Here is a 57,671-nt window from a genome sequence, read left to right as displayed (position 1 = left end):
CATCGATATTAAACTTGAGGTCGGCTTTATGGCAGCTGTTATATACGCACTATCAAAAGGTCAAGGGGCTGCATTGATTAAAGAAATGGCTTCAGTGCACATCGCTGAAGAGACTTTCAAAAAACTCAGCCTCTCATCAACTGCACAACAAGCTGGCGCGAGAGCATTTTTTGTAGCTGTTATTCTCGCTAGTGTACTCAAAGGCTTTAACGAGGCAGATGCGCTAGCTGCAAAGAAAGAGTTGTTACGACGTAACATGCTTGGAATAGAGGATTTGTAAGCTATGTTTTGGATACTGGGTCTTTTAGTTTCCTTGTTTATCATGTACTCGGATTACGCGCATTACTTCTATACCAAGCGACATGGAAAGAAATCTAGGGTTTCTCGCTTATTTAGCTTGTTGATCACGGTAACGCTTCCTATGATTGCGACTACCGAGATTTTGAACGATCTTAATGTAGAGAAAACCAGCTACCAAGTGTGTGTAGTTTTAGTCTCAGCTTTAGTTGGCCTTCTGGTCTGCTTGTCGGAACAGTATCGTTTTAAGTCAGAAAGAGATTAGTGGTATCGGGTTGTCCAGCTATCACCAAAGGCATCAAATTGGTGCCTATTTTATTATTGGTTTATTAATAACTGATCTGGCGAGTAAGGCCGGTTCGAATATCTTCTAACGTTCACCCTCGAGCACGAGACCGCTATCATGACTTCTTTAATGAAAAAAAGAGAGCCTTTTGACTCGGGGATTTAGAGCTCTTGGACGTCTGAATGCGCATAGTTCATACCCTCTATTGAGACGTCGGAATTATTCGCTGTACCGTGATAGAAAATTATTTATGTATTGAAACACATATACCTTGCTCGTGAATATCTAGCCGTCTCGGACATCTCAAATCTAACCTCAACTTATATCCAAATGAATTTGTAGTTTGTATCACCAACTGCTCATAGTTTATTTAACAATTAACAACGAGTTCATGGGGAGCTAATACAAAAAAGAGCGCCGATTGACGCTCTTTCCGAACTTTAATAGATAACCAATTATGCGGTCTCTGCTTCACCTATCCAATGATAATGGTGGTTGGCTTTTTTCCCCACTAAACCGAGCTCTGCCAATTCTTCAAATACCTTGTCTACCTCTTCCGCAGACAGCCTAAACTGTTTAGCAACGGCTTTTTTGGTGCACGTAATTTGATGCGTTTTAAGTGCATCGCTAACTTGCTCTAACAAGGTTTTCGGTTCCTTTGGTTCTTCTGGCTCCGGCGCAGCTGGTATTTCTTGCTCTTCTTCCTCTTTTATATAAGGAAGATAACCCGCAGGCGCTGGATCTATATCGCGAACTGTTTTCAATATCATGCCCTCATTTCTGCGATAGAAATATCGGAACCGTTGCTCTTCACCAATCAAGCCAACAAAAAATGCAGCAAAGAAGTCCAAAAGAATCGAAAGAAATACAACCAAGCCAAGCTGAGCTTGCTGAGAGGTGGTACCAAATGCGTTGGCTAGGCTATCAATCAAACCAATCACTGAGCCTTGCGTAACCGGCGGTAAACTATCACGCTCCATAGCCAAGCGTTGCTGCTCTTCACGTAAGGTTTTGTTTTGATCCTGAATGCGAGTTACACCAGTCGCGATACGCTCCATCTCGATGTATTTCTGCGCTGCCATATTGTTGAGCTCAATCTGCTTATCGATTGCCGCAATCTGACGATTAAACGCTTCCACTTTCGCCTGCTCTACCGAAATATGACTTTGTGCACTATTGGTTGCACTATTTATGCCACCAATACTACCGCCAATGGAAATCGCAGCTAAGACTAAATAAAACACGAGAGCGGTTGCTGCTCCTGTGTAGTTGCGATGGGCTCGGCGCTCACCGTATTCATACCAAGCGTAAAATTTACCCGCTTCAAAAATGATCGCTAAACCACCAAATAAGGTTTGCATCATCGGATTTTCGTCGATAGACAAAAACAGCAATAGAGAAAAAATAGTCGATGCTAAAATCGCAGCACCGGTGAATGCATATACACTCACCATGGCAAATCGACCTTTAGGGTATCGATATCCAATCTGTTGTTCGTATTTCATTTGAGAAATTTCTTAAGATTAATCGCCCCTCCGACTAAGTAGGACGGACGTTTCTGGCATGTACAAAGGAGCGCAGAATACCGTATCCTTTATTAAATTACTGTCATAATTCCGTTAATGGAAAACAAGTGAAGATTCGGTGTGCATTTTGAATCGATATCAGCCAAATCTAGCACGTAAAAACACCACCACGACACCCACTAACCGAAGCTTCAGTGGCATATAAGAGAGATTAATTCGGTATCTTCAAAAGCGACTAGGCAAGACTGACAAGTTGAATTGGAGGTTGTGAATGTCAGCCGAATCAAGACATTAAAGCGTTAAAAATAGACAATAAAACAAATAATGCACACTTGCATCACCTTTTAGTAAACTGATAATTACATTGTTTGGTTAATTTGTTAGTATCCCGCGCCGAAGAAGATAAGCACTCAATTGTATGGAAAACACTCTAATACAGCACAAACACCATCGCTTGCACGCTATTGCGGTTATTATCGCGGTGTTGTTTCAGTTGTATTTAGCGTCCACAGCCGCTCTTAACCCTACACAAGTTCACAGCACAACTTGGCTCAACAAAGTCCAAAGTGAAAAGGTTTTACTGTGTACCGCAGATGGTTTCAAATGGGTGGATATCAATACGTTGATTGAGGCTAACGCTCAATCTTCTTCTAAGCTCATCCAAGATCTTAACTTACACGACGGCTTCCAGTTTGAATGCCCGCTTCTTCAAGCTGTTCAATTCTTTCTTTTAGTTGCGATTGGGCTTTACCTGACAACCATCCATTGGCTGCGCCGAGTAAAGTATGCACTGACGACTTATCACTTTTCAAAATGCGATAAGCTCGTTTACAAACACATCGCGCCTAAGCACTCTCCGCCGAGTGTTTTTCCTGCCTAACAGGCATCTAATCATTGACAACTTTATTCAAAAATAACGATGACTCTGTTTGTTGTCCATTCAGAGAAGCTATTAATTCAAAAGGAAAAACACATGCTTAAATCATTAAAAACCGCCGCTATCGCGCTTATTGCTGTCATCGCTAGCCCACTGAGTTTAGCGCACGATTATGAAGCAGGAAAAATTCATATCGACCATCCATGGAGCCGCGAAGCGCCACCAAACGCACCTGTTATCGGTGGTTTTTTTCAATTAACCAACCACGGTGACAGTGAAGATGCATTGATCGCAGCAGAAAGCCCAATCGCAGGGCATGTCGAAATTCACACGCATAAGAAAGAAGATGGTGTGATGAAAATGATTAAGATTGACGAAGTGCGCGTTCCAGCCAATGACTCAGTGTTGTTTAAGCCAGGCAGCTTCCATTTAATGATTTTTAACCCAACACAAACTCTTAAAGAAGGCGACCGCTTCCCTATGACGTTAACATTCAAAAACGCGGGTAAAGTGGAAGTAGAAATGGCGGTTGAAAAACAAGGTCACATGGAAAAACACATGCACCATTAATGACGTAAACAAAAGTGCCCGCTGATTTAGCGGGCATTTTTATCTCAGCTTAGTCAAAATCATTATTCCGGTAGATCCTAACTCGACTCTTCAGAATAATGGTGATGAATAACGCTCGGCGAAACGGGGTCACATATCATAACAGCGTGCTCGGGCAAGAGATTCTAAATCACGCTCGTCCCTCACTATTCAGAATGACCTTGAAAGACTTAAGATCCTAAAAAGGTTCCCTACCCGCTTAAAACTCAACCTCTCGACAAAGTTCTCCAACCATCACTTGGCAAGCCTAAATGAAATCATAAGTTTGGCAACAAAGACCCACTGTTAATCGGCTTTCTTTCTACTTGAAACAAACCTCAGCCCAACGAGCTAAGCCGGCAGTTACTGAGCCAAAATAGTTTCCACTGACAACCGGAATACTTGGCAGTACGGTTTGCACCGCATCGCGCAAGATTGGCGAGCGTGCCGAACCTCCAGTCATAAAGATAGCATCGGGTTTAACTCCAGCTTGCTCTACCGCTTCTGTCACCAACGCCGTCATTTTATTCTTTGGCGACTGGATCGCTTCGATCATTTCGTCACGTTGTACATCAACTTCAATCGTTTCTGATAGTAAGTTGATGCCAGTTCGGTAAGAAGCTTGTTCTGAAAGTGCCACTTTTGCCTCTTCGGCACGGCGAACAATGTTGTAGCCTAAAGACTCATGATACACCTCTAGCAAACGAGCAAGTTTTTCTGGCTCTTGAGCCTGCTTTTGAAGCAACTTTAACGCTGATAGGTTCTCTCGCGAATAGAAGTCACTCTGCGCTTCTACATTATTGATTGCTATCGGGTTCCAGAATTGGGTAGTCGGCATCACAATGCCTGACTCCATTTTACTTCCCATGCCAAAAGGGAACATGAGCTGCTTAAATGCTAGCGCGATATCAAGATCATTCCCGCCGACACGCTGGCCACTGTGAGCTAACAAGCTTGCGGTCCTATCTGCTTTGCCGCGCCAAGACGGTCCCATTTGGATCAACGAACAGTCCGTTGTACCACCGCCAATATCGACTACTAGAATGATTTTATCTTCGCTGAGTGTCGCTTCATACTCTAGGCCCGCCGCGACAGGCTCAAACTGAAACTCCACATTTTGGAAGCCCGCACGTTTCGCTGCCCGCAACAAAATGCGTTCAGCCTGAATGTTAGCCGTTTCACCGCCACGCCCATGAAAGTTAATTGGTCTGCCGATCACAGCATCGGTAATACTTTGCTGCGCATCGTTTTCGGCTTGAGACTTAATATTGTCCATCATCGCGCAGACAAGGTCTTCGAAGAAAGCCAATTGCACATCACGCAAGCCAGATGCACCAAGAAAAGACTTCGGCGATTTCACATAATAGATATCGCGAGGATCTTCCAAATAGAGATTAAGTGCAGCCTGACCAAACGCGATGTCGTCGGATTCTAAGTCAATACTTTCTTCTCGGTTTAAATTGATTGCCCGGCGTAAAACCTGCTCACCAACTTGATCTAATGGTTTAATATCTCGATGGCGAAATAAATGCTCGGATACCGATTCACGAGTCGGTGCAGCAAGGGTGGAAGGAATAAAAGGGCTGTTTCCTTCCAGATTAAGCAGTACTGGATCACCCGATTCCATTTTAGCCACTGAACAGTTTGCAGTACCATAGTCAAAGCCGATAAACATTGTTTCTCCCACTGTCCCACTGATTAGTGGCCTTTTGAGCGTTAAAAAGCTGGCAATGCTAACTTAATGGCATAAGAATTACTATCCCAAAATCAAGTGTAATTTAACGTGGAAAATCTATCTAAGGTACACTACTTTCTCTTTTTGCAGATGGCACAACAACCGCTACCAATAAAGCTAACAGCAGGAACACAGGGCTAAGCATTAATCCATGCCAGATTGAATACCCATCATGGAACAGCCAGAATATACCAAGCGTCAGTAGGTACGAAAAGTAGCTGCAAAACACCAAGCTAATCGCGACAAAGCGCTTTTGATTAATAATAAGAATCCGCACTAGATACTGGCTAAGAATACCGGAGCAGCGCATGGCAAGTTGCCAATTAATGATAAAGAAAGCAAGCGCAATAAACCCAGCTACGACCAGTGCATCATGCGTGCTTAAAATGAAGTAGCTACCAAATCGGCTTATGATGACCGGATAATCGCCTTCGTATATCGTTGACCAAGATATTGCGTTCGCTGCTGCTACGTAATTGGCAAAATAAGCAATAGCGTAGAAAGTCGTTTGAGAACTGAACGGCTGAAATACATCCCTACAAAATCCTCGCCATTCTTCTTTGTTGGCGGTAGGCCCTACCCAGTCACGTTTTTTTTGGGCGGTACGCTCGGCAAACTCAGGCCCGTTGCGAAACAACAGCCAAAATATATAGAGTGCAAGTATAACCAAGAGTATTGAAAACATACCCTTCCCCCTCAGAAATTATCGGCGCCACTGCCAATGGCGTTGGGGTCGTAAACTGCACTTCCCTGCTATACCTATTTGATTTATCAAAGACTTATTATTTTATTACCACCAAAATTCATTTAATGGCATGCTAAACAGCAACATTTTCACGCTTTGTGCGTGAAGTTCGAAAGCCTACTTTTAGGTTTAGCACAAAAATAACTACAGCAAAGCGTAAGAGAGGGATTCCGCACCCATCAATGAAGATGAGGCGTTAAGCAGAAGCTGCGACCGCAATGAGAAGAGAAGGATTCAAAGCGGTCATGCATGGGCGAGAAGAGCAACTATTTCTCTAACTTTTCTTCAAATACACCAATCTCTCTGCCCAACCAAATCGCGCGTTCTGTGTGATCGAGCAACTCTTCTTCGCTTACTGGGTGAATAAGCACAGAAAAATCGCCTCGAATCGTATCAAGCCACGCCAAGAACTCTTCACTCAGTGATTCTAGGTGAATTTCAAACATCGGCATCTTGTGTGGGCCAACTAACCTTCCAACTAATGGAAACACACGCAGCACATCTTGACGCTCTTGACGGATGATCTCGTTCAAGGCTTGCGCTTTATCTTGTTCTCTTAGGGGAAAATAAACATGAGCGTGGTACATAACTTCTCCATAATCACTTCCGCTTGAGCACCACCTACTTTGGATAAGCTCAAGGACTGCCGAGGGTATACATTTGTAATGCCGTCACCCTACCTTGATTCCACTCAGTTGGGAAGAAGTTATGCATTCTCATAAGGTCGAGGCTTCGAGCACAACAAAAATTTGCAATTCATCATATAGCAACTGTTTGAGTTGATTCATTAATAATGACTCACTTTGTCAAATTTTACAGCCAAATTTTGTTGCAAATATGTTTCATTAACCAGTAATTAAATTCGAGTTTAAAAATACCACCAACAAAATAGCAGCATATTACTCTGCAAAATCAGGGTGTAAGCAAAACTTTACTACTGAGCGAAAGTCAAAATGAAGCATAATTTAACAATTTGTTTACACTTATTGTATCTGGCTATACCACGATTTAGTTAGAGGGTTAGATACAGAAAAGCCTTTCTCTGTATCTTGCGGTGAAATAGTCGCAGCGATGTTATCGACAAATAGTTTAAGGGACGAACAGATGCCTACCGCTATCGAAAGCACACGCAACCTTAGGTATGGCCTTTGCGCTGATATCAGAGTTTGAGTACCCATACAAACTCTGGTTTTGTATGAACAGCTGCAGTCCAAAAGACCCGCAGCGTCAAAAGGAGCTTGAGATGAACGTTCAGGCATTACCCATGCATCGGTTTATCGACCATCGTGGGGACCTAGTCGGCCAACTACCCAACTGGGCTGACACTGAAACATTGGTCGGGTTTTACCGAGATATGGTATTAACTCGCACTTACGACAACAAAGCAGTTGCCTTGCAACGCACCGGTAAGCTAGGGACCTATCCCTCACACTTAGGCGCGGAAGCCATAGGCATTGCGGTCGGCAGAGCACTTAAAGCCGATGATGTGTTTGTCCCTTACTACCGCGATATGCCTGCGATGTGGTGTCGTGGCATTGGCATGGAAAAGAACCTTCAATACTGGGGTGGCGATGAGCGCGGGAGTGATTTTGCTCCTGAAGGCAGTCCGGTTCCTAGCCGAGACCTTCCCTACTGTGTACCCATAGCGACGCAATGTACGCATGCTGTCGGGGTGGCTTCCGCGCTAAAAATTCAAGGTAACCATGAAGCTGCGCTAGTCATGTGTGGTGATGGTGGTACATCCAAAGGGGACTTTCTTGAGTCAATAAACTGCGCAGGTACTTGGAATATTCCACTTGTTTTCGTCGTAAACAATAACCAGTGGGCAATTTCAGTGCCGCGTAGTCTCCAATGTGCCGCCGATTTCTTATCAGAAAAAGCGCAAGGTGCAGGTATACCGGGTATTACTGTCGATGGTAACGATGTCGTCGCCGTTTATGATGCAACTAAAACCGCCCTTGAGAGAGCAAGAAAAGGGAAAGGCGCAACACTCATCGAAGCGGTGAGTTACCGACTGAGTGACCACACTACGGCCGATGATGCGACTCGTTATCGTAAAGAAGATGATGTTCAAACTGCATGGCAATACGAACCTATCGCACGTCTTAAAACGTACCTCCTTAATCAAGGCGCTTGGAGCGACGAACAAGAACAGCAATGGCTAGATTACTGTAAAGAGCAAGTAGAGTTAGCTGTTGAACGCTATCTGAGCTTACCGCCACAAGCACCAGAAACCGGTTTCGATTATTTGTATGAATCGCTACCTCAAGAGCTTCATGCACAAAGAGATGAACTCATCAACAAGGCAATGAGAATGCAGGGAGGCAGACATGGCTGAGCTAACGTTGGTTGAAGCAGTTAACCTTGCCCTGCACCACGAAATGCAACAAGACCCCAATGTTGTCGTATTAGGTGAAGACGTGGGCGATAATGGTGGTGTATTTCGTGCCACTGTCGGACTCAAGCAAGAGTTTGGTCTTAAACGAGTCATCGATACGCCACTCGCTGAAGCCTTAATCGGCGGGGTTGCGGTCGGTATGGCAACGCAAGGATTACGACCTGTCGCCGAATTTCAGTTTCAAGGTTTCGTTTTTCCTGCGATGGAGCACTTAATGTGCCACGCGGCTCGAATGCGTAACAGAACTCGCGGTCGGCTCACTTGTCCCGCGGTTTTCCGTGCGCCATTTGGCGGCGGTATCCACGCTCCGGAACACCACTCAGAAAGCGTGGAAGCGTTATTTGCTCACACTGCTGGATTTAAAGTGGTGATTCCTTCTTCTCCACAACGCGCATACGGCTTACTTCTCGCTGCAATTAGAAGCAATGATCCCGTCATGTTCTTCGAACCGAAGCGCATATATCGCACCGTTAAATCTGAAGTCGTTGATAACGGCGAAGCACTCCCACTCGACACCTGCTTCACCTTACGCAAGGGGCGAGATATCACGCTCGTTACTTGGGGCGCATGCGTCGTAGAGTCACTTCAGGCCGCGCAAACATTGTCTAGTCAGGGAATTGAAGTCGAGGTGATTGATTTGGCGAGTATTAAGCCAATTGATACCGCGACGATTTTCAGCTCACTAGAAAAAACTGGACGTTTACTCGTTGTTCATGAAGCGAGTAAAACTTGTGGTGTGGGATCTGAGCTATTAGCTCGAACCGCTGAACACGCCATGTGCTTACTTAAAGCCCCACCTAAACGAGTAACTGGAATGGACACCATTATGCCTTATTACCGTAACGAAGATTATTTCATGGTTCAGAAAGAAGACATTGTGACCGCAGCGCGCGAACTCGTGGAGGATTGGAAATGAAGACGTTTAACTTACCCGATCTCGGCGAAGGCCTCGCTGAATCAGAAATTGTAAAATGGCACGTTAATGTCGGTGACATGGTTAAATTAGATCAAGTGATCTTAACCGTAGAGACAGCAAAAGCGACGGTCGACGTCCCTGCCCCCTATTCGGGCCGTGTGGTCAGCCGTCATGGTGAGGAAGGTGAAATCGTCAATATTGGTGCATTACTGCTAGAGATTGATGAAACAGGTGCCGGGAGAGAAGTAACGGCAGAGAAAAAAGCCACTGCTGACGCCGCAACCGTCGTCGGTAGCGTTTCTCACCAAGCGCATCATGTTAACGTTGATGATTTCTGGATTGGTGGCAACCACAACACGACAGAAAGTAACCTCGTTACCGCCCTGCCTTCGGCTCGCTTGTTGGCACAAAAACTTGGGGTAGATCTTAACCTTGTGTCAGGTAGTGGCCCGAACGGACTTATCGTAGATGCCGATATTTACGACGAAGCCGGAAAACAGCGTCCAGGCACCGAAGTTTTGAAAGGCGCTCGACGTACCATGGTATCGTCTATGACCGAATCGCACGAACATGTTGCTGCCGTAACCATTACGGAAGAAGCATTGTTGGAAGATTGGCTGCCAAACGAAGATATCAGTATCCGCCTTGTTCAAGCGATTGTTCATGCGTGTCAAGAAGAGCCCGCTTTAAACGCTTGGTTTGATGCCGAAACCATGACACGCTGTGTACACACAACGGTCAATGTAGGAATTGCAGTAGATAGCCGTCATGGATTGTACGTGCCAGTCTTGCGCCACGCAGATGAATACGAGCCACAAGATGTTCGTCGTTGGCTCGATCAAACCGTTGAAGGGATCAGAGAGAGAAAAATCGGTCGTGAGCAATTGCAACACGCGACGATTACGCTTTCCAACTTCGGCGCGATTGCCGGTATTTACGCAACACCTGTCGTCACACCGCCACAAGTCGCTATTGTCGGCGCGGGCCGAATACTCGACCGAGTTGTGATAAGAAATGGTCAAGCAATTTCGGTGAAAGCAATGCCGCTATCCGTAACGTTTGATCATCGCGCTTGTACTGGTGGTGAAGCTGCAAGGTTTACGAAAGTACTTGCAGAGCACCTGCAACGTCCGAGCGAAAAGTAACTTATTAAAATCAAATGATAAAGGCTTCCAATTTGGAAGCCTTTTGTTTTAGGGAACAAGACTATATCTACAGCTTCTCTAACAGCTCAGGCATTACCACAAACAAATCGCCGACCAATCCATAATCTGCAATGTCAAAAATAGGCGCATCAGGATCGCTATTAATTGCAACAATCACCTTGGAATCTTTCATTCCCGCCAAATGCTGGATCGCGCCAGAAATTCCGACGGCAATGTATAACTCCGGTGCAACAATTTTGCCGGTTTGCCCGACTTGATGGTCATTAGACACATAGTCCGCATCGACCGCCGCTCGTGACGCCCCTACCGCTCCACCTAGCTTGTCAGCCAATTGTTCTACTAAAACAAACTTCTCTTTACTCCCGAATGCACGACCACCCGACACTACTACTCTAGCCGCTGGCAATTCTGGTCGCTCACTTTCTGGCGTTTGTTGCGAAACAAACTCACTAAGTTTATTGATAATCACCGTGTCGACTTGAGTAAGCTTAGGGACAACTGGTGTGTCAGATAGCTCTGCGGCATCAAAAGCCGTACTTCTTATGGTCATCACTTTATAGGGATCATTCGACGTGACTCTCGCCAATGCATTTCCAGCATAAATTGGACGAATCACCGTATCGATAGACTCGATTGTCATCACGTCAGAAAGTTGACCAACATTAAGCAACGCCGCCACACGAGGCATCACATTCTTACCAAATGTACTGGCAGGAGAAAGAATGTGTGAGTAGTTTTTGGCTACTTGTGAGATCAAAGGTGCGATATTTTCCGCTAATCCATGTTCATATCCCTTCGCATCAACCCAGATAATTTCTGCAACACCCTGAACACAATTCAACTCATCCAAAACTGATTGGCACTGATAACCAATAAGCAACACAGAAACAGGAAGCGATTTATCATCATCCTTAATCTCAAATGCCGCTTTAATTGCACACAGCGTCCCTACAGCCAACGATTGGTTGTCATGCTCTGCGAGCACAAGTGTTGCTAATGGTCGGTCTTCCATGGTCATGCCTCATATAACACGTCAGATCCATTACTTGAGCTTAGTCCACTTCACGTTAACGTCAACTGAGCTATAGTTTTCTGTATAGAAACCAAAACCTGTCACGCAGATGACGATAATAGAAAGGAAGCATAAAGATGGAACGAGAATGCATGGAGTTTGATGTCGTGATCGTGGGGGCCGGACCTGCAGGCTTAAGCGCCGCTTGTCGGCTAGCTCAACTCAGCCAAGACAGTGAAGGTGACGCACTTTCAATTTGCGTTGTAGAAAAAGGCTCAGAAGTGGGCGCACATATTTTATCTGGCGCTGTTTTTGAAACTAGTGCCTTAGATGAGCTTTTCCCCAATTGGAAAGAAATGGACGCCCCGCTAGCAGCCTCGGTTCAACGAGATAATTTCCTTTATCTTACTACTGAACAAAACCATATTCGAGTTCCTCACATCCTTACACCGCGTCCAATGATAAATGGCGAGAATAATTACGTAATTAGCCTTGCCAACCTTTGCCGTTGGCTCGCTAACCAAGCAGAAAATCTTGGGGTGGAAGTTTTTCCGGGCTTTGCCGCTGCAAGCATCAATTATGATCAGACTGGCGCAGTGACAGGCATTAACACGAGCGATATGGGACTAGATAAGAACGGCCAGGCCAAACCTAACTTTGAACCAGGTATCGAGCTAAGGGCAAAATACACCCTTTTTGCTGAAGGTTGTCGCGGACATCTGGGTAAAGAACTTATTCAAAGGTTCGACCTAGACGCAGGAAAGCAACCACAGCACTACGCGCTTGGCCTAAAAGAGATATGGGAGTTACCCACTGACAGTAAGGATGTATCTGGCAGTGTTATCCACTCCGCTGGCTGGCCCTTGAGTGAAACAAATACCACAGGCGGCGGTTTTCTCTATCACATGGAGAACAACCAAATCGCCGTGGGGCTTATTGTCGACTTGAATTACAGCAATCCTTACTTGAGTCCGTTTGACGAATTTCAACGCTTTAAGCACCATCCTGCTATTGAACCACATTTGAAAGGTGCTCAGCGCATCGCTTACGGCGCAAGAGCCATTGCGAAAGGTGGGCTTTCCTCTCTGCCGAGACAGCAATTCCCTGGCGGTTTATTGATTGGTTGTGATGCGGGGACTTTGAACGTTGCTAAAATTAAAGGCAGCCACACAGCAATGAAATCCGGAATCATTGCAGCAGAAGCGGTACATACGGCCCGACAAACTGGAGCTTCTGAGCCAGACTACCAGTCGTTGTTTGAATCATCATGGTTGTATGACGAACTCGCCGAAACGCGTAACTTTGGTGCGAACATTCATAAGTTTGGCAGCATACTTGGCGGTGCTCTTTCGACTTTTGAACACAACCTGTGGCAACCACTGGTTAAGAAGCCGTTACCTTGGTCTATCAAGGACTATTCGCACGATCATGAGCAGTTAAAACCTAAACAAGAGTGCCACCCAATTGCATACCCAAAACCAGATGGTGAAATCAGTTTTGATAAGCCTTCGTCGGTATTTTTGTCGGGAACACAGCACGAAGAGAATCAACCTTGTCACCTTGTTCTGACTTACCCTCACATTCCAATTGATGTGAATTTAGGTATGTATGACGAACCGAGTCAGCACTATTGCCCCGCTGGGGTTTACGAAGTGGTGGAAGTGGACAATAAGTTGAAGTTTCAGATAAATGCCGCCAACTGCGTGCATTGCAAAACCTGTGACATCAAAGATCCTTCGCAAAACATCACGTGGAAAGCACCAGAAGGTGGCGGTGGACCGAGCTATCAAAACATGTAGATACGTTAGTATGTTGACGATCTAACAAATGGATAAACAAACCGATTGGCAGAGCCTCATTACTCCTGCCAATCGACAAAATGATCAAGCAAGAAGTCGATAGCCAATCGCGCTCGTAGTGGTAGAAAGTGACGATTCTGATAAACAATCCAGCTGCTGTTGCCACTTCCCCAATAGGGCTCTAGGATTGGCACCAAACGACCAGACGAAATAGCACCGTTGAAACTGCTCTTCGGTAAGTACGCCACACCTAATCCTTCTGCACAGGCTTGCAAGACCGTGTGTGCGTTATTGCTCTTCCATCTGCCCTGCACTTTTACGCCATCTAAAGGCTTGCCGTCTTTTTCAAACAACCAAACGTCCTTATTGGCAATAATGCAGCTATGACGCTTGAGTTGCTCGGGGTGCGTTGGCAAACCATGTTCATCGAGATAACGCTGACTGGCTGCCGCTGCCATGGGACGATCCACCAGCTTTCTCGCAACCAAGCCTGAATCACTCAACCTACCGTAACGAATGGCAAAATCGAAACCATCTTCAATAAAGTTGACCATGCTGGTGTTGAAGTTGATTTCTACCGTGAGATTAGGATGTTGCTTGGCAAACGCCATCAAGGCAGGCGCTACATGGTTTTCAGAAAACGCACCAGCGGCACTCACACGTAACGTACCACTCAGTTGAGTTTGCTGCGTGGTGAGCTGTTCATTGGCTTGCTGAAGCCCAATCACCAACTCTTTACACTGCTGATAATACGCTTGCCCTGCTTCCGTTAGACTCACCATTCTTGTCGAACGTGCTAACAAGGCGACACCTAATCGCTCTTCTAATCTTGTGACTTGACGACTGACATGACTGGTACTGCAACCTAACTGTTTTGCCGCTGCAGAAAACCCTAAGCTCTCAGCGACCGTAACAAACTCATTGATACCTTCAAAACTGTCCATACTTACCTTTGCTATATAGCAATAATGTTTTGCCAATTAATCATATTATCACTTATTTGTTTAGCAATTAGTATGAAGGTGTTCAACAAATATACGTAAGCCAAAAAGGAAACCATCATGAAGAAAGTACTCATCATTGTGACGAACCATGCGACCCTTGGTGAAACTGACCAAGCAAACGGAACTTACGCGCCAGAGCTCACTCATGCGCTTAGCGAACTACTAGATGCAGGCTTCGATTACGACATTGCCTCTATCAAAGGCGGGCAAGCACCACTGTACGGAACCGACATCGAAGGCGATGCAGTCAACGAGAAAATCTTAGCGGATGATGATTTCCAGAACCGCATCAACAACACGATTCCAGTATCACAAATCAACGGTGACAACTACGATGCGATCTTCTATCCGGGTGGCTTTGGTCTTCTTTCAGACCTAGCGAGCAACGAAGATTTTGCCAAGATTTCTGCAAAACACTATGAAGATGGCGGTATTGTTGCAGCAGTTTGTCACGGTCCGGGCGCTCTTCTCCCTATCACGCTTAGCAATGGCGAAAAGCTGCTTGCGTCTAAATCAGTAACAGGTTTCACTCGCGAAGAAGAGATCGACTTCGGCACCATCAACGATATCCCATTCCTATTGGAAGAATCTCTTGCACGCAGCGCAGCGCGCTACTCTAAAGTGCAACCATGGCAAGAGTTTGTAATTGTGGATGATCGTGTCATCACAGGTCAAAACCCAACGAGCGCACACGGCGTAGGCAGAGCGATTGTTGAACACCTAGCTTAAACGCGCCGGAAACGACAACCATCCTAGAAGAGGAAAGCGTGCTTTGTCATGCTTTCCCTTGCTACAGGCGATCGCAAGATGCGCTTATACTTCTTCCCCTGCCTCGTCCTCTTCTACGATATCCGTTTCTTGGCTCGCCTCTTCCAACCATTGCTGTAAAGATTCACTTGCTAGCACCTTCTGTTGGTAAGCTTTGGCACCTTCGGATAACTCGATACCGTAAGTTTGGAAACGCAATGCCACAGGTGCATACATAGCATCAGCTATCGACCATTCTCCAAATAGCCAACCGTTGGGATACAGCTTGGCTTGTTCTGCCCAAATAGCGTCAATGCGTGCAATATCTTTACGTGCACCATCCGTTAGAACGACTTTTCTGCGCGCGCGGATGTTCATTGGGAGTTCGTTTCTTAAATCAAAGAACCCCGAATGCATCTCTGAGGCAATGGCGCGTGCTTTAGCTCGTTCTACGGAGTTGCTTGGCCATGCTTTGCCTTGTAAGTATTGCTCGTTAACGTATTCCAAAATCGCTAATGAATCCCACACGGTTGCGTCACCATCCACCAAGGTAGGTACTTTCGCCGTTGGTGTAATACCTTCCAAGGTTTTGTAAAAATCTTCCGTGAATAATTTGAGCTTGGTGACTTTCACATCCAATTTGAATTGAGAAAAGATCAGCCATGCGCGAAGTGACCAGCTCGAGTAGTTTTGGTTAGCAATAAACAGTTTCATGACGCCTCCATGCGGTTCGTGTTTTGATTACTCATTCACAATATCTGATTGTATTTAAGGGGACTAACGGATAGTTTTGATGGAACACTTCAACAAAAACGATGGATGAGTTTTATATATGGATATCGATGCGTTACGCAGCTTTCTGGCTTTTGTCGAAACGGGAAGTTTCACTCGTGCAGCCAAGCAGATCAATCGCACCCAATCCGCGTTCAGTGCACAAATGCGTAAACTGGAAGACGAACTCAGTGTCAGTTTGTTTGAAAAAGAAGGTCGTAACCTCATACTGAGTGAAGCGGGGCTGGCACTGCGCTCTCACGCCGAGCAATTGGTCAGCTTGCACAATCAAGCGCTGAAACAAGTGAAACGTTATGAGAATAAGCGCCCTCTTCGCTTAGGTTGCCCTGAGGATTACAATGACAATATCTTGCCTAAAGTCATCCGCGTATTACAGCAATCTGAGCCCACATGTTCGATTCAAGTCTTTAGTGAGCCGAGCATCACCTTGAGAGAAAAACTTGATGAAGGAAAGCTAGACGCCGCTATTGTGACAAGAGCACCGGACAGTGAGGAAGGTTACTGGCTAGCAAGCGACAAAGGCGTGTGGATTGCTCATCCTGATTTTGACATCGAGCAAGCCCAACCTCTCCCTCTCGCCCTATTCCAAACCGACTGTAAATACCACGCGGCAGCGGTAGACGGATTAACCAAACGTGGCACTCCTTATCAACTACTGGCGTGTTGCAATACGGCCTCTGCACAACGAGCGATTGTACGTTCAAGCATGGCTATCGGTGCGATGGGCAGTATTAGCGTTAGCGAGGATCTTAAGATCTTAGACGATATGCCATCGCTGCCTTCCGTGGATATCGTGTTGGTCACGGGTGTCGAGCCTCATCCGATACTGGATAAAGAATGCTTGGCGCAATTGGTTGAGTTAATGGCTTAACTGGATTCGCTAACCAATCACAAAGTTAAATTCGCCCGTTAATCGCCCGTCGATTCGTATAGTTTCAAACTGCAGATAATCACGGGCTTTGCCTCCCCACCATTCATCGCCAGTATTGCCTTTCAAGTACAACTGAGTGGTCAGAAGTTCTTGATTATCTCGCAACAACTTAACGTGAATGTGCGGTGGGCGAGAAGCATAAGGTACAGGGTACAAGGTCTGAAACAAGTAGTGACCATCCGATTGAGTTAAAACTGCACCAAAGCCAGCAAAGTGCGCATCAAACTTATCGTTATTTGGTTGCTTAGGATGATCGTAAATCCCCTGCCCATCGCATTGCCAGATTTCTACTTTGATGCCTGAAACTGGGTTTCCCGATGTATCTACTACTCTGCCTTGCAACACGATAGGTTCACCGACCAAGCCTTCTGATTGCAGAATCAAGTTTTGACGAAGAGGAATATCCACTACTGGATAAAATGGCCCTTCTGTTTGTGCTGGCGTCGGCCGCATTGGTGTCGTCGCTTTTAAAGAGGGTGCGAACAACAATGTCCACAGCGCTAAAAAGTGTCTTCTTTCCATGGTGCCACCAATACAATTGCATTGAATTAAGTTTGGTGGAACTTGAGGGATTTGCCATAACGAATATAAAAAATGCCCCTGCAAGAGAGTCATTTGCAAAGGCACTGTGGAACGAGATGATGAGTGTTGATTGAAGGTTTATGCGGCTTCGAACGCCAATGCTTTCTTCTCTACCTGACGGAAAATAAGAGTTAGCACACCATTTACCGTTAAATAAAATGCGCCCGCAATACCAAATACCGTCAACGTATCGTAAGTTTGTGCGTTAATGCGCTGCGCGTAACCCATCAGATCCATGATCGTAATCGTGCTTGCTAGTGACGTGCCTTTGAAGACCAAAATCACTTCGTTCGAGTAAGCCGGAACCGCACGACGAATAGCGTATGGCAGCAGCACTTTTAGTGTTGCGGTTTTGTTCATACCTAATGCACGACACGCTTGCCATTGACCAGAAGGAATCGCGTTAAACGCTCCTTTGAACAACTGAGTGCTGTATGCAGCGGTATTGAGTGCTAGCGCTAACATCGCACAGAACCAAGGTTGGCTTAACCATGTCCAGAATACACTTTCTCTTACGGCATCAAACTGACCCGGACCGTAGTACACCAAGAAGATCTGTACCAGCAAAGGCGTACCTGTGAACAAGGTGATGATGCCACGACTTACCCAATGCAAACCCGGAGTACGTAGGATCAGAGTCAGCGTCATCATCAGAGCTAAAAGACAGCCCACAACCAAGGAAGCGGCGGTCAATTGGAGGCTAGTGCCTAAGCCATCCAGCATTTGCCAAACGTGTTGTTCGTTCATGCGGTCGCCTCCTGTCCCATGCTCATGCCTTGAATTGAGAACTTCTTATCAATCAGTTTGACGGCACGTTGTGTAATCAAAGTAATGCCTAGGTAAATCACCGCAGCGGTTGCGTACCATGTAAACGCTTCATGCGTCGCTGCAGATGTTAGCTGCGCTTGTTTCAACAAATCCGTTACGCCAATCAGTGATACAAGCGCGGTGTCTTTCAGCAGAACCAACCATTGGTTAGTTAAACCTGGTAGTGCGTGTCTTACTGCTTGTGGTAAAACAATGCGAACGAAAGCGTGTGCTTGACTGATGCCGAGTGCACTTGCTGCTTCTCTCTGCCCTCTTCCAACGGCTTTTAATGCGCCACGTAGAGTTTGAGAAGCGTAAGAAGCGAAGATCAATGACAACGCCACCACGCCAGACAAGAACGGGCTAACTTCAATAAAGTCGCCGGTGATTAAAAACAGAACCTGCGTCGAACCAAAATAGATGAACAACACGACAAGGATTTCTGGCAAGCCACGTACAATCGTCACAAACGCCGTCATTGGCCATTTAACGAAAACGCGGCGAGACATTTCACCACTGGCGAATACCACTGCCAGAATCAAACCGACTAAGAGGCTTGTGAAGGCTAGCTGGACAGTCATCCAACTAGCTTGAACAAGCGATAAAGAGTAACCCGTTAGTGCCATATTACTTACCGAAGTATTTGTTGTAGATTACGTCGTATTCGCCGTTTGCTTTCACTGTTTTCAGTGCTGTGTTCAGCTTGTTCACTAGCTCGTCGTTACCTTTATTTACTGCGATACCGAAACCGTTACCGAAGTATTTAGGGTTAGTGATGTGCTCACCCACGTAAGCTAGGTTGTCTTCTTTCTTGAACCATTCTGCTACGACTGCTGTGTCACCGAATACAGAATCAATACGGCCATTTTTCATATCGATGAACGCGTCTTGGTAGCTTGAGTAAGGAACCGCGGTTACGCCCGGCATTTGCTCAATCAGGTAGCTTTGGTGTGTTGAACCGTTTTGAACACCAACACGCTTACCTTCTAGTGCTTTTTGATCAGCCACTTTTTCTTTGATAGAAACAAACGCTGCTGAGTTGTCATAGTATGCATTCGTGAAATTCACTTGCTCCAAACGCGCCTCAGTAATGTCCATTGCAGAGATTGCCGCATCGTAGCGCTTGAATTTTAATGCTGGGATCAAGCTATCGAAAGATTGGTTGTGGAAGGTGCATTTTGCTTCGATTTCTTTACATAGTGCATTCGCCAGATCCACATCAAAACCTTGGATTTGGTTGTTTTCATCCATGTATTCGAATGGGGCGTACGTCGCTTCCATCGCAAATTTGATCTCTTCTTGTGCTGCTGCGTTTGCTGCCATAGTTGCAGAAGAAAGTCCGATTAGTGAAGCTAGTAGAATCTTTTTCATTGCAATACTCCGTGTGTACTTAGTGGGCTGACACTCGCAATGACAGCCGAGCTTATCTGTTAAATAGACTGAACTTTAAATACGTGATTTAGTGATTTAGGTAGTCAGCAAACTGGGCGGTTTGCGGGTTAGAAAACGAATCATTTGTGCCGTGCTCAACGATGTGTCCTTTTTCTAAATACAGTACGTGACTAGCGATTTTCTTGGCGAAATCCACTTCGTGCGTCACAACTACTTGTGTAATTCCGGTTTCGCTTAAATCTTTAATAATCTTAACGACTTGGTTAGTAATTTCCGGATCAAGCGCAGCGGTCGGTTCATCAAAAAGCAAGACTTCCGGTTTCATCATCAATGCACGAGCAATCGCCACACGTTGTTGCTGACCACCAGAAAGTTGCATCGGCCATGCATCCGCTTTGTCTGCCAAATGCAGCGTCGCAAGAATTTGCATTGCCTGCTTCTTCGCTTCTTCTTTATCCATGCCAGATACTTTTACCGGAGCCTCAATCAGGTTCTCCATCACTGTCATATGCGGCCATAGGTTGTACTGTTGGAACACCATGCCCACTTTACGACGAAGCGCTAAACCTTGCTTCTCTTTGATTTCAGTTGAAAAGTCGAATGCGTCATTAGCGATGTTTAACTGGCCGTTATCCGCTCCTTCAAGAAGGTTAAGAACACGTAGTAGAGAGCTCTTCCCTGCACCACTCGGACCGAGTAACACCAGTGTTTCGCCGCTTTCACACTTAAAGCTGACATCGTGAAGCACTTGTGTCTCACCGTAGGATTTATTGATTCCGCTTACCTGAATAGTCATGCTGACATACCGCATTAATTGTCACTTGGTATTTATATTACTCAACTGGACTTTTTATGCAATAAAAATGTATAAAAATTTAATTTGTTAATTTTTTGTATGATCAGCCACCACCAAGACAGAGTATCTGACTGGTTTGAAGAGTTAGTTTTAACTGAATTTGTTGAAGAAAAATCCAACAACATGGTGACGACCGAAACAAGGTTAAAATGGTGGTTATTTTTGTGCTGACGTGTAGAGGAAGTTTTGAGTCTATGAGGATGATCTATTCCAAGTACACCCGCTCATTTCTGCACAGCATCCCCTGTTAGTTTTCCTGTAAAGTCCTCTATGGCAGGGTCCTGATTACGACTTCGCGAATGGACTATAATTTCTCTTTGTATCTGACTCTTAATTTGAGTCATCTAAGTATTAATGGGATAACTCCATGTTGAAGTCGCATTGTTTTTCTCTCGTTACACTCATTTCTTTGAGCTTGCTTTCTGTACCCAACGTTTGGAGTAGAACAGCAATCGTGTTACCTGGATTGCATGAACAGGGTATTGATCTTCAAGATAAGCCTATATCTGCTGCCGCTGCACTTGAATGGGAGTTGGATAATGCCGATATCGTGTTTGGAGCTTACAAAGATAAGAGTGATAACGAGCGTGTAAAAGCGCTTGGTTACATGTACAACCAAAAGCTGGAACTTAACTCAGGTTGGCTGGAAAACGATATACGTAACCAAGCAGAACTGAATGGAATTGACTACGAAGATTTCTTTCTCCACTTTTCTGAAGACACTATCCTAGCTGAAGTCGACTCAAGCCATGGTGAAAATACCTTACTCAATCGAAAACCGATGATCGTTGGCTATACCGCCAGCGCTGACCACGCCGGCTTTTGGCTATATCAACCACCGCCATGGGATGCTGATGTATTTGGCCAGGCGAATAATGGTGGAGCCCTCTATGTCTATCACTCAGAGAAGTTCGACCGCTTAGCCTTTACGTTCTCTCAGTTTGCTCAAGGCGGCAGCTTCACGATTGAATACCCTTCTGCTATCGACTCGTTTGGTCGGGTAACAGAATGGAAACGCTTCGCGATTAAAAAAGACAAAACTGAGAACATGACTAAAAACCAAACAGTAAACTGGTCTATTCCTTCGGATTGGGTTCGCGCTACAACGCATGATGGTAGCGGAAAAACTTATGGTGGCGGTCAGTACTTTGGCTCCACCTTTTTACGCGACGGCGGCCGCCTTTACTTTGCGAAAATTACTTGGCATGACGGCAACATAGAAAACCGCCCACGTCTCGAAAACATTCAACTCAAAAATAGCTTCCCTGCCGTCAATATCTCAGGAGCACCAACGGAGACACCGGAAGGTCAAACCATTCAACGCTGGCGTAAAATTCGTGGCTTCGACAAATCTGCAGATCGAAACCAAGACAATTATCTTTCTTGGAATGAATACAAAAACCGTTCGAATAAGAATGCAACGGCCCGATTTCGTTGGGAGTCACGGGTTATTCCATTTGGTCGTATGTGGAATCAAACCTCTTCTTGGGCATTGACCAATCTCGGTAATCCCGTTTTTACCAATACAATGCGCCACTATTACCAAGCTGAATGGGCGAAACAAGGTTTAAATGGTGCGTACAACGACGATACGAATAAGTTACTCGGTGCAAATCAGTTCTACATATATTCCGGAGGCACAGTGGATGAACTTGGTTTGGTGGCGGGTAGCCAAGCTGCTGACGATGCTTACAAAGCGCAATTCTCGGCGTTCTTGAATAAACTGGCAACGCTGGATGAAGATGCGTTAATTGGCCTCAACATAGGTACGGCAAACTTATTCGGTCGTAATGGGCAAAACCACTTGGTTAACGCTGGCTCCTTGTACTTGCGCGAGCACTACCTTTTCCCTGCTACCGGCTTTAGTGGCTATGCTGGCTTGGCTAAATTTTGGGATAACTCTGCACTCGCCAAAGCGGGTCAGAAAGTGATTTATCAAGCGACCACGCGTTATGGTCGAGTTCAATACTTTGGCAACACTGAGGATAACTGGAAACAGGACCAATACTCTGCACTAGCGGTGTTCTACTTAAACTATCACCCTGAGCGCATTTACTTTAATCAGTGGAACAATGGCTACTTATATGGAAGTAATAACACAACAAGTGACAACTTCTGGAAGGCAGGCGTACCAAAGAATATTGCTTATCAACCTAGCTCCTTGCTTGCCGTTGATTTGGGAGAGCCTGCCAATCAAATACCAGAGGGATATCAGGCGACTCCGCTAATGATGTCCACCAGCACGCCCTATTCCGCCGATTACACGGTGATTGGAGATGCTTCTATGAGCAAAGTGGCTCACCCTGACTTGCCTAATGGCGCTATCGATTTGTTACCAACCCATACGTACTTTGCGTATCACTCAGACGATACGGTAGTGATGCATGGCCCTACAGAGATGGTGTTAGCCCGCGAATTCACCAAAGGCCGAGTGCTGTATCGGACTGATTTCTTTGGCAAAAATATCGATTACTTCTCCTCACCGAAGATAACTATCGCACTTCCAGAGCCTATGCGACCTGTAGATCAAGACGGTAACATCGGCGACTATGTTTCTCATATTGAGATTGGCGGCTACGAAGGAGTGTTCTTGCTGTATTAACTCCCTTTCAACACGCCTCACCAAACGCTTCATAAATCACCGTTTTTATGCTTAACGTCACTGAAAAAAACTTGTTCACTGAATCTTTATAAACCGATGTATATACTGAAGTAAATGACAACGACAAGGAAATTCAGTCACATGAAGACGACACCTTCAATGCTCTCTGTTCTGCTGCTATCAGCATTATCTACTCATGCAAATGCGGACGAATGCGGAAAAATAACCATCGCAGACATGAATTGGAATTCGGCCAGCTTAATGGCGCACATCGACCAATTTGTCTTAAATGAAGGCTACCAGTGCGATGCGGAATTGATCCCTGGTGATAGCGTTCCTACAGGCACCTCTATGATTGAAAAGGGACAGCCTGACGTTGCGCCAGAGTTATGGACAAACGGTATTAAAGAAGCACTTGATAAAGGGATTGCGGATAAACGCTTGCGCATCGCTAGTGAATCGCTTGTCAATGGTGGTGAAGAAGGGTTTTGGGTTCCCGCCTATCTGGTAAAACAGTATCCAGAACTCGCGACGATAGAAGGCGTCATCAAGCACGCCAAACTATTTGAACACCCAGAGGATGATGACAAGTTCGCGTTTTATAGCTGCCCTGCTGGTTGGACATGCCAAATCACCTCCGGTCACTTGTTTAATGCATTAGGGTTAAGTGAGCACGGCTTTGAGATGGTTGACCCAGGATCTGGCGCAGCATTAGCTGGCACCATCGCCAAAGCCTATGATCGCAAAATGCCTTGGTTTGGTTACTACTGGTCACCGACCCCCGTATTGGGCAAGTATGATATGGTCAAAGTGGATTTTGGTAGCGGAACAGATTTAGAAGAGTATCGCAACTGTACCACTCAGCCTGATTGCGCTTCACCAAAAGTAACAATGTACCCACCTTCTCCAGTTCGCACAGTAACAACTGAGGCGTTTGCGAGCAAAGAACCCCAAGCATTCGCGTACTTGCAGAAACGCGGATTTACCAACGAGCAAATGAGTGAAATGCTGGCCTGGATGGAAGATAACTACGCAGATGGTGAAGAAGCGATGTTTTACTTCTTTAATACCTACCCTGACTTATGGAAAGGTTGGGTATCTGAAGACGTAGCAATGAAGATCGAAAAAGCACTCTAGTGATTGACGTCTAACTCGTACCAAATAATTTAGCCTCCCATACCATTTGAATAAATAGTATTGGAGGCTAATCAACGATTCGTTAATACATGGTGTGACCATTCAATGTTTCTTTAGGAATCTCTTGCAGAGCGTCCCAATGTTCGACGATTTTCCCATTATGATCAAAACGAAAGAAATCCATCGTCACGTATTCAATATCATTAGGCCATGTTTGGTGAGTGTGTAGTGCCACCAAATTCCCCTCAGCAATGGCTCGCACAAACGTAATATTTTTATCGGGATACTCGTTTTGCATCCGCTCAAAATACTCGATAAAAGCCTCGGGGCCATTTCCAACTAATGGATTGTGCTGAATGTACTCATCACCTACGTAGTCTTCAACTGCCTTTCTTGGGTTACCTCTATAGGCGGTTTCGTAAAACGCAATGGCATTTCTTTTATTCTCTTGCAGATCCATTTTTCTTACCTGTGTTGCTCCATCTTGCGGATAACGGTAATCATAGTCTTTGAACTTCAGTAGTGACCAAACATCGCGCACAAAAAAGGCCGCTAAACAGCAGCCTTCATCACTTCTACTTGGAATCATCGCCTTTCATCGCTTAAACCACACCGCCAGCACCGAGCATAGAACGCTCACTGTTCTCCACCAGCAACGCGGTTGCGGTTTGTTTCAGTGTTTCCCATTCTTGGTCTTCGACAAAGATACCATTTTGCCAAGAAGCTTGTTGCGTGCGGCTTAACTCATCACCTTCAATGTGGGTGGTATACCCTTGTGCACTTTTCTCGATATCGAAATCGTTCACGGAGAGCTCGATAACCATACTATGCAAATCCGTATCATGCCCATCAAACTGATCCGAGAAAAAGACTTCTGGCGCGATTCGTCCACGGTTTAACACATAAAGCGTTCGCTTGGGACTAGAGCCATTGACCCATTGTGCACGGCACGCAATGCCTTTTGCAGAGAGCTTCAACAACTCACTAAAACCTAGCCAACGATTATGGCACTGAGTCAACGTGATAGTAATCGACTTACGGTTAATCATTTTCTCAAGTGCGAAATCCAACACGGCGGGTAAGTGGCACGCCACACTGCCATTGTGCAAATCCATCTCGATACTCGCTGACGTGCTGTTGGTCACCGATACGGCGCAGTCCGAATCTAACCCAAGAAACAGGCTGGCGTTATTAAAATGACGAACTCCATGTAAGCCAACCATTTGCAAGTCCGCCACCATGTTCGCAATGACATCCGCCTCACCACAGTGACGGCGCATGCCAAGAAATGCCTTATTAACCGCGGCCACCAATTCGTTGTGAGAGACGATCATAATGCAAATCCTCCGTTGATTTTTTGATTGTCACTTTGCGCAATTTCGTCACGCGGCGGCATGCTAGGGAAAATCCATGTGTCTGCCAGTTTAGGATCGTGAATTTCATCCAACAGCGGCGCGCCTTGGAAAAAAGTTACTCGAACCCAACGATCCGAGCGTGGATCAAATTTAGTCGCACCAAAGATCGCCAATTTACAACGCAGTAAGTGCATTGGTAACGCATCTTTACGCAGCACATTCATTTGAATATCCCCCATCGCACGGTTGCCTAGCGTCCATACGCGACGTGTGATCGAACGATAAGCCGGTTTTTGCAATAGAAACTCTGCTACGGACATTTCTACATCACAGTCAAGCAAGGCCTGGTACAAGCGATTCACTTGTCTGCCGATATCAAGCGGCAGTTCTTTTTCTTCTCCAGCCTCTTCCCCGCGAACACCAAGCCTTGGCTCTTCTTTGTCTTGTGAACGATACCAGAACCAATAATTGTTCTCGGCCAGTGAGTAATCCGCATCAATCGCCCAGCGGTATTTGTTTTGCAACACTTCCAGTAAGTCTTGGATCTTTTTCCCGCCCGGAATCGATAACGTTTCATCCGTATTCATTTGGCTAGCAAATTCGTCCACCAAAGATGGGTAGAGTTCGATCAAGCAAGAGGTGAGGATTTCTTGGGCTTCCACACTCATTGTTTTCTTATGCTCGACCAAACTCGCCCAGTTCGGATGTAATGCCATTAACGTTGTTAGCTCTGATAGCAGTTGTTTGATGTCTGATATCGCTTGATGATTGAGCCTGTCTTGATGTTCATTGATGGTGATGACTTGCTCTAAATGACGCTGTGCTTTTTGTAGTAATCCTTGCAAAGGAGCATGGAATGAAGCTTCACATGGCATCGCAAAGACTCGCGCTACCGCACGTTCGCGAGAGGTCATCCATTGGTCAACGATGCACGGGTGATTAATCAAGTATGGAGCCATGCCTAAGCCAGTCGCATTGCCGACACCAAGGTAGCGCTGCAAGCCACGATGCAAAGCCACCACGTTGTCGCCACCTTGTTGAAGTGCCAGATAGTGCACCCAATCTAGGCTGAATTCACGCAACATATATACGGCACACATTTGCGCACTAAAAGACTGGCTGAAATCTGAGTTGTTCTCTAACAGTTTGAAATCGGCGATACCAAACTTTCCGTTACCATAAACAGCTGTGGTACGCAGGATATAACCCACTTCCGCTAACTCTTTCGGCTCAGGCTGCTCGCCTTGAGAAAGCGCGCTAACAATGTGCTCAAACACGCGCACACTTTTGTTTGCGCGAGCAAGAACAAGTACGTTGTTTGGATTACGTCCCGCTTCTTGCAGCGGTACATTTTCTCGCAATCTTTCCAACAAAGTAACATCAACATCGCCTTGAACCAGTGCAAATGTGACGTCCCACTTTTCAGCAATTACGCGATCATTACGCTCGTCGTCGGCAATTTCATCACAGAATACCACCAAATGATAAACGTGCTCTGGCGTGGTCAATTTGTAAATCACATGACCATAACCACGAGGACAAAGCTGCCACTCATGCTTGGTTACTTGCCAGTTTTGGCTTGCCATATTACGAATCAGACTGCGAACAAAGCTGATTCGGTTTTGGTGCATTGCGCCAAGCCTTTCGGCTGCCATGACAATCGCTGCATCGCGCATAGTTGCTTCCGTATAAGTAGAACGATGTGCATCCATTTTGCTCACCACCTATTTGTTATTGTAAGAATACTAGGGTTTGTGCGGATGCAGGAGGAAAACACCCGCACAAGCTCCACGTTGTTTGAATTAGATAATTGTTATAGCCCTTGCTCTTTCGCCATTTTGATTGCGATTTGCGGCGCATTCCAAAGTGACGGTAACAGAATCAACGAAACCGGAACCGCGGTAATCACAATGAAAGATTGCAGTGCAGAGATGCCACCAGAGCCAAGAGAAATCAGGATTAGTGCCGTCACACCCATCATTACGCCCCAGAAGGTACGGATGATCGCATTCGGCTCCGTTTCACCACTGATCACGACACTGATTGTGTAGGTCATTGAGTCGCCCGTCGTGACGATGAAGATCGTGGTTAAAATCAGAAATAGAATTGAAGTCAGCATTGGCATTGGTAGTTGCTGAGTCACTGCAAGCAAAGCACCTGGCAAGTTAAAGCCCTCAAACGCCGCACTCACGCTACCCGGTTCAGCAATTTCAAACGCAAGGCCTGAGCCGCCCACAATCGTGAACCAAAAACAGGTGGTTAACGGAGCCACAATACTGATGGTGGAAATAACTTGGCGAATAGTGCGACCACGGGAAATACGCGCAATAAAGATTGCCATCATCGGACCATAACCCAGGAACCAGCCCCAGAAAAATACTGTCCACCAACTTAGCCAACCTTCGTCACCGCGATAGGTCGCCATTGGGATAAAGTTATCCAACATGCTTCCTACACCTTGAATGTATCCGTTAAAGATAAAATTTGTCGGACCAAAAAACAGGATGTAAACCATCAATGCCATTGCCAGAATCACGTTGTAACGACTAAGCAGTTGCATGCCTCGGCTTAATCCACTGAGTGCTGACAAGGTGTAAAGCGCAATCGCAAACAAGATGATGATAAGCTGAGTGGTAAAGCCATCAGGAATATCAAACAGCGCATTTAACGCGTAGCTAACCTGCAAGCCTAAAAACCCAATTGGTCCGATGGTGCCCGCGGCTACCGCGATAATGCAGCACGCGTCAATCAATGCACCGAGTTGGCCTTTAAGTGCTCGTTCGCCCAAAACTGGGTAAAGCAAAATACGGGGTTTTAGTGGTAAACCTTTGTCGTAATGCAGGTGCATCACCACGATGGAAGTTAAGCTACCTACAATCGCCCAAGCCAGAAAGCCCCAGTGCATAAAGGATTGCGACAACGCATTCACCGCACCTTGCTGCGGGTTATCTTGCGCGCCGTACAAAGGGGGTGGGCTAACGTAATGCGCGATAGGCTCAGCCGCGGCCCAGAAAACACCACCACCAGCCAATAAGGTACAGAAAATAATCGCCATCCAGCGGAAAGAATCCATTTCTGGTTTTGCAATCCCGCCCAACATCACCTTGCCTGTTCGCCCTGCAGCCAAGCCAAGACCAATAAGAAAAGTGAGAAGCAGCAGTAACTGCCAGTATGGACCAAACACCTGAACTGCCCAGCTAAAACCGGCGTTAACGATCGTAGATAACAGCTCGCCGTCATAAAGTGCAATAGCAACGAACAACGCGATGAAACCACCGCTATACCAAAAGGCCGGGTTATTCAGTCCTAATTTGTCCATCGTGTTTTCTGTTGTTGATGTGTTGTGTTTTACTTTTGACTTGCCCGATGACACGCTCATCGTGGAAGCTTTCATGCTATTGGTTAAATCAGACATACTCTGGCTCCAGAGGTTCTTTGCAGCAGCCAAAGACTGGCTACAAATGTGAGTTTTACGCCTGCCGTATTGTTATTATGTGGGCAGGCGGTTCCTACTTTGGGGAATGCTATGAAAGAGGCTCTAATCCTTCTTTAAGGAAGTTGAACCAGTTTTCACCCAATATTTTTCCAGCCTCAGATTCACTGAATCCGTGACCCATTAATCCGTTGTAGATGTTCTCCATCCCTGCGCTGCCGCAGAACCATGGCAGCGCATCTGGCCATCCCGAGTTACTTGCTGAACCTTCGCCGTAATCCATCGCTTTTGACCAACGCCCGTTGCGCATCCATTCCAATACTTGTTGCGGTTGGTTTAAGCACAGATCACTACCGATGCCTAAATGGTCGACGCCAAACATGTCTGCGGTTTTCGCAACCATCTGGCAGAAATCATCCAGCGTGCACTGGCTGCCATTTGGTAAATGGAACGGATATAAACTGAATCCAATCAAACCACCGCGCTCCGTCAGTGCTTTGATCACGGTGTTGGACTTGTTGCGCAGTGCGTCATGCGCAAACGTCGGGTTAGCATGGCTGATACAAATTGGACGCGAAGAAAGATCGATGGCTTCCAACGTCGAACGCTCTGCACTGTGGGACATATCAATGATCATCCCGACTCGGTTCATCTCTTCAATCGCTTGCTTACCAAAGCGAGTTACGCCGGAATCGTTTTGTTCGTAACAACCTGTCGCCAGTAAGCTTTGGTTGTTGTAGGTCAGTTGCATGATCAGCAGACCTTGGCGGCGCATCACTTCAATCAGACCAATTTCATCATCGATAGGTGAGCAATTTTGCGCGCCGAAGAAGATGCCGACTTTGCCTTCTGCTTTGGCTTTTTCTACATCTGCCATTGAATAAATAGGCATGATGAGGTCCGCATTTTGCTCGAAGCGCAAGTTCCATTCAGCAAAACGCGTTAAGGTTTCGCGCGCAGTTTCGTGGTAGACGATGGTGGCATGAACGGCGGTAATGCCACTCGCCTTAAGCGTTTGGAAATACTCTCGATCCCAATTGCAGTACTGCAATCCGTCAATCACAATCCGTTGTTGGTACATAACCACTCCTTAAACAATTTCTTAGCCTTTCAGTGCGGGTAACTGACACCATCAGCTACCCTGCTGTTCTTAGTAAGGACGCTGATAAGCGGTTTTCACTACGGTGTAGAACTCTTTGGCGTACTGACCTTGCTCACGAGGACCAAAGCTAGATTCTTTACGGCCACCAAATGGAACGTGATAATCTGTACCCGCAGTTGGCAAGTTAACCATGACGCAGCCCGTTTGGACTTGCTGTTTGAAGATCGCGCTATTACGCAAGCTTTGCGTGATAATGCCGCCTGTCAGGCCAAAGCGCGTATCGTTCGCGACTGCAATTGCCTCATCCAGATCAGAAACGCGAATCACGCTTGCCATTGGTGCAAAGACTTCTTCTTGGTTCACTTCCCAGCTGTTTTGTGTGTTCAAGAACAGGGTTGGTGACATGTAGTAACCGTCATGCTCTAGGCTCAGACGCTCACCACCGAAAGCCAACTCCGCGCCTGCTTGGCGTGCGTTTTCGATCCACTCAAAGTTCGCATTCAGCTGGTTACCATCAACCACAGGGCCCATGAACACGCCCTCTTCCAGTGCGTGACCCACTTTAAGTTCGCTCATGCGTTTGATTAGCGCTTCAACATACGCGTCGTGAATTCCGTCCATAACCACAAGACGAGAAGACGCGGTACATTTTTGACCTGCACCCGAGAATGAGCCTGCGATTGTCGCTTCGACAGCAATTTGAATGTCTGCATCATCTGCCACTACGAGCGCGTTTTTGCTGCCCATCTCTAGCTGACAACGTACAAAGTTTGGTGCCGTAGCCGCTGCAACTTTACGGCCTGTGTCCACAGAACCAGTGAAGCTCACGCCGTTCACATCCTTCGAATTGATAAGGGTATTACCTACTTGCGAACCGCTACCCAAAACGAGGTTAAACGTGCCAGCAGGTAAACCTTGGCGATGGATAATCTCTGTCAGCGCGACGGCACTTGCTGGGGTTAGGTTGGCAGGCTTCCAGACGACGCTGTTGCCAAACGCAAGTGCTGGCGCGATTTTCCAAGCAGCTGTTGCTGTTGGAAAGTTCCAAGGAGAGATAATGGCGATAACGCCGACGGCTTCACGAGTAACTTCAACGGAGACACCTGGACGGACGGAAGCAGCGTTATCGCCAATTTGACGCAGAACCTCAGCAGCAAAGTATTGGAAGAATTGGCCAGCACGGTAAATCTCACCTCGACCTTCAGCAAATGGCTTACCTTCTTCACGCGAAAGCAAGGTTCCCAATTCGTCACATCGTGCAATGAGCTCATCACCAATCGCTTGCAGCACTGCTTGTTTGCGCTCGATTGGTGTTTTTTCCCACTCTGGCTGCGCTGATTTAGCCGCTTGAATCGCTTGCTCTACTTGCGACACACTCGCTTGTGAGAAATCGCCAATGTTTTCGCTGATATCAGAAGGGTTAATATTGGCGATGGTGTCCATGCCCGATTGCCACTCACCCGCTATATAGAGGGATTTTTCTGCTTGAACATTGTTAATAAAAGTCATGGTTCTTTCCTTGTTCTTCCGATTTGTGATGGCAAGCCACCCACTCACTGATCTCTAATTGTTCTTATTGGATTTATTCTGGTTGGCTTGCCGACGCGTAGACGACAAACTCCACCAACATCTCTTCTCGTGCTAACCCTGCAACCACCATGGCGGCGCGATTTGGGTACGGCGCTTCAAAATATTCCGCGTACACTTGGTTAACGGTCTTTAAGTATTCTCTGTCAGTCACATAAATCAGGACCTGCAACACCGAGTCCAAAGACTCCCCGGCACACTCCAGGGTGTGAATGAGATTGTTAAAGGTTTGACGTGTTTGTGCTTCGATACCGCCTTCCACAACCGCGCCTGTGTCATCAATAGGAATTTGAGCCGTATACAGAGTTCCGTTGTTGACTATCGCCCATTCAAGCGGCGCTTTAGAAGAAAATAGACTGGTTTTAACTGGGTGTTTTTTAGTAGGAGTATTCACGTGCCTTTCAACCTTTGTAACAGCTTTGTTTCAATATGGTTAAATGATGCACATTGACAGGCGATAAATCTAACGGTAAATTTTTGACATTTGATAAATTAAACTTATCACTCTATTTAAAATAACGTAAATAAAGGGATTAAGAGGCATTAGGGATGAGTATTAAGCTTCAACAATTAATGCATTTTGTGATGGTAGTCGAGGAAGGAGGCTTTCGAGCCGCTTCACATCGTGCAAATCGTTCTCAGGCGGCACTGTCCACATCGATAAAAGAGCTTGAAAAAATTCTAGGGCAAACGCTGTTTGAACCCGGAAACAAAACCAAATTGACCCCGTTTGGTGAAATTTGTCTGCCCAAAGTGGTTCAGTTTCTCAATATCTACAGTGCACTAGACAACGATCTCAAAGCAGCCGCTGCCGGACAGCAAGGGAGAGTGCGAATTGCGAGCGTTCCTTCTGTTGCAGCAAAGCTCATTCCTAGCGTGTTGGGCGCCTTTTGCGAACAGTATCCAAATGTAGAAGTAAGCTTGATAGACGATAATGCTGCTGGTGTCGAGGCTCGCCTACTCTCCGGTGAGGTCGACTTAGCGCTCGGTAACCCCTCTCACCTCGATGAGGGCGGCATTGACTTTACGCCGCTGTTAGCTGATCCAATAGGCGTGGTGTGTTTAAAGGACAACCCTATTGCGAGTCATCCAGAAGGAGTCGAGTGGCAAACTTTGTTGGAACAACCCTTTATCCGTAACGGCACTTGTACACTTCTCGATCCAACCCCAGCAAGAGCTCTGAGTCAGCAAGCGCTCTATTCGGTCGAAAATATTACTTCGCTGTTTTCTGTCTTAGAACTTGGGATTGGTGTCACGACCCTACCGAAGCTTGCTTTCCCAACCAATGAAACACGCTTGGTTTGGATTCCGCTTATCGATCCACCACTTGAAAGGCAAATTGGTATATTTACGTTAACCGATCGCACGATCTCGCCTCAAGCTAAAGCATTTCACGATCTTTGTGTGCATTATTTAAACTATCAAAAAGAAGATAAATAATGGTTCGATTAACATGCGGATAATTAAAAGCCTCCATATTCAGAGTGGAGGCTAATTTGTATTTGTGTAGTCGCTTCGTTTTATTTTTTGCGACGATTTCGGTTCTTATACACCACGCAAAAGTTACCACGCTTGGTACAACACTTTGAGCAACGTTCGCAATCTACTGGTGCGCGATTGCCTTCTTTCCAACGTTTGATCAACTGTGGCTCAGCCAATAAAGGGCGTGACACAGCAAAAAATTGGATATCTGTGTTTTCTGCAATTTTCTCAATCGCATCAATGTCGCTCAGCCCGCCGACAGTAATCACCGGTATGCTAACGTCCTGACTGATCACGTGACCATATTCGTGAAAGTAACCTTCTTCTTGTAGTGTGTAACCATCGAACGTTTGACCAACAAGTTCGTTTGCTTTGCCGTGAACATTGCCAGATACGATGATCGCATCAACGCCTACTTCTTCAAGTTTCTTACAGACGACGCGAGTTTCATCGAACGTTAAACCGCCGTCAAAGAACTCTGTTGCCGTCAGTTTAACGAGGATGGGAAATTCGCTTCCAACCAGCTTTCTGGTTTCAGAATAAATTTCTAAAAGAAAGCGCATGCGATTTTCTAAGTCACCACCATATTCGTCTTCGCGACGATTATAGTACGGGCTTAAAAACTGGTTAATTAAATAAGTGTGCGCCGCATGAATCTCTACGCCGTCAAAACCAGCGTCTTGAGCACGTTTACTCGCCAATGCGAATGCCTTTACGATGTAGTCTATTTCGTCCTTTGTCATCGCTTTGCCTTGCGTATTTGTACCACGCTCAGGCACGTCACTCGGAGCGAAGATGACACGCTCACCGACGTTATGGGTGGTTTTGGTGCCACCGTAAGCAATTTGCATCACGATTTTAGAATCTTGTTGATGTACTAGCTCTGTTAGCTTTTTGTATTCTTCAATAAAAGAGTCGTTGTAGATCCCCATCATACCTGCGTTGGGTTTCTCTTCTTCAACGATATTGGCATAACCCGTAACAATAAGCCCAACTTCCCCTTTCGCAAGCGTTTCGTAAATATCGTAAAGCTTTACCGTCATGTGACCATCTTCGGTCGCCATGTTCTCCCACGTTGCGCTTCTCACAAAACGGTTCTTTAGGGTCATGTTGCCAATTCGGGCTTCGGAAAACAAAATGCTCAAAACCAGTCCTCTTAAAGTTGTCTTTATGTTTTATCTTTTCGCAAGTAAACAAGATCGAAAAAGGAACAGCGATACACGATGTATGGCTGTTCCTTCTCTGAATCCTTGAGACCTGCAAACTACAGGCGCACCTTAATGCCTCGGAGACGACAAAACTTTAATCTGGGTTAAGGTTTAGTGAGTTTTTAGATTATGTAAAAGGATGATTCCCAATCGTGTTCATTTCACTGGAGTTAAGATGCTTCCTCTCCCACTTTCAGTAGTAAAACTTGTGTATTTCGCTAGCAGGTGATTCAACTCAAACATTCACATTGTTAGTTTGTATGCTGCTATGAGAACTAGCACTCCCCCCAAATGTTTACATTACAAACTATCGATATTGAATTCTCATATGGTAAGTAGAGTTATTGCGCTGTTTATACTTTTTAGCTTAACCGTCGCTATCTCTTGGCATTATTACGCATCAGCGGAAACGCGCGACCCACTATGTTTTACACTCTGGTTGTTTTTGCTTTTAGATATGAATACGTGATAGTGAAGCTAGAGGAGGAACAGGAAAAACAGGGAAAATAAAGGACAATAGAAAGTTAAATGACCTTACTTCCAGGTAAGGTCATTCATGCATTCAGCAGCAAAAGATATTGGCGCTTAGCAAACGCTTAGGTTTGGTTGTTACAGAGCTAGAGGAATCAACTCGACGCCAAGCACACCACTGATCCCCATCACCACTAGCAGTGAGACTTTAAACACCGACTTTGACCAAGCGATGTAGTTGTTGTCATCAATGCTGCGAAAGGTCACTTTCGTCCACATAAAGCAAACAACCGCTGCAACCGCTAAGTATTCATACCCGGCTTCACCTAGTAAAAATAACCCCAATGATGCTGCTCCAAAAGCCACGACATACGCTTTCATGTGTCGATGCGCTTTATGAATGCCTTCTTTAACTGGCAATACGGGAATCCCGGCTTCTCGGTAGTCTTGCATGCGGAACATGGCAATGGCATACGAGTGCGGCATTTGCCAGAGACAGAACATGGTAAAGAGTAAAATCGCTTCCAAGCTAATGAAGTTTGTTACCGCTAAGTAACCCACCAATGGCGGAACTGCGCCTGAGATACTTCCCACTAAGGTCCCATACACCGAGTTACGTTTGTACCACATCGTGTAAAAGAACACGTAATACACGTAGCCAAGCAACACGACGACAGCGGATAGTGGGTTCACTCGGATAAATAACAGTGCGGTTCCTACCAGCAATAAAGCAAGTGCATAAACAAACGCAATATCGATATTGATGTTGCCTTTCACTGTTTCACGATTTCGTGTACGTGCCATCTTTTGGTCGATATCACGATCGAAAATATTATTCACCACACAACCTGAAGCGATGACTAACCCAACACCAACTAACGTCGTAACGAACAGCATTAGACTGGCTGGTTCTGTTTTTGCGGCGAGGAAGAACCCCGCCGCAACAGAAATCAGGTTGCCGAAAATAATGCCCGGTTTAGTGATAGACAAATAACTTTTCAGCATACCTTGACCTACAACTTCATGTTGACGTTCATGTTGTAGATGATCCATACCGAGCCAGCGATAAGGATAAGTACAACAATGGCGGTAAACATCAGTGATACAAGGTTCCAACGTCCGTCGGATGTTTTTGTTTCCATGTGCAAGAAGTATTTAAAGTGAACAAATATCTGCACTAATGCACATCCAAATAGAATCGCATAGGTCGTTGTATCTGGTAATGATTTCGTCCAAACAAAGTAGAACGGAATTACCGTCAGAATCAGTGAGGCAATAAAGCCTTTCACGTAATCTGACGAACTGGTTTCTACATGTTGATCCATTACATTACCCCCAGTAAGTAAACGATGGTAAAGACACAAATCCAAACGATATCTAGAAAGTGCCAGAATAGGCTTAAGCAGTTAAAGCGCATTGCCATATTGTCGTTCAGACCTTTCGTCGACAGTTGATGATACGCTACCGCTAACCAAATCAGACCAAAGGTTACGTGCAGGCCGTGCGTACCAACCAACGTAAAGAATGCCGATAGGAATGCACTTGTTTGTGGCCCATAGCCTTCTTCAATCAGGTGATGGAACTCATAGACCTCCATACAGATAAAGCCAAGACCAAGCGCGAACGTGACTAACATCCAACGTTTGAGACCAGCAACGTTGTTGCGCTTCATCGCGATAATGCCAAAACCAAATGTGATACTGCTAAACAGAAGCAGCATGGTTTCGACAAACACGAATGGGAGTTCAAAAATGTCTTTACCTGTTGGGCCCGCAATTGAATTGCTCGACAGCACAGCGTATGTCGCGAACAAGGTCGCAAACAGTACACAGTCACTCATCAGGTAAACCCAGAAGCCAAATAGCTTGTTGCCATTCGTGTCATGGTGGTGATCATGGTCGTGATGTGCTGCGATATTAGTTTGCATACGTCACCTCCAGATCATCTTTACTTTCGCTGTCTTTCACTGAGTTTTTCTTCGCTTCTTCAAGCTGAGCTCGACGTTCGGCCTCAATTGCTTTGATCTCTTCAACTTCCACGTAGTAATCCACATCATCGTTATAGCTATGCTGAATACACGTCACGATAATACCGACCAAACTTGCCGCCGCTAGCCACCAGATGTACCAAATCATGCCGAAGCCAAATAGGAGCGACCAAGCCGACACGTAGATGCCTGTTGCCGTGTTTTTTGGCATATGAATACGTTCGTATTCCACTTCTTTATTTGGATCGAACTCGCCACTTTGTTTCTGGTACCAGAAGGCATCCAGCACATCACCTTTTGGTAGGTGCGCAAAGTTGTAGAACGGCGGTGGAGACGATGTTGCCCACTCAAGAGTACGACCACCCCACGGGTCACCAGTTAGATCACGGTTTTGCTCGCGGTCACGGATACTCACGTAAATTTGGATGAACTGAGACAATACGCCCAGCGCAATCACAACCGTACCTGCTGCGGCAATCGACAACAGTGGGAAGTATTCTGGGTTGATGTCTTGGCTTAAACGACGAGTCATCCCCATAAAGCCCAGCGCATAAAGCGGTAGGAACGCCATTAAGAAACCAATAATCCAAAGATAGAACGCACGTTTGCCCCAAGTTTCATTCATGGTGAAACCGGTCGCTTTCGGGAACCAGTAAGTGATCGCAGCGAAACATCCAAACACGACACCACCGATGATAACGTTGTGGAAGTGAGCGATAAGGAATACTGAGTTATGCAGAACGAAATCTGCACCCGGAACAGCCATTAGTACGCCCGTCATACCACCAACAGTAAAGGTGATCAGGAAACCCACCGTCCACATCATTGGCGTCGTAAAGCGGATGCGGCCTTTGTACATGGTGAATAGCCAGTTGAAGATCTTCACCCCTGTTGGGATAGAAATGATCATCGTGGCAATACCGAAGAAGGCATTTACGTTCGCGCCAGACCCCATCGTAAAGAAGTGGTGTAGCCAAACAACAAAGGCAAGAATCGTGATAACTACGGTAGCCCAAACTAGCGATGTGTAACCGAACAACTTTTTACGTGAGAAGGTTGCGGTGACTTCTGAGAACACACCAAAAATTGGCAAGATCAAAATGTACACTTCTGGGTGACCCCAAGCCCAAATCAGGTTGACGTACATCATTACGTTGCCGCCAAGATCATTGGTAAAGAAGTGCATGCCTAGGTATCTATCCAGCGTAAGCAGAGCGATAGTCACCGTTAGGATTGGGAATGAAATGATGATCAAAATGTTTGCACACAGAGACGCCCAAGTGAAAACTGGCATCTTCATCATTGGCATAGACGGTGTACGCATACGCAAAATGGTCGCAAAGAAGTTCACGCCTGTTAACGTCGTACCAACACCTGATATCTGCAGCGCCCAAATCCAATAGTCGACCCCGACTCCTGGGCTTGCCTCAATACCTGAAAGCGGCGGATACGCTAGCCAACCTGTACGACCAAATTCACCTAAGCCGAGAGACATGTTTGTTAGGATGACACCAACAACAAACAGCCAGAAGCTCAAGTTATTCAGATACGGGAAAGCCACGTCACGTGCACCAATCTGCAATGGCACGATGATGTTCATCAAACCAATGACCAATGGCATCGCTACAAAAAAGATCATGATCACGCCGTGGGCAGTAAAAATTTGATCGTAGTGATGCGGTGGCAAGTAACCTGCTTCACCCGCAGAAGAAAGGAGTTGCTGACTACGCATCATGACTGCGTCAGCAAAACCACGAACAAGCATCACCATCGCTACTGCGATGTACATGAAGCCAAGTTTTTTATGGTCTACTGAAGTAAACCATTCATTCCACAAATATTGCCACTTTCCGGCTTTGGTCACCGCGTAAACTACGGCTAAACCAACCAGCGCCACAACCGCTAGGGTGATGACGATAATAGGTTCGTGGAATGGAACTGAATCAAGAGTTAATCTTCCAAACATTACGATTATCCTTGGTTTTCAGGCAAACAGTTCATTGAACCAGGATGCTGAGTCACAACGTCGGTGAACAAGAACGGAGGAACGCTAGAGAACAAAGTGACTGGCTCTGCGATACTTGGCGCTGCCAGTGAGCTGTATTGCTCCCAATCTTCAATACGATCAGGGCTCGCCTTCACTTTCTGCACCCAATTTAGGAACGCAGCACGATCAGACATTGCTGAAGCTGTGAACTTCATTTGCGAAAAGCCTTCGCCGCTGTAGTTCGATGCAAAACCCTTATAGTCACCTTCGTGGTTCGCTATCAGGTTGAGCTTGGTTACCATTCCTGGCATCGCGTAGATCTGTGTACCTAAGCGAGGGATGAAAAACGCGTTCATGATGTTGTCCGAAGTCAGTTTGAACTGCACTGGCACGTCTTTCGGGAACGCCACATAGTTCACCGTCGCAATGTTTTCTTCTGGATAGATGAACAACCATTTCCAATCGAGTGACACCACTTCGATGGTCATTGGTTTAACATCACTTTCCAAAGGTTTGGATGGCTCTAGTTCATGAGTAGAACGCCATGTGATCGTCGCAAGAATCGCAATGATGATGATTGGAATTGTCCATACCACCACTTCGATTTTGGTCGAGTGTGACCACTCGGGTGCGTACTCTTCTTCAGTGTTAGAGGCGCGGTATCGGTAAGCGAAGTAAATCGTCATTAAAATCACAGGGATTACAACGATCAACATCAGCAAAAGAGCAGTAATAATTAGCTCTTTTTCCTGCACACCAATGGCACCTTTGGGGTCAAGTAAAGCTGAATTACATCCTGAGAGCATAAGTATGACGGACGCCAAACTTCCCCTCGACAAGATGCGTTTATATCTTGAGGCTTCCATTAACTTTCTCGATGGTTGTCTGGTTTCAAAACAGATGCCAATCAAAGTAAATAAGAGCTCACAAATAGCGCAGAGGTAATGTATGAGAACAAGAAAAAACTTCGATAAGTAGTTATTCTACTTACAATTTTTCAACTTCGTCATCAAGCATTTAACCAGCTAGAATGAACCGTTATTTGCTACGATACGATTGGTATCAAGCCAAGAACCAGTTGTTATAGTCATTAGAATGTTTATGTGTTGAGCATGAGTAACGTCGGGCTCAGAGCGAAACAAAACGGAATTGAGTGGAGATCAAAACCACACTCTTAGTGTGAGTTTATTGTTACACTTTGAAACACTATGTTACATTTGGCGCATTATGAGGAGTAAAAAGTTAAAGCTCATTAGCCACAACTGGAAACTAACCTTCCATTAATGGAAGTTACACACTTTAAATCGAATATTAACCTCAACACGAATTTCTCGTGCTTCAACAATTAATTATTTAAAAACAAATAGTTGAAACTTAAAATTGATGAGACTGACTATCAACTTCATTTACGCAGATAGCCTTAATGAGAAGCGGAAACTAAAAAACCAAAAGTGTGATCAGCATCAAATTAATGATTTCACTTAATATTTGAGTGGTATTTACATCTCTTTATTGGATTGTGAGAAATCATTCTCAAGGTAAATCCAAACATAAGTTGTAAATACATTTGGGTTGCGCAGAATTAGCACTCCACAACATAGAAAATGTTGAAATGGAAAGAGACTTATTATTCAGGTCTATCAGAGCCTTATTTCAGTGATCACTTACATACGAATGCCGCCATCCACTTCTAAAACCCTGCCAGTAAAGTAATCACTCTCAATAATGTATTTTACTGCATGCGCGATTTCGCTTGTTTCGCCCATCCTGCCAACTGGGATCATCTTTTCTAATCGCTCTATGGCTTCGGGTTTCATTTGCTCTGCCATCGCGGTATGAACTACACCTGGTGCAACCGCCGCCGCGCGAATACCGTATCTTGCGAGCTCACGAGCCCATGTTGTCGCCATGGTCGCGACCGCCGCTTTTGACGCAGAATAATTGGTTTGTCCGATATTCCCAGCTCTCGCAACACTAGAAATATTGATGATAACGCCTTGGGAGCCACTCTCAATCATCTTGACGGCAGCTTCACGCCCACACAAAAACGTTCCTGTCACGTTAACGTTCATGACCAAGTTGAATTGATCCAAAGACATCTTACTGATCACGCCATCTTTTGCTTTTACAAGTAACCCATCTCTTAACACGCCAGCGTTATTGACTAACCCATTGAGTTGACCAAAATCTTGGATAATCGCTTCAAACGTGGTTTCAACGTCGATTTCGTTGGTGACATCCACTTGATATGTCAACGCTTTCGCACTCAGCATTCGACACTGCTCTTGTGTTTCCATTAAGCCACTGGCGTTTACATCCAACAACGCTAAATCAGCGCCAGCTTGAGCAAGGGTAATGGCCATCATTTGCCCAAGCCCCTGCCCTGCTCCTGTAATGGCAATAACACTACTTTTTATGTCCATATTGGTGCACTCCATAGCTCGTAATGTTCTCTATCTCAACCAGTCTAAGTTGGCCGAAATGATGCGCGTTTTAGGTCACCATCTCGGGCTGGTTTGTCACAAAACTCAGTCTAACCTTTCTTACTCTTGTATAACTCAAATAAGCTTGAGAAATCGAGCTCGCCGTGGCCGCTCGCGTTGTGGAAAGAATATAAGTTGCGCGCTAACGACCCCATCGGAACCGAAGAATGTGTTTGTAACGCCGCATCTAACCCCAAACCGAGATCTTTCAACATAAGTTTGCTCATAAAGCCCGGTTGGTAATCGTGACTAGCTGGCGCACTGTCCATCACGCCTGGGCAAGGATTGTAAAGCTCCAATGCCCAATTTCGGCCAGAGCTTTGCAGCATGATGTTTGATAGCACTTTTGGATCGAGTCCATGATCGATACCTAGGTTTAATGCCTCGCACGTACCAGACATTAAAATGCCGAGCATAAGGTTGTTACAGATTTTCGCCATTTGACCATCGCCTGCTTTGCCAGCATGGAAAACATTTTTTCCCATATACTGCAAAATCGCATTGGCTTTAGAAAACGCTTGATCCGAACCACCAACAATAAAGGTTAATGTCGCCGCTTTCGCGCCAGCAACGCCTCCCGAAACGGGCGCGTCGACAAACAACACACGTTTATTTGCCGCTTCATTGGCGACTAATCGCGCAGAGTCTGGATCAATGGTTGAACAATCAATCATCAAGGTACTTGGCGAGACAAGATTGAGGACACCTACGCCACCGTGTAAGTCGCCAAGATACACGGAACGAACGTGAGATCCTGCTGGTAGCATCGTGATGACTGTGCTTGCACCATCCACGACTTCCTCAATAGAGCTCGCCACCACCGCACCAAAAGGTACTAGTTGCTTTGCGGCTTCGCTATCGACATCGAATACTTGCACGTTAAATCCAGACGCGAGTAAGTTTTGCGCCATCGGATGCCCCATTCTTCCTAAACCGATAAATGCGATGGTACTCATGATCATTCTCCTTATTGACCTAGTGTTTGTTCACCCAAATCAGCAAGCGGATGTTCGTCATCCGGCCAAAGTGAGGTAAACAAGGTATCGATGACATCTTCATCGACTTCACTGACACTGTTAAACATCCAGTTAGGTTCGCCATCCCGGTCAATAAGCCGAGAACGGACGCCCTCTTTAAACTCACCTAATAAGGCACTGCGAACCGACAAACTCAACTCTAAACGGAAACAATCTGCAAGCGGTAAGCTGTGGTACTCTTTCACTTGTCTAAAGCAAATATGCGCGGTGATCGCACTGCCCGATGCGAACGTTTGTTTCGCGTTTTCTATCCACTGGCTATTCCCTTCGATAGCCATGATTCGCTGTGCTATCGCATTAAGATCAAAGCCTTTGCACGCTTCCTCTATCTGATCTAAGTATGGACAAATTTGCGTGGTTGGTTTGCTATCAATAACCTGTTCTTCCATTAATTGTAGTAGCGCAGTTACCAACTCTTTCGCGTCTTCTTTGCCCCACTGGAGCCGCTTTAGCTCATCCAGTAAGGTGGGATACTGCTCTTCCAACAGTAACCAATCGGCCAAACCAATAGTGACAGCGTCACTTGAGTTCACCATGGAACCTGTCAATCCGAGGAATAAACCCACCTGCGGATCTATCTGGCTTAAAAACCACGTACCTCCCACATCAGGATACAGTCCAATATTGATTTCTGGCATAGCAAGGCGTGATGTTGTTGTCACAACTTTATGGCTGGTTCCCATAAAAAGCCCCATCCCACCACCCATTACAATACCTTCTCCCCAACCGATAATAGGCTTGTTGTAAGTGTGAATGAGATAGTCACACTCATACTCCAACGAGAAATAGTCCGTACAGAACTCTACGATTTTTTCTTTACTCTCGTTATGCATGACGTGATACATAGCTCGAACATCGCCACCAGCACAGAATGCTTTTTCTCCAGCGCCAGTGAGTACCACACAAGTCACATGCGGATCGTCTTGCCACTTGATAAGCTGATCGTTAAGTTGGACTAACATGTCATACGTCAATGCATTCAATGAAGCGGTGTTGTCTAACGTTGCGATACCAATGCGGTGCACGCCATCGAAGCACTCTATTTCACTAATGGCTACCATCCCTGCCATGTGGCCTCCTATCGGTTTTTCCATTGCGGTGGGCGTTTTTCTAAAAAGGCGCGAACACCCTCAACTTGATCTTCCGTATCAAAAAGAGTCAGAAACAACTCTCGCTCTTTCATTAAGCCGTGCTTAAGTGGCGCAGAGCGCATATTTTGAATGAGCGCCTTACATGCGGCGACAGAAGATGGCGACTGGTTCGCAACAGAGTCAGCAAGCTCCAGCGCTTTACTTAAAGCTTCGCCTTTGGAGACCAACTCCTCAGCCAAGCCTAGTTCTTTTGCTTTGTCAGCGCTGACTTGCTCTCCACATAAAATGATACGCTTTGCCCAGCCTTCCCCTACTAACGCTGTGAGGTTTTGGGTACCGCCAGCGCAGGGCAAAAGTCCGACTTTGGCTTCAGGTAAAGCAAGTACCGCTTGCTCTTCAGCGACTCGAATATCACAAGCTAATGCCACTTCTAAACCTCCACCCATGGCGTAACCATTAATAGCGGCAATGGAAACACCACGGAATTCCGAGAGCGTTTCAAACGCTTCACCAAAGCATCGCGCCATGTCTAACGCAACCGCTTTGTCACCGTCAGAAAACAACTTGAGATCCGCACCAGCAGAGAAAAACTTTTCTCCACTGCCGGTTAAAACCAGTGCGTAGACCTGCTTATCATTGTTAAGTGTGAGTATCAGCGACTTCAGTACCTTGAGGCTCTCTGATGTCCACGTATTGGCTGGCGGGTTGTTCATCGTCACCACCGCAACGTGATTAGTGATCGTATGTTGAATGGCTTCTTGGGTTAATGGCATATCTGAATCCTTTCTCAATGAGCAAATCCAATACTTCGCTACAGCAAGGCCGATTCCTCAGAGAGCAAACGGCGCGCGATGATCAAGCGCATGATTTCGTTGGTTCCCTCCAGAATTTGATGCACACGCACATCTCTGAAATGACGCTCCATTGGATACTCTTTGATGTAACCATAGCCGCCATAAAGCTGCAGCGCTTGGTCGCAAACCTGAAAGCCCACATCGGTTGCGAACCGTTTTGCCATCGCGCAATAAGCCGTGGCATCTGGGTCATTTCGGTCGAGCTTGCTGGCGGCATAGCGCACTAACTGCCGAGCAGCCACTAGCTCTGTCGCCATGTCTGCTAATTTGAATTGTAAGGCTTGAAACTGCGCAAGCGACTTGCCGAACTGCTTACGCTCCTGAATATACTGTGTCGCCTGTTCAAGGGCCTGTTGAGCCGTACCGACGGAACAGGTCGCAATATTTATACGCCCTCCATCAAGCCCTTTCATCGCAAAGACAAAACCTTGCCCTTCTTCGCCCAGTAAATGGCTAGCTGGAATAACGACATTTTCAAAAGTAACCGCTCGTGTTGGCTGGCTGTTCCAACCCATTTTGGGTTCTTTGCGCCCATAGCTGATACCATCAGCGTGAGCAGGGACAACAAATGCGGACACGCCTTTGGCACCCGCTTCTCCAGTTCTCGCCATCACGACCAAAACATCTGTCTCTCCTGCGCCAGAGATAAAGGTTTTGCCGCCATTCAGCACGTAAGTATCACCTTTTTTGCTCGCGGTTGTGGTCAACGAAGCGGCATCCGATCCCGCATTAGGCTCGGTTAAGCAATATGAACCCAACCACTCGCCAGAGACCAGCTTAGAGCAATATTTGGCTCTCACTTCTTCGTTCGAGAAACTCGCGATCATCCAACTGACCATGTTGTGAATCGTCATGAAAGCGGTCGTCGACGTACAGCCCATTGAGAGTTGTTCAAAGATAATTGACGCATCCAAGCGACTCAGCCCTAGGCCACCTTGCGCTTCTGGAGTGTAGAGACTGAGAAACCCCAGTTCCCCCGCCTCTCTCAATACGTCTTTGGGGAAGATCTGCTTTTCATCCCACTCCGCCGCCATCGGTGCTAAACACTCATCGGCAAATTGCTGAGCGGTATCGGCAAATGCACGTTGATCTTCATTAAGTTCAAAGTCCATAAAAGCTCCTTCTATTCACTCAGCGCAGTTGGATGGTCAAATTAGGCCCCGTTGGAATATCGTCATCAAACCAACGTGCCGTCACCGTTTTGGTCTCGGTATAAAAACGTACCGCTTGTTTACCATACGCATGTAAATCACCATAGAAACTGCCTCTCCAACCAGTAAAGGAGAAAAATGGTAAAGGGACTGGAATAGGCACATTGATCCCAACCTGACCGACTTGAATGTCATGCTGATATTTTCTCGCAGCAGCGCCATTAGCGGTAAATATAGAAGTTCCGTTGCCGTAAGGGTTGCGATTCACTAACTCAATAGCTTCTTGCAACGTTTCGACTTCCATACAAACTAAGACAGGGCCAAATATCTCTTGCGTGTAAATCGACATGTTCGCTGTTACACCGCTAAACAAGGTTGGGCCAATCCAGTTTCCATCGGGAAAGCCTTCCACTTCACACTGACTTCCATCGAGTTCACACACTGCGCCTTGTTGTTTGCCATCTTCAATTAGGTCCAATACGCGTTGTTTAGCTTGCTCACTGATCAGTGGGCCATAAGCAGCTTGCTCATCGTCCCAAGGCCCAGGGTGTACTTTCGCCATTGCCTGTTTGAGGTCTGTAATCCATTGTTTTGAATCGCCGACAAATACCGCAACAGAAATTGCCATACAACGCTGCCCCGCAGCCCCTACGGAGGCTCCGATTAGGTTATTCACCACTTGATCTTTGTTTGCATCAGGCATGATCACCATGTGATTCTTTGCACCAGCAAAAGCTTGAACCCGTTTAAAATGTTTAGTCCCTGTGGTGTAGATATAACGGGCAACGGGAACCGAGCCAACAAATGACACCGCTCGAATATCAGGATGAGCCAGAAGAAAGTCGACTTGTTCTTTGCGGCCATGAACGATCTGCAACACTCCTTTCGGCGCGCCAGCTTGCTCAAATAATTCAGCTAAACGAATAGAGGTCAATGGCACTTGTTCGGAGGGTTTAAGCACAAATGTATTGCCCGCAGCGATAGCGATTGGGAACATCCACAACGGAATCATGGCAGGAAAGTTAAATGGCGTAATGCCGCAACACACACCTAGGGGCTGAATCATTGAGTAACTATCAATATCCGTGGCAACGTTTTCGACGGTTTCGCCCATCATGTTGCTAGCAATGTTTGCCGCCTGCTCAACCACCTCTATACCACGCCACACATCGCCTTTAGCATCCGCTAAAATCTTACCCGTTTCATGAGAAAGCAGTGTGGCAAGCTCATCATGATGCTCTTTGAGCAAGTGCTGATAACGAAGCATGACTCTGGCACGCTCGGATACTGCCACTTCCTTCCAGGATTGGAATGTCTCTTTCGCATTATCAATGGCAGCTTCCATCTCGTGCTCTGTGGAACATGGAACGTACGCAATGACATCATTAGTGGCAGGATTGGTTACCTCAACCCAATCCGATGTTTGAGATTCACGAAACTCGCCACCAATAAACAAGGGAACCAAACGAGTCATCATTTACTCCTTTCTGATTTCAATTAAAGCGGTATTTCAATGCCTATCGCCGTGGCTTCTCCACCACCGATACAAAGTGACGCAACACCCCGCATCACTTTTTTGGCTTCGAGATCACCATTGGTGCCTAGCGCTTGTAGCTGACGCAAACTGTGAATCAATGTCACCAGAATTCGTGCGCCACTAGCCCCTATCGGATGCCCAAGTGCACAGGCTCCACCTTTAATATTTACTTTGCTCGTATCTAGTCCAAGTTCCGCCACCGCTATTTGTGTCACAACGGCAAAGGCTTCATTGATTTCCCACAGGTCCACTTCATAAATTGACCAATCTAGCTGGAACAGCAGTTGCTCAATTGCGTAGACGGGTGCCAAAGTAAATTCTGCAGGTTTTCTGGCATGTGTAGAGTGCGCCTTGATGATCGCAAGTGGTTTAAGCCCCTGATGACGCGCAGTGTCTTCATCCATAAGCACAAGAGCCGCCGCGCCATCTGAAATGGCACTCGAATTAGCAGCGGTCACCGTACCTTTTTCATCGAATGCAGGTTTGAGTTGAGGAATTTTACCAAGGTCAATCGAGCGTGGGTGCTCATCGTAGTCCAGCACCGCTTGTTCTGACTTGGTATTGAGTGAAACCGGCGAAAGTTCATCGGCAAACAAGCCTCGCTCTTGAGCTTCCAACGCACGTTTTGCCGACATCACGGCCCATTCATCCATTTGCTCTCTGGTGAACTTAAGCCTGTCAGCGACTTGCTGAGCATAAACACCCATTAAGTGCCCTTCGTAAGCATCTTGTAGCCCATCGAGAAACATGTGGTCATACGTAGACTGGTGCCCCATGCGCATTCCCTTTCTCGCCTCCCTCAGCAAATACGGCGCATTGGTCATACTTTCCATACCACCAGCAATGGCTGAGCGAATCGTTCCAGCTTTAATGAGATCGTGCGCTAACATGACGCTCTTCATGCCAGAGCCACACACTTTGTTAATGGTGGTGCACCCTACACCCAAAGGAAGATCGGCCCCCATAGATGCTTGCCTCGCAGGAGCTTGTCCACACCCTGCTGGAAGCACACATCCCATGAACACTTCATCCACCGAAGTCACATTCACTTCGTGCATTGCCGCCTTGATCGCCAGTGCGCCTAATTGAGGAGCAGAGTAAGTTTGCAACTTGCCTTGAAAGCGCCCAATTGGCGTTCTTTTCGCGCTGACAATCCAGATGTCTTTTCCCATGATTCGCATTCCCTTAAGGTATATGTGAACACTTGGCAGAATGATGACACCCTACATAGAATTACTCACCAAGCGCCACACCAGCCTTTATCGCCTTTTTCACTAACAAACTTTCATTCCGCGATTTCTTGACGTTTACGTAAGCATAGCACTAGCCTTTACAATGAGATGAAAAAACACACCAAGCAGGCGTTTATATTTCAAAGTTGATGTTCGACCTTCCCATTAAAGGTTCGATTTCCAGAAACTGGATTTTTATTCGAGGTAAGTATGTTATGGAAAAATACAAGATCAGTGACCTCGCCAAGGAGTTTGATATTACTACTCGCAGTATCCGGTTTTATGAAGACGTGGGTCTGATTGAACCAGAGCGAAAAGGCAATATGCGCGTTTATCAACGCAGGGATAGAATTCGCCTCAAACTGATTTTAAGAGGGAAACGACTCGGTTTTTCGTTGGCAGAAATTCGTGAACTTTTCGAGCTCTACGACATGCAACAAACCGAAGGACAGTTGTTGAAAATGCTCAATATCATTGAAGAGAAACAAGCTGTCCTACAACAACAACTCAACGACATCAGCGTCGTTATGGCTGAGTTGAATGCCGCTAAGGAGCGTTGTATTCAAACACTCAAAAGCAAGCAGACATAAACGCTATACTCAATTAGCAACACCGCTATCGGCTTTTCCACCTTACCTCTGATACCGGGAGACGTTATGAAAAGCACCTATACCCCACTCAATTTCGGACTTGGTGATACCATCGATATGCTCCGAGAACACGTTAATGCCTTTGCTACGGAACATATTGCGCCCATCGCCGCTGAGATAGACCGCGATAACCAGTTCCCGAATCATTTATGGCCTTTGTTGGGAGAAATGGGGTTGCTTGGTGTGACCGTCGATGAAGAGCTTGGTGGTGCAGGCATGGGATACCTCGCTCATGTTGTTGCCATGGAAGAAATCAGCCGTGCCTCTGCGTCTGTCGCTCTAAGCTACGGCGCTCATTCTAACCTGTGCGTCAACCAAATCTTTCGTAACGGCACGCCTTCTCAACGTGAAAAATACCTTCCAAAACTCATTGATGGTACGCACGTTGGCGCCCTAGCGATGAGTGAGCCCAATGCCGGTTCAGACGTGATAAGCATGCAACTGAAAGCGGAGAACAAGGGCGACCATTTTGTACTGAATGGCAACAAAATGTGGATAACAAACGGGCCCGATGCTGACGTAGTGGTACTTTACGCTAAAACGGATGTCAGCGCAGGTTCACGTGGCATTACCGCATTCATTATTGAACGTAACTTCGCAGGTTTCACTCATGCTCAAAAGCTGGACAAGCTAGGCATGAGAGGCTCGAATACTTGCGAACTTGTATTTAACCATTGCGTAGTGCCAAAAGAGAATATTCTTGGCGAGTTGAATAAAGGCGTCGAGGTGTTAATGAGTGGGCTGGATTACGAGCGCGTCGTCCTCGCTGCCGGACCACTCGGGATAATGCAAGCTTGCATGGACATTGTGGTCCCGTACGTACATGAACGAGAGCAGTTTGGAAAATCCATTGGCGAGTTTCAGTTAGTTCAGGGCAAGATCGCCGATATGTACTCTCGAATGAGTGCAGCAAAAGCGTATGTATATACCGTCGCAGCGGCTTGTGATCGAGGTAACGCAACACGCAAAGATGCGGCAGGAGCGATTTTGTACAGTGCAGAGCTCGCCACACAAATGGCACTCGATGCAATACAACTGCTCGGTGGGAATGGCTACATCAATGAATACCCTGCTGGTCGTTTGCTACGTGATGCAAAGCTTTATGAAATCGGCGCGGGTACCTCAGAGATTCGCCGCATGTTAATAGGCCGAGAGTTGTTCGAAGAATCTCGCTAACGGAACATACGACAAGGAAGTCATTATGGCCATTATCAAAAGTAAAACTAAGCCAACTGACGAGTTATTTCTTTCCAATAAAGCTGCGATGGAAACGTTGGTCACTCAACTTAATCAACACATCGAGACCATCAAACAGGGCGGCGGTGAAAAAGCCATTCAGCACCAGAGGCAAAAAGGAAAACTCCCCGCACGAGAACGCATCGCGCGCTTGCTTGATGACAACACTGACTTTCTTGAAATCAGCCAGTTTGCCGCCTGGCAAGTGTATGACGAAGCGATCCCCTGCGCTGGCGTTATCGCCGGCATTGGTATCATAGAGGGGATTCAATGCATGGTCATCGCCAACGATGCTTCGGTAAAAGGCGGAACCTACTACCCACTCACGGTAAAAAAACACCTTAGAGCGCAAGAGATTGCCCAACGTTGCCAACTCCCCTGCGTGTACTTGGTGGACTCCGGTGGCGCAAATCTCCCTCATCAGTCCGACGTCTTCCCCGATAAAGAACACTTTGGTCGCATTTTCTTTAACCAAGCGAGAATGTCGGCGAAAGGCATCCCCCAAGTTGCTGTTGTGATGGGGCTTTGCACTGCTGGGGGCGCGTACGTTCCTGCCATGGCGGATGTGTCCATTATGGTTAAAGAGCAAGGCACCATTTTTTTGGCGGGGCCACCTTTGGTGAAAGCGGCCACTGGCGAAGTCGTGACGGGTGAAGAGCTCGGCGGTGCAGACGTGCATTGTCGAAAATCTGGTGTCGCAGATTATTACGCTGAAAATGATGAACATGCCCTAATGCTTGCGAGAGAAGCCATTGCCAATGCCAATAGAACAAGACCTGTTAAGCCAGAAAACACCGTGCTTCCTCCCCGCTACGACGCAGAAGAAATCTACGGAATTGTGAATGCCAACTTACGACTGTCATTCGACGTTCGAGAAATTATTGCCCGCATCGTCGATGATTCTGATTTCGACGAATTCAAAGCCTTGTACGGCAGAACGCTAGTGTGTGGCTTCGCTCGTATTCAAGGACACTTGATTGGTATTGTGGCAAACAACGGTATCTTGTTTTCTGAATCGGCACAAAAAGGCGCGCACTTTATTGAGCTGTGCGCCAAACGGAAAACACCGCTTCTCTTTCTCCAAAACATTACCGGCTTTATGGTCGGAAAAAAGGTTGAAGAAGAAGGCATCGCAAAACATGGCGCCAAGTTAGTGATGGCCGTCGCTTGTGCTGACGTGCCGAAGTTTACCGTGATCATCGGTGGATCGTACGGCGCTGGTAATTACGGCATGTGCGGCCGAGCGTATGATCCAACCATGATGTGGATGTGGCCGAACGCGCGTATTTCTGTGATGGGCGGAGAACAAGCAGCAGGCGTTTTAACACAAGTTCGAAAAGACGCGAAGGAACGTCAGGGGGAAGCGTGGTCAGAGCAAGAAGAGCACATTTTTAGAGAATCGATCATAGACTTGTATGAAACACAAGGACATCCCTATTTTGCGAGTGCTCGGCTATGGGATGACGGAATTATTGACCCTAAAAAAACGCGTCAGGTGTTGAGTCAAGCGTTAACGGCAGCATTAAATGCCCCCATTCCTGATAGCGAGTTTGGCGTCTTCAGAATGTAAACACCCAAAGATGAATTAAGGAAGTTAGTATGCAGGAAATGCAACCAAGCATTATTCCCAACGCCCAAAGGCAAGATGATGTTCTTTGGCATGTCGATGATAATGGCGTAGCGACCATTACCCTAAACAGAACAGCCAAACACAATGCTTTTGACGCTTGTACGATCGACTTGCTGATCCACCGCCTAGATTATCTCGCTTTACGAACGGATGTGCGGTGCTTGGTATTAAAAAGTAACGGTAAGCATTTTTCATCCGGGGCCGATTTGAATTGGATGCAGTCGATGGCCGAAAGCACGAGGCAAGATAACTTCGTTGATGCCCAAAACTTGGCAAGACTCATGGAAACATTAGATTCGTTCCCTCAACCCACCATCGCAGTTGTTCAAGGTTCCGCTTATGGTGGCGCTTTGGGGTTGATTTGTTGTAGTGATATCGCCATCGCAAGCCAAAGTGCCAACTTTTGCTTAAGTGAAGTTAGGCTTGGTTTAGTTCCAGCAACCATTGCGCCTTACGTCATGCGCGCGATGGGGAATCGACAAGCTAGACGTTATATTTTAAGTGGTGAAGTCATTTCAGCCGAGGATGCCGAACGGTTTGGTATTGTGCACGAAGTGAAAGAAGCCAAACAACTTGAAAATGCGGTCGGTAGCGTAATCAAGACTTTACTACTGAATAGCCCAGATGCGATGCGTAAAGCAAAAACGCTCTGCCATCAATGTCATCAAAACCCCATTGATCAACAACTGATTCACTATACTAGCAAGCTCATTGCGGACATTAGAGTATCACCCCAAGGTCAAGATGGGCTGCAAGCGTTTCTTGAAAAACGTAGCCCAAGTTGGGTCACCAAGTCACAGGACAAGTAATGCTACCTTCCAAAGTAAAGATTGTCGAAGTAGGTCCTAGAGATGGGTTGCAAAATGAATCTCCTGTTGCGACCCAAACTAAAATCCGGCTGATCAACTTACTCTCTGATACTGGGTTAACGCATATTGAGGCGGGCTCTTTTGTCTCACCCAAATGGGTGCCACAAATGGCGGACTCAATAGAGGTCATGAAAGCAATAACACGGCGAAATCATGTTACCTACTCTGCCCTGACTCCAAACCTAAAAGGCTTAGAACAAGCGTTGGAGGCTGACGCCAATCAGGTCGCAATTTTCACTTCATCCTCAGAAGGATTCTGCCAACACAATATCAATTGCTCGATTGCAGAAAGCCTAACTCGCTTCGAACCTGTAATGCGATTAGCCACCAAACACGGCATCCCTGTTCGTGGCTATCTATCCTGCGTTGCCGACTGCCCTTACGATGGCCCGACAGCCCCTAAACAAGTGGCGAGCGTGGTCAAATCACTCATCGATTTAGGGTGTTATGAGGTGTCTCTAGGCGACACAATCGGTACAGGCACGCCAAACCGTATCGCTGCTATGCTAGAAGCCGTCATGTTGGTTGCACCTCTTCCCCAGCTTGCTGTCCATTTCCACGATACATGGGGACAAGCACTCGCCAATATTCATCAAGCATTGAATATGGGCATCAATACCATCGACAGCAGTGTAGCTGGGCTGGGTGGATGCCCATACGCTCATGGCGCATCAGGAAATGTCGCAACGGAGGATGTACTATATTTATGCCAAGGGTTAGGAATAGAAACGGGGATCGACTTAGAGCTACTGGCTAAAGCTGGCTGGATGATCAGCGAAGAGCTGGGTCGGCAGCCTACATCAAAAGTGTCATTAGCATTGCGTAACCGCGTATTATCACTTTCGTAGAAGGCCATCCGGCACCTCAAATTCTCCCAACCCAAGTTAACTTGCTCTACTTTCGAGTAGGGAAGCGAAACCGCCCGCCAGTACGATAAATAATTAGAGAAAATAAGATAAGCACACAACCTACTAGTTTATTTGCCGTTAGCACCTCGCCATACCACAGCACGCTCAGAATAACCGTCCAAACTGGTTCTAATATCATAATTAGAGCAGCGTTACCTGCCTGAACAAATTTTTGCCCCATGGTTTGCATTACGTAACGCAAGCTCGTCGCTAATAAGGTACTCAACGCAAACCACCACCAAATAGAGGAGTCAACCTCTGCCGGGAAAGATTCCATAAAAAATGAAACCAACAAACCTAAGCAACCTGCTGAAAAAAGTTGCACGCAAGTAAGCAGCAGCACAGGTAGTTTTTGAGAGTATTTGCTGTTCACATTAAAATGAAGCGCCAAAACCAGTGCTGCACCAAGAAACCACAATTGACTGGCCGATTGTTTCCAGCCACCAACTAAAGAAAGACAAGCAAGACCTAATACAGCGATAGGCAAAGAAAGCCAGAAAATTCGTTGTGGTCGTTGACGAAACATAACCCATGCAACAATCGGCACAAACAGCATGGAAAGGCTCATGATAAATGCGCCTTCCCCAAGAGTATCACTGATAGAAATAGCGTAAATCCATGTCATAACGGCACTGCCTAACAGGAGCCCGACACCACCAGCAGAAAGCACATCTTTTAAGTTTGCTTTCAGCAAAGGTCGGTAACATAGAGGCAGTAAGCAGAGCGAAGCGATAGTAAATCGCGCCCCAATAAAGCCAAAAGGTGGTAAACCCTGTATTGTTTCCTTAGAGAATATCCAGCCAAGTGCAGCGATCATCGTCGTCGCAACCAGAATAACCGTCGCTTTGCGTTCTGAGTTAAACATAAGTACTCACAAAATATGGAACACACAATAGCGCAGCAAGAGAGTTTTACTGCGCTATTGTGTAAATTTGAAAGGAGTTTCTGTCGAGCGGAAGTGAAAGCCCGATCCTCTCCTGTATTGTTGTCACGCAGATTGAAGTTCTGCTGCTAGATACATTAAATGCAGGCAAAGTCTTAAGGCAAGCCTTTTCGCATACTAAATTACTTTAGCATTCTATACAGCAAGCAAACTGGCTAAAACCTGTACCGGGTGTCGAACTACCTCCCCTTCAAAACGCTTAACTTGACTGCGGCAGGAGTACCCCGTGGCTAACACACGCTCAGTGGGCAGGTTCTTTATATTCGGTTTCCAACTAAGCTGATATATAGCTTCAGACGTACTTTTCTTATCCACTTCATGTCCGAATGTCCCAGCCATGCCACAACATCCCGTAGGTATGACTTGCAGATTTAAGCCAAAGTGCTGAAAAATAGACTGCCAAGATTTCTCAGTCTCCGGTATTTTGGTCTTTTCTGTGCAATGCGCCATCAAATACCACGGTTCTTCATTTAATGCACATACTGGTGACCATTCATTCAGTCGATTCACCAGCCATTCATGAACCGTATAGACGGTAAATTCGCCTCGCTTCTCTTTTAGAGCCTGATGGTACTCATCACGATAACAAAGAACTAAGGCCGCATCGACACCGATCATAGGAATTTCAAGTTCAGCAACTTGGTTGAGAAAATCCGAAGTGTTTTGTGCATTTCTGGCGAATTTCTTAAGGAAACCTTTTACATGTTGAGCTTTCCCATTAGGTTTGAAAGGCAGAACAACAGGGTGTTTCCCTAACCGCTGCAATAACTGAATAAAATCCGCAACCAACTCGGCTTCATAAAAGCTGGTAAATGGATCTTGAACAATCAAGACGTAATTTTGCTTCACTTCTGGGGAAAGCGATTCTAGATACGCAAAGTCAAACGGGCTCACGCCAAGTGCCTGACATCGACTTTGCAACGTAGGGATCGATAGCACTGGCGAATCAATAAAACCGATGGATGTCTCTAATACTTGCGTAACAGGCCTACTAGATGCGATTCGATTAACCAGCTTGGGAGCTTTTGCCATAATCGGCAGCAGTTGCTCAATATTCGACACCAGATAGTCGCGCAGAGGTCTGCGATAACGAGAGTGATAGAGGTGTAAAAAACGTGCTCTAAAATCAGGCACATCAACTTTCACAGGACACTGACTCGCACACGCTTTGCACGCTAGACAACCGTTCATCACCTCATAAACTTCATGCGATAAATCATCAGATGCGGGGCGAGATATCAGTTGACTCAGCTTCTGAGCCAAAAGCTTAACCGATAACGTTTGATTGAGAAGTTGCTGTTCGTTGGCGAGCAAATCGAAGTCACTGTCATTAAGGCGACGCAGCCATTCACGCATTATCCCCGCCCTCCCTTTCGGAGAGTGGCGACGATCGGCTGTCACTTTAAATGATGGACACATTGGGCTATCAGCATCGTAATTAAAACACAGCCCATTGCCATTGCAAGACAGTACGGGCTTAAGCGACTCTCGGACTTCTACGGGGATCTGACGATCATAGTAGCCACGCTTGGTCGCTGTGACTTTAGCCATTTCAGCGTCGCTATTCAGTGGTGTGCAAATCTTCCCCGGATTCATTTTATTGTCTGGGTCAAACGCCGCTTTAATGCGCCTTAATTCAATAAAGAGCTCATCACCAAAGAAGGCAGGTCCATATTCTGAGCGATATCCTTTACCGTGCTCCCCCCACATTAAGCCATTGTATTTTGCCACCAGATCGACCACATCATCGGACAGTTGATGCATCAACGCTTCTTGCTCAGGGTCACACATATCGAGCGCAGGACGCACGTGAAGAACGCCAGCATCCACATGCCCAAACATGCCATAATGCAGGTTATTGCTGTCTAGTAACGTACGAAATTCCGCGATAAAGTCCGCCAAGTTTTCGGGCGGCACACAGGTATCTTCCGCGAATGCAATCGGCTTTGCCTGACCTTTAGCCGCGCCAAGCAGCCCAACCGCTTTCTTGCGCATTCCATAAATAGCTTGGATGTCTTTGGGGTCGCGACAGACTTGATAACCGATGATACCACTGCGTCGATGAGCCATTTCTTTATCGAGAATTGAAAGTAAGCGTTCAACTTTATCCTCAATATCATCGCTGTGACTGCCTGCGAACTCGACAAAGTTAATTCCTTGCATCTCTTTGCCCTGCACATCTGAGATCGCGTGTTTTACCGAGTGCCAGACAATGTCTTCTCTTGCAAGGTTGAGTACTTTTGCATCGACTGTCTCAACCGATAGCGCCTCTGCTTCGACCATCAAGGGAGCATTTCGCAATGCAGAATCAAAACTATCGTATTTAACGTTCACTAACCGTCGCGTAGTAGGTATTCGCGTAAGATTGAGCTTGGCTTCAGTAATAAAAGCTAACGTACCTTCAGAGCCACATAATATTCTCGTGACGTCAAACTCTTCACTCTTGTCGTTGATGGCATTTTTTAGGTCATAACCAGTAAGAAAGCGATTCAGAGGAGGAAACTTATCCAGAATCTGTTGACGCTTGTCTCGACAAACTTCCTCCGTAATTTTTAACGCTCGCGATACTACATCACAGTTTAACCGTTTGTTTTGTTGAATTGCTTCGGTATCGAGCACCGAGCCATCTGCCAATACGGCTTTGAGCTCCAACACATGATCCGAGGTTTTACCATATTGCAAAGAGCCTTGGCCTGATGCATCGGTATTAATCATCCCACCTAATGTCGCGCGGTTGCTGGTCGACAGATCTGGCGAGAAGAAATAACCATAAGGGCGAACGATGTCGTTGAGTTGATCTTTGACTATCCCAGTTTCCACTCTCACCCAACCTTCCTGCTCGTTGATCTCTAACACTCGATTCATATAGCGAGACAGATCAACCACGATCCCCGAGTTCAATGATTGTCCGTTAGTGCCCGTTCCGCCTCCTCTGGGCGAAAAGGTCAGGTGTTTAAATTCATCACGAGCACTGACCTTGCCAAGTATTACCACATCATGATGGTTGGCAGGAAAGACGACCGACAACGGAAGTTGCTGGTAGACGCTGTTGTCAGTCGCCATACTCAATCGAGTGGTATAGCGAGCATCAGTATCCCCCTTGAAACCAAGCTGTTTAAGGGTGTTAAAGAACTTGATAACCACAGGATCAGAAGAAACCTGTAGCGGAAGTGCAGGAAGCATAATTTGAATCAGTGCCTTACGGTTGTCTTTTTAGGTTCATAACATGAATGTGGAGTTAAA

54 protein-coding genes (2 of these 54 cut by a window edge) are annotated in these 57,671 nt (G+C 46.2%); 18 read left to right on the top strand and 36 right to left on the bottom strand.

Annotated elements, in window-relative coordinates; genetic code table 11:
* Both R7O12_RS02240 and R7O12_RS02235 read left to right on the top strand, forming a co-directional pair.
* Positions 1-280, top strand: partial view of a hypothetical protein gene (locus tag R7O12_RS02240; RefSeq protein ID WP_225473152.1) — the end only. Its footprint begins 353 nt before the window's first position; the window shows 280 of its 633 coding nt (coding positions 354-633); its start codon lies beyond the left edge, outside the window; its stop codon occupies positions 278-280.
* A 3-nt stretch (positions 281-283) separates the two neighbouring features.
* The gene (locus tag R7O12_RS02235; RefSeq protein ID WP_080996836.1) at positions 284-562 is read left to right on the top strand and encodes a hypothetical protein; all 279 of its coding nucleotides are present in this window, start codon (positions 284-286) and stop codon (positions 560-562) included.
* A 476-nt stretch (positions 563-1,038) separates the two neighbouring features.
* On the opposite strand, the gene R7O12_RS02230 is transcribed toward R7O12_RS02235, so the two are convergent.
* On the bottom strand, positions 1,039-2,088 hold the full coding sequence (locus R7O12_RS02230) for a Preprotein translocase subunit SecY (protein ID WP_318125587.1): 1,050 nt from the start codon (positions 2,086-2,088) through the stop codon (positions 1,039-1,041).
* 439 nt (positions 2,089-2,527) lie between these two features.
* Between R7O12_RS02230 and R7O12_RS02225 the strand changes: the two genes are divergently transcribed.
* A complete protein-coding gene (locus tag R7O12_RS02225) occupies positions 2,528-2,989 on the top strand; it encodes a hypothetical protein (protein ID WP_005388493.1) in 462 nt (153 codons plus the stop codon).
* 93 nt (positions 2,990-3,082) lie between these two features.
* Positions 3,083-3,556, top strand: coding sequence for a copper chaperone PCu(A)C (locus tag R7O12_RS02220; protein ID WP_005375841.1), 474 nt, complete (start codon positions 3,083-3,085; stop codon positions 3,554-3,556).
* A 340-nt stretch (positions 3,557-3,896) separates the two neighbouring features.
* On the opposite strand, the gene yegD is transcribed toward R7O12_RS02220, so the two are convergent.
* The 4 genes from yegD to R7O12_RS02200 all read right to left on the bottom strand — a co-directional run bounded on the left by yegD (position 3,897) and on the right by R7O12_RS02200 (position 7,232).
* Positions 3,897-5,249, bottom strand: a complete 1,353-nt coding sequence (gene yegD, locus R7O12_RS02215; protein WP_005375838.1) for a molecular chaperone — start codon at positions 5,247-5,249, stop codon at positions 3,897-3,899.
* A 121-nt stretch (positions 5,250-5,370) separates the two neighbouring features.
* Entirely contained in the window at positions 5,371-5,994 is a 624-nt protein-coding gene (locus tag R7O12_RS02210; RefSeq protein ID WP_213916927.1) for a hypothetical protein, read from the bottom strand.
* Positions 5,995-6,320: 326 nt separating this feature from the next.
* A complete protein-coding gene (locus R7O12_RS02205) occupies positions 6,321-6,641 on the bottom strand; it encodes a DOPA 4,5-dioxygenase family protein (protein ID WP_005375836.1) in 321 nt (106 codons plus the stop codon).
* Positions 6,642-7,037: 396 nt separating this feature from the next.
* Positions 7,038-7,232 carry a hypothetical protein gene (locus tag R7O12_RS02200; protein ID WP_127891143.1) on the bottom strand — a complete coding sequence of 65 codons (195 nt, stop codon included), beginning with the start codon at positions 7,230-7,232 and terminating at the stop codon, positions 7,038-7,040.
* Between the two features lie 65 nt (positions 7,233-7,297).
* Between R7O12_RS02200 and pdhA the strand changes: the two genes are divergently transcribed.
* The 3 genes from pdhA to R7O12_RS02185 are packed head-to-tail and all read left to right on the top strand — an operon-like array spanning position 7,298 to position 10,513.
* Positions 7,298-8,392 carry a pyruvate dehydrogenase (acetyl-transferring) E1 component subunit alpha gene (pdhA, locus tag R7O12_RS02195; RefSeq protein ID WP_025998586.1) on the top strand — a complete coding sequence of 365 codons (1,095 nt, stop codon included), beginning with the start codon at positions 7,298-7,300 and terminating at the stop codon, positions 8,390-8,392.
* Positions 8,385-9,368, top strand: coding sequence for an alpha-ketoacid dehydrogenase subunit beta (locus tag R7O12_RS02190; protein ID WP_042521051.1), 984 nt, complete (start codon positions 8,385-8,387; stop codon positions 9,366-9,368). The genes pdhA and R7O12_RS02190 overlap by 8 nt, the downstream gene beginning before the upstream one ends.
* Positions 9,365-10,513 (top strand): dihydrolipoamide acetyltransferase family protein, encoded by a 1,149-nt coding sequence (locus R7O12_RS02185; RefSeq protein ID WP_005375831.1) that lies wholly within the window; start codon positions 9,365-9,367, stop codon positions 10,511-10,513. Before R7O12_RS02190 ends, R7O12_RS02185 begins: the two co-directional genes overlap by 4 nt.
* Before the next feature lie 67 nt (positions 10,514-10,580).
* On the opposite strand, the gene R7O12_RS02180 is transcribed toward R7O12_RS02185, so the two are convergent.
* Positions 10,581-11,546, bottom strand: coding sequence for an electron transfer flavoprotein subunit alpha/FixB family protein (locus R7O12_RS02180; protein WP_318104402.1), 966 nt, complete (start codon positions 11,544-11,546; stop codon positions 10,581-10,583).
* A gap of 137 nt (positions 11,547-11,683) precedes the next feature.
* Here R7O12_RS02180 and R7O12_RS02175 point away from each other — a divergent pair, with 137 nt between their 5' ends.
* Positions 11,684-13,345 carry an electron transfer flavoprotein-ubiquinone oxidoreductase gene (locus tag R7O12_RS02175; protein WP_318125585.1) on the top strand — a complete coding sequence of 554 codons (1,662 nt, stop codon included), beginning with the start codon at positions 11,684-11,686 and terminating at the stop codon, positions 13,343-13,345.
* A 59-nt stretch (positions 13,346-13,404) separates the two neighbouring features.
* Here the strand turns inward: R7O12_RS02175 and R7O12_RS02170 are convergent, their stop codons facing one another.
* Entirely contained in the window at positions 13,405-14,289 is an 885-nt protein-coding gene (locus R7O12_RS02170; RefSeq protein ID WP_215810414.1) for a LysR family transcriptional regulator, read from the bottom strand.
* A 117-nt stretch (positions 14,290-14,406) separates the two neighbouring features.
* Between R7O12_RS02170 and R7O12_RS02165 the strand changes: the two genes are divergently transcribed.
* The gene (locus R7O12_RS02165) at positions 14,407-15,078 is read left to right on the top strand and encodes a type 1 glutamine amidotransferase domain-containing protein (RefSeq protein ID WP_213867781.1); all 672 of its coding nucleotides are present in this window, start codon (positions 14,407-14,409) and stop codon (positions 15,076-15,078) included.
* Positions 15,079-15,162: 84 nt separating this feature from the next.
* On the opposite strand, the gene R7O12_RS02160 is transcribed toward R7O12_RS02165, so the two are convergent.
* Positions 15,163-15,810: a glutathione S-transferase family protein gene (locus R7O12_RS02160; protein ID WP_170893283.1), complete on the bottom strand. Its 648-nt coding sequence runs from the start codon at positions 15,808-15,810 to the stop codon at positions 15,163-15,165.
* Between the two features lie 118 nt (positions 15,811-15,928).
* On the opposite strand from R7O12_RS02160, the gene R7O12_RS02155 reads away from it, so the two are divergent.
* A complete protein-coding gene (locus R7O12_RS02155) occupies positions 15,929-16,759 on the top strand; it encodes a LysR family transcriptional regulator (protein WP_258635100.1) in 831 nt (276 codons plus the stop codon).
* Between the two features lie 9 nt (positions 16,760-16,768).
* On the opposite strand, the gene R7O12_RS02150 is transcribed toward R7O12_RS02155, so the two are convergent.
* The 5 genes from R7O12_RS02150 to artP form a co-directional block, all read right to left on the bottom strand.
* On the bottom strand, positions 16,769-17,341 hold the full coding sequence (locus R7O12_RS02150) for a protocatechuate 3,4-dioxygenase (protein ID WP_318104393.1): 573 nt from the start codon (positions 17,339-17,341) through the stop codon (positions 16,769-16,771).
* A gap of 138 nt (positions 17,342-17,479) precedes the next feature.
* Positions 17,480-18,148, bottom strand: a complete 669-nt coding sequence (gene artM, locus R7O12_RS02145) for an arginine ABC transporter permease ArtM (protein ID WP_005388569.1) — start codon at positions 18,146-18,148, stop codon at positions 17,480-17,482.
* Complete coding sequence (gene artQ, locus R7O12_RS02140) at positions 18,145-18,834, bottom strand: arginine ABC transporter permease ArtQ (protein ID WP_042521067.1); 690 nt, start codon at positions 18,832-18,834, stop codon at positions 18,145-18,147. The genes artM and artQ overlap by 4 nt, the downstream gene beginning before the upstream one ends.
* Position 18,835: 1 nt before the next feature.
* The gene (locus R7O12_RS02135; protein ID WP_047100941.1) at positions 18,836-19,579 is read right to left on the bottom strand and encodes an arginine ABC transporter substrate-binding protein; all 744 of its coding nucleotides are present in this window, start codon (positions 19,577-19,579) and stop codon (positions 18,836-18,838) included.
* A gap of 88 nt (positions 19,580-19,667) precedes the next feature.
* Complete coding sequence (gene artP / locus R7O12_RS02130) at positions 19,668-20,396, bottom strand: arginine ABC transporter ATP-binding protein ArtP (protein WP_318104390.1); 729 nt, start codon at positions 20,394-20,396, stop codon at positions 19,668-19,670.
* Positions 20,397-20,823: 427 nt separating this feature from the next.
* Between artP and R7O12_RS02125 the strand changes: the two genes are divergently transcribed.
* The gene (locus tag R7O12_RS02125) at positions 20,824-23,058 is read left to right on the top strand and encodes a hypothetical protein (RefSeq protein ID WP_238970841.1); all 2,235 of its coding nucleotides are present in this window, start codon (positions 20,824-20,826) and stop codon (positions 23,056-23,058) included.
* Positions 23,059-23,199: 141 nt separating this feature from the next.
* Entirely contained in the window at positions 23,200-24,195 is a 996-nt protein-coding gene (locus R7O12_RS02120) for an ABC transporter substrate-binding protein (RefSeq protein ID WP_047100938.1), read from the top strand.
* A gap of 82 nt (positions 24,196-24,277) precedes the next feature.
* On the opposite strand, the gene R7O12_RS02115 is transcribed toward R7O12_RS02120, so the two are convergent.
* The 7 genes from R7O12_RS02115 to R7O12_RS02085 all read right to left on the bottom strand — a co-directional run bounded on the left by R7O12_RS02115 (position 24,278) and on the right by R7O12_RS02085 (position 32,066).
* Complete coding sequence (locus R7O12_RS02115; protein ID WP_047101148.1) at positions 24,278-24,655, bottom strand: nuclear transport factor 2 family protein; 378 nt, start codon at positions 24,653-24,655, stop codon at positions 24,278-24,280.
* Positions 24,656-24,797: 142 nt separating this feature from the next.
* Positions 24,798-25,529 carry a DUF3726 domain-containing protein gene (locus R7O12_RS02110; RefSeq protein ID WP_226083104.1) on the bottom strand — a complete coding sequence of 244 codons (732 nt, stop codon included), beginning with the start codon at positions 25,527-25,529 and terminating at the stop codon, positions 24,798-24,800.
* A complete protein-coding gene (locus R7O12_RS02105; protein ID WP_047100935.1) occupies positions 25,526-27,262 on the bottom strand; it encodes a hypothetical protein in 1,737 nt (578 codons plus the stop codon). Before R7O12_RS02105 ends, R7O12_RS02110 begins: the two co-directional genes overlap by 4 nt.
* A 101-nt stretch (positions 27,263-27,363) precedes the next feature.
* On the bottom strand, positions 27,364-28,965 hold the full coding sequence (locus R7O12_RS02100; protein WP_005375792.1) for a BCCT family transporter: 1,602 nt from the start codon (positions 28,963-28,965) through the stop codon (positions 27,364-27,366).
* A gap of 109 nt (positions 28,966-29,074) precedes the next feature.
* Complete coding sequence (locus tag R7O12_RS02095; protein ID WP_085568961.1) at positions 29,075-30,064, bottom strand: membrane dipeptidase; 990 nt, start codon at positions 30,062-30,064, stop codon at positions 29,075-29,077.
* Between the two features lie 69 nt (positions 30,065-30,133).
* Complete coding sequence (locus R7O12_RS02090) at positions 30,134-31,594, bottom strand: aldehyde dehydrogenase family protein (RefSeq protein WP_085568960.1); 1,461 nt, start codon at positions 31,592-31,594, stop codon at positions 30,134-30,136.
* Positions 31,595-31,667: 73 nt separating this feature from the next.
* Positions 31,668-32,066: a RidA family protein gene (locus tag R7O12_RS02085; protein ID WP_318125583.1), complete on the bottom strand. Its 399-nt coding sequence runs from the start codon at positions 32,064-32,066 to the stop codon at positions 31,668-31,670.
* Between the two features lie 155 nt (positions 32,067-32,221).
* Between R7O12_RS02085 and R7O12_RS02080 the strand changes: the two genes are divergently transcribed.
* Complete coding sequence (locus R7O12_RS02080; RefSeq protein WP_017821200.1) at positions 32,222-33,112, top strand: LysR family transcriptional regulator; 891 nt, start codon at positions 32,222-32,224, stop codon at positions 33,110-33,112.
* Positions 33,113-33,192: 80 nt separating this feature from the next.
* On the opposite strand, the gene R7O12_RS02075 is transcribed toward R7O12_RS02080, so the two are convergent.
* The 13 genes from R7O12_RS02075 to R7O12_RS02015 form a co-directional block, all read right to left on the bottom strand.
* Positions 33,193-34,299 carry an NADH:flavin oxidoreductase gene (locus R7O12_RS02075; RefSeq protein ID WP_318125581.1) on the bottom strand — a complete coding sequence of 369 codons (1,107 nt, stop codon included), beginning with the start codon at positions 34,297-34,299 and terminating at the stop codon, positions 33,193-33,195.
* Positions 34,300-34,971: 672 nt separating this feature from the next.
* Complete coding sequence (gene cyoE / locus R7O12_RS02070; RefSeq protein WP_033906955.1) at positions 34,972-35,886, bottom strand: heme o synthase; 915 nt, start codon at positions 35,884-35,886, stop codon at positions 34,972-34,974.
* Positions 35,847-36,158 (bottom strand): cytochrome o ubiquinol oxidase subunit IV, encoded by a 312-nt coding sequence (gene cyoD, locus R7O12_RS02065; protein ID WP_005375783.1) that lies wholly within the window; start codon positions 36,156-36,158, stop codon positions 35,847-35,849. The genes cyoE and cyoD overlap by 40 nt, the downstream gene beginning before the upstream one ends.
* Positions 36,158-36,760, bottom strand: a complete 603-nt coding sequence (cyoC, locus tag R7O12_RS02060; protein WP_005375782.1) for a cytochrome o ubiquinol oxidase subunit III — start codon at positions 36,758-36,760, stop codon at positions 36,158-36,160. The genes cyoD and cyoC overlap by 1 nt, the downstream gene beginning before the upstream one ends.
* Positions 36,750-38,786, bottom strand: a complete 2,037-nt coding sequence (cyoB, locus tag R7O12_RS02055) for a cytochrome o ubiquinol oxidase subunit I (RefSeq protein ID WP_033906952.1) — start codon at positions 38,784-38,786, stop codon at positions 36,750-36,752. The genes cyoC and cyoB overlap by 11 nt, the downstream gene beginning before the upstream one ends.
* A gap of 5 nt (positions 38,787-38,791) precedes the next feature.
* Positions 38,792-39,673 (bottom strand): ubiquinol oxidase subunit II, encoded by an 882-nt coding sequence (cyoA, locus tag R7O12_RS02050; protein ID WP_005388604.1) that lies wholly within the window; start codon positions 39,671-39,673, stop codon positions 38,792-38,794.
* Positions 39,674-40,471: 798 nt separating this feature from the next.
* On the bottom strand, positions 40,472-41,230 hold the full coding sequence (locus R7O12_RS02045; RefSeq protein ID WP_005375778.1) for an SDR family oxidoreductase: 759 nt from the start codon (positions 41,228-41,230) through the stop codon (positions 40,472-40,474).
* Between the two features lie 110 nt (positions 41,231-41,340).
* Positions 41,341-42,246 carry a 3-hydroxyisobutyrate dehydrogenase gene (gene mmsB, locus R7O12_RS02040; RefSeq protein ID WP_005375775.1) on the bottom strand — a complete coding sequence of 302 codons (906 nt, stop codon included), beginning with the start codon at positions 42,244-42,246 and terminating at the stop codon, positions 41,341-41,343.
* A gap of 11 nt (positions 42,247-42,257) precedes the next feature.
* On the bottom strand, positions 42,258-43,397 hold the full coding sequence (locus tag R7O12_RS02035; protein ID WP_318104376.1) for an enoyl-CoA hydratase/isomerase family protein: 1,140 nt from the start codon (positions 43,395-43,397) through the stop codon (positions 42,258-42,260).
* 8 nt (positions 43,398-43,405) lie between these two features.
* Entirely contained in the window at positions 43,406-44,191 is a 786-nt protein-coding gene (locus R7O12_RS02030) for an enoyl-CoA hydratase (protein WP_318125580.1), read from the bottom strand.
* A gap of 38 nt (positions 44,192-44,229) precedes the next feature.
* Positions 44,230-45,384 (bottom strand): acyl-CoA dehydrogenase family protein, encoded by a 1,155-nt coding sequence (locus tag R7O12_RS02025; RefSeq protein ID WP_054574351.1) that lies wholly within the window; start codon positions 45,382-45,384, stop codon positions 44,230-44,232.
* Between the two features lie 19 nt (positions 45,385-45,403).
* Positions 45,404-46,897 (bottom strand): CoA-acylating methylmalonate-semialdehyde dehydrogenase, encoded by a 1,494-nt coding sequence (locus R7O12_RS02020; RefSeq protein WP_064354633.1) that lies wholly within the window; start codon positions 46,895-46,897, stop codon positions 45,404-45,406.
* 23 nt (positions 46,898-46,920) lie between these two features.
* Positions 46,921-48,132, bottom strand: coding sequence for an acetyl-CoA C-acyltransferase (locus tag R7O12_RS02015; protein ID WP_017821196.1), 1,212 nt, complete (start codon positions 48,130-48,132; stop codon positions 46,921-46,923).
* 275 nt (positions 48,133-48,407) lie between these two features.
* Here R7O12_RS02015 and R7O12_RS02010 point away from each other — a divergent pair, with 275 nt between their 5' ends.
* From R7O12_RS02010 to R7O12_RS01990, 5 genes are all read left to right on the top strand, one after another.
* Positions 48,408-48,782, top strand: a complete 375-nt coding sequence (locus tag R7O12_RS02010) for a MerR family transcriptional regulator (protein WP_017821195.1) — start codon at positions 48,408-48,410, stop codon at positions 48,780-48,782.
* A gap of 66 nt (positions 48,783-48,848) precedes the next feature.
* Positions 48,849-50,018: an isovaleryl-CoA dehydrogenase gene (locus R7O12_RS02005; RefSeq protein WP_158159375.1), complete on the top strand. Its 1,170-nt coding sequence runs from the start codon at positions 48,849-48,851 to the stop codon at positions 50,016-50,018.
* Positions 50,019-50,043: 25 nt separating this feature from the next.
* Positions 50,044-51,648 (top strand): carboxyl transferase domain-containing protein, encoded by a 1,605-nt coding sequence (locus tag R7O12_RS02000; RefSeq protein WP_064354631.1) that lies wholly within the window; start codon positions 50,044-50,046, stop codon positions 51,646-51,648.
* A gap of 29 nt (positions 51,649-51,677) precedes the next feature.
* Positions 51,678-52,517, top strand: a complete 840-nt coding sequence (locus R7O12_RS01995) for an enoyl-CoA hydratase-related protein (protein ID WP_318104371.1) — start codon at positions 51,678-51,680, stop codon at positions 52,515-52,517.
* Positions 52,517-53,425, top strand: coding sequence for a hydroxymethylglutaryl-CoA lyase (locus R7O12_RS01990; RefSeq protein ID WP_054574355.1), 909 nt, complete (start codon positions 52,517-52,519; stop codon positions 53,423-53,425). Before R7O12_RS01995 ends, R7O12_RS01990 begins: the two co-directional genes overlap by 1 nt.
* 46 nt (positions 53,426-53,471) lie before the next feature.
* On the opposite strand, the gene R7O12_RS01985 is transcribed toward R7O12_RS01990, so the two are convergent.
* The 3 genes from R7O12_RS01985 to R7O12_RS01975 form a co-directional block, all read right to left on the bottom strand.
* Positions 53,472-54,350 carry a DMT family transporter gene (locus R7O12_RS01985; protein ID WP_005375761.1) on the bottom strand — a complete coding sequence of 293 codons (879 nt, stop codon included), beginning with the start codon at positions 54,348-54,350 and terminating at the stop codon, positions 53,472-53,474.
* A 213-nt stretch (positions 54,351-54,563) separates the two neighbouring features.
* Positions 54,564-57,611: an FAD-binding and (Fe-S)-binding domain-containing protein gene (locus R7O12_RS01980; protein ID WP_318104369.1), complete on the bottom strand. Its 3,048-nt coding sequence runs from the start codon at positions 57,609-57,611 to the stop codon at positions 54,564-54,566.
* A gap of 55 nt (positions 57,612-57,666) precedes the next feature.
* Positions 57,667-57,671: the 3' portion of an amidohydrolase family protein gene (locus tag R7O12_RS01975; protein WP_213961480.1), read on the bottom strand. 865 nt of this gene lie beyond the right edge of the window; only the last 5 of its 870 coding nucleotides appear in the window; the start codon falls outside the window, past its right edge — the gene reads right to left on this strand; its stop codon occupies positions 57,667-57,669.

The sequence above is a fragment of the Vibrio sp. Vb1574 genome (assembly GCF_033338675.1).
This window is presented reverse-complemented; position numbering and strand designations above follow the sequence as displayed.

Excerpts from the sequence above, each read along its gene's own strand:
- R7O12_RS02090 (WP_085568960.1), bottom strand. The coding sequence starts at position 31,594 with ATGACTTTTATTAACAATGTTCAAGCAGAAAAATCCCTCTATATAGCG.
- cyoC (WP_005375782.1), bottom strand. The coding sequence starts at position 36,760 with ATGCAAACTAATATCGCAGCACATCACGACCATGATCACCACCATGAC.
- yegD (WP_005375838.1), bottom strand. The coding sequence starts at position 5,249 with ATGTTTATCGGCTTTGACTATGGTACTGCAAACTGTTCAGTGGCTAAA.
- R7O12_RS02150 (WP_318104393.1), bottom strand. The coding sequence starts at position 17,341 with ATGGAAAGAAGACACTTTTTAGCGCTGTGGACATTGTTGTTCGCACCC.
- R7O12_RS01990 (WP_054574355.1), top strand. The coding sequence starts at position 52,517 with ATGCTACCTTCCAAAGTAAAGATTGTCGAAGTAGGTCCTAGAGATGGG.
- cyoA (WP_005388604.1), bottom strand. The coding sequence starts at position 39,673 with ATGGAAGCCTCAAGATATAAACGCATCTTGTCGAGGGGAAGTTTGGCG.
- R7O12_RS02115 (WP_047101148.1), bottom strand. The coding sequence starts at position 24,655 with ATGGATCTGCAAGAGAATAAAAGAAATGCCATTGCGTTTTACGAAACC.
- artP (WP_318104390.1), bottom strand. The coding sequence starts at position 20,396 with ATGACTATTCAGGTAAGCGGAATCAATAAATCCTACGGTGAGACACAA.
- R7O12_RS02225 (WP_005388493.1), top strand. The coding sequence starts at position 2,528 with ATGGAAAACACTCTAATACAGCACAAACACCATCGCTTGCACGCTATT.
- R7O12_RS02155 (WP_258635100.1), top strand. The coding sequence starts at position 15,929 with ATGGATATCGATGCGTTACGCAGCTTTCTGGCTTTTGTCGAAACGGGA.
- R7O12_RS02100 (WP_005375792.1), bottom strand. The coding sequence starts at position 28,965 with ATGTCTGATTTAACCAATAGCATGAAAGCTTCCACGATGAGCGTGTCA.
- R7O12_RS02160 (WP_170893283.1), bottom strand. The coding sequence starts at position 15,810 with ATGAAACTGTTTATTGCTAACCAAAACTACTCGAGCTGGTCACTTCGC.
- R7O12_RS02025 (WP_054574351.1), bottom strand. The coding sequence starts at position 45,384 with ATGGACTTTGAACTTAATGAAGATCAACGTGCATTTGCCGATACCGCT.
- cyoE (WP_033906955.1), bottom strand. The coding sequence starts at position 35,886 with ATGGATCATCTACAACATGAACGTCAACATGAAGTTGTAGGTCAAGGT.
- R7O12_RS02210 (WP_213916927.1), bottom strand. The coding sequence starts at position 5,994 with ATGTTTTCAATACTCTTGGTTATACTTGCACTCTATATATTTTGGCTG.
- R7O12_RS02045 (WP_005375778.1), bottom strand. The coding sequence starts at position 41,230 with ATGGACATAAAAAGTAGTGTTATTGCCATTACAGGAGCAGGGCAGGGG.
- cyoD (WP_005375783.1), bottom strand. The coding sequence starts at position 36,158 with ATGGATCAACATGTAGAAACCAGTTCGTCAGATTACGTGAAAGGCTTT.
- R7O12_RS02180 (WP_318104402.1), bottom strand. The coding sequence starts at position 11,546 with ATGGAAGACCGACCATTAGCAACACTTGTGCTCGCAGAGCATGACAAC.
- R7O12_RS02165 (WP_213867781.1), top strand. The coding sequence starts at position 14,407 with ATGAAGAAAGTACTCATCATTGTGACGAACCATGCGACCCTTGGTGAA.
- R7O12_RS01985 (WP_005375761.1), bottom strand. The coding sequence starts at position 54,350 with ATGTTTAACTCAGAACGCAAAGCGACGGTTATTCTGGTTGCGACGACG.
- R7O12_RS02235 (WP_080996836.1), top strand. The coding sequence starts at position 284 with ATGTTTTGGATACTGGGTCTTTTAGTTTCCTTGTTTATCATGTACTCG.
- R7O12_RS02080 (WP_017821200.1), top strand. The coding sequence starts at position 32,222 with ATGAGTATTAAGCTTCAACAATTAATGCATTTTGTGATGGTAGTCGAG.
- artM (WP_005388569.1), bottom strand. The coding sequence starts at position 18,148 with ATGAACGAACAACACGTTTGGCAAATGCTGGATGGCTTAGGCACTAGC.
- R7O12_RS02035 (WP_318104376.1), bottom strand. The coding sequence starts at position 43,397 with ATGGCAGGGATGGTAGCCATTAGTGAAATAGAGTGCTTCGATGGCGTG.
- pdhA (WP_025998586.1), top strand. The coding sequence starts at position 7,298 with ATGAACGTTCAGGCATTACCCATGCATCGGTTTATCGACCATCGTGGG.
- R7O12_RS01995 (WP_318104371.1), top strand. The coding sequence starts at position 51,678 with ATGCAGGAAATGCAACCAAGCATTATTCCCAACGCCCAAAGGCAAGAT.
- mmsB (WP_005375775.1), bottom strand. The coding sequence starts at position 42,246 with ATGAGTACCATCGCATTTATCGGTTTAGGAAGAATGGGGCATCCGATG.
- R7O12_RS02135 (WP_047100941.1), bottom strand. The coding sequence starts at position 19,579 with ATGAAAAAGATTCTACTAGCTTCACTAATCGGACTTTCTTCTGCAACT.
- R7O12_RS02005 (WP_158159375.1), top strand. The coding sequence starts at position 48,849 with ATGAAAAGCACCTATACCCCACTCAATTTCGGACTTGGTGATACCATC.
- R7O12_RS02000 (WP_064354631.1), top strand. The coding sequence starts at position 50,044 with ATGGCCATTATCAAAAGTAAAACTAAGCCAACTGACGAGTTATTTCTT.
- R7O12_RS02095 (WP_085568961.1), bottom strand. The coding sequence starts at position 30,064 with ATGTACCAACAACGGATTGTGATTGACGGATTGCAGTACTGCAATTGG.
- R7O12_RS02015 (WP_017821196.1), bottom strand. The coding sequence starts at position 48,132 with ATGGGAAAAGACATCTGGATTGTCAGCGCGAAAAGAACGCCAATTGGG.
- R7O12_RS02125 (WP_238970841.1), top strand. The coding sequence starts at position 20,824 with ATGTTGAAGTCGCATTGTTTTTCTCTCGTTACACTCATTTCTTTGAGC.
- cyoB (WP_033906952.1), bottom strand. The coding sequence starts at position 38,786 with ATGTTTGGAAGATTAACTCTTGATTCAGTTCCATTCCACGAACCTATT.
- R7O12_RS02205 (WP_005375836.1), bottom strand. The coding sequence starts at position 6,641 with ATGTACCACGCTCATGTTTATTTTCCCCTAAGAGAACAAGATAAAGCG.
- R7O12_RS02220 (WP_005375841.1), top strand. The coding sequence starts at position 3,083 with ATGCTTAAATCATTAAAAACCGCCGCTATCGCGCTTATTGCTGTCATC.
- R7O12_RS02030 (WP_318125580.1), bottom strand. The coding sequence starts at position 44,191 with ATGCCATTAACCCAAGAAGCCATTCAACATACGATCACTAATCACGTT.
- R7O12_RS02185 (WP_005375831.1), top strand. The coding sequence starts at position 9,365 with ATGAAGACGTTTAACTTACCCGATCTCGGCGAAGGCCTCGCTGAATCA.
- R7O12_RS02170 (WP_215810414.1), bottom strand. The coding sequence starts at position 14,289 with ATGGACAGTTTTGAAGGTATCAATGAGTTTGTTACGGTCGCTGAGAGC.
- R7O12_RS02120 (WP_047100938.1), top strand. The coding sequence starts at position 23,200 with ATGAAGACGACACCTTCAATGCTCTCTGTTCTGCTGCTATCAGCATTA.
- artQ (WP_042521067.1), bottom strand. The coding sequence starts at position 18,834 with ATGGCACTAACGGGTTACTCTTTATCGCTTGTTCAAGCTAGTTGGATG.
- R7O12_RS02230 (WP_318125587.1), bottom strand. The coding sequence starts at position 2,088 with ATGAAATACGAACAACAGATTGGATATCGATACCCTAAAGGTCGATTT.
- R7O12_RS01980 (WP_318104369.1), bottom strand. The coding sequence starts at position 57,611 with ATGCTTCCTGCACTTCCGCTACAGGTTTCTTCTGATCCTGTGGTTATC.
- R7O12_RS02190 (WP_042521051.1), top strand. The coding sequence starts at position 8,385 with ATGGCTGAGCTAACGTTGGTTGAAGCAGTTAACCTTGCCCTGCACCAC.
- R7O12_RS02110 (WP_226083104.1), bottom strand. The coding sequence starts at position 25,529 with ATGATCGTCTCTCACAACGAATTGGTGGCCGCGGTTAATAAGGCATTT.
- R7O12_RS02010 (WP_017821195.1), top strand. The coding sequence starts at position 48,408 with ATGGAAAAATACAAGATCAGTGACCTCGCCAAGGAGTTTGATATTACT.
- R7O12_RS02105 (WP_047100935.1), bottom strand. The coding sequence starts at position 27,262 with ATGGATGCACATCGTTCTACTTATACGGAAGCAACTATGCGCGATGCA.
- R7O12_RS02175 (WP_318125585.1), top strand. The coding sequence starts at position 11,684 with ATGGAACGAGAATGCATGGAGTTTGATGTCGTGATCGTGGGGGCCGGA.
- R7O12_RS02020 (WP_064354633.1), bottom strand. The coding sequence starts at position 46,897 with ATGACTCGTTTGGTTCCCTTGTTTATTGGTGGCGAGTTTCGTGAATCT.
- R7O12_RS02200 (WP_127891143.1), bottom strand. The coding sequence starts at position 7,232 with ATGGGTACTCAAACTCTGATATCAGCGCAAAGGCCATACCTAAGGTTG.